Annotated in this window: 53 protein-coding genes, 1 pseudogene and 1 riboswitch (2 of these 55 running past the window's edge); of the genes and pseudogenes, 30 read left to right on the top strand and 24 right to left on the bottom strand. The window is 37.4% G+C overall.

What is annotated here, in order from left to right; genetic code table 11:
* Positions 1-465: the 3' portion of a haloacid dehalogenase-like hydrolase gene (locus GLW08_RS03615; protein ID WP_160847200.1), read on the top strand. 447 nt of this gene lie to the left of the window's left edge; 465 of the gene's 912 nt are visible here — the last part of the coding sequence; the start codon falls outside the window, past its left edge; it ends in the stop codon at positions 463-465.
* Between the two features lie 131 nt (positions 466-596).
* On the opposite strand, the gene GLW08_RS03610 is transcribed toward GLW08_RS03615, so the two are convergent.
* Positions 597-1,568 carry a S8 family peptidase gene (locus GLW08_RS03610; RefSeq protein WP_160847199.1) on the bottom strand — a complete coding sequence of 324 codons (972 nt, stop codon included), beginning with the start codon at positions 1,566-1,568 and terminating at the stop codon, positions 597-599.
* Between the two features lie 139 nt (positions 1,569-1,707).
* On the opposite strand from GLW08_RS03610, the gene GLW08_RS03605 reads away from it, so the two are divergent.
* Together GLW08_RS03605 and GLW08_RS03600 are read left to right on the top strand one after the other, a co-directional pair.
* Positions 1,708-2,100 (top strand): HIT family protein, encoded by a 393-nt coding sequence (locus GLW08_RS03605; protein WP_160847198.1) that lies wholly within the window; start codon positions 1,708-1,710, stop codon positions 2,098-2,100.
* Positions 2,101-2,178: 78 nt separating this feature from the next.
* Positions 2,179-2,553: a VOC family protein gene (locus GLW08_RS03600; RefSeq protein ID WP_160847197.1), complete on the top strand. Its 375-nt coding sequence runs from the start codon at positions 2,179-2,181 to the stop codon at positions 2,551-2,553.
* A 209-nt stretch (positions 2,554-2,762) separates the two neighbouring features.
* Here the strand turns inward: GLW08_RS03600 and GLW08_RS03595 are convergent, their stop codons facing one another.
* Positions 2,763-3,083, bottom strand: coding sequence for a hypothetical protein (locus GLW08_RS03595; RefSeq protein ID WP_160847196.1), 321 nt, complete (start codon positions 3,081-3,083; stop codon positions 2,763-2,765).
* 481 nt (positions 3,084-3,564) lie between these two features.
* On the opposite strand from GLW08_RS03595, the gene GLW08_RS03590 reads away from it, so the two are divergent.
* On the top strand, positions 3,565-4,080 hold the full coding sequence (locus GLW08_RS03590) for a hypothetical protein (RefSeq protein WP_160847195.1): 516 nt from the start codon (positions 3,565-3,567) through the stop codon (positions 4,078-4,080).
* Positions 4,081-4,314: 234 nt separating this feature from the next.
* Here GLW08_RS03590 and GLW08_RS03585 read toward each other — a convergent pair whose 3' ends face one another.
* Entirely contained in the window at positions 4,315-5,436 is a 1,122-nt protein-coding gene (locus GLW08_RS03585) for an NADH-dependent flavin oxidoreductase (protein ID WP_237458285.1), read from the bottom strand.
* A gap of 572 nt (positions 5,437-6,008) precedes the next feature.
* Here GLW08_RS03585 and GLW08_RS03580 point away from each other — a divergent pair.
* Positions 6,009-6,182 (top strand): hypothetical protein, encoded by a 174-nt coding sequence (locus tag GLW08_RS03580; protein ID WP_160847194.1) that lies wholly within the window; start codon positions 6,009-6,011, stop codon positions 6,180-6,182.
* A gap of 327 nt (positions 6,183-6,509) precedes the next feature.
* Here GLW08_RS03580 and GLW08_RS03575 read toward each other — a convergent pair whose 3' ends face one another.
* Complete coding sequence (locus tag GLW08_RS03575) at positions 6,510-7,838, bottom strand: CoA-disulfide reductase (protein ID WP_160847193.1); 1,329 nt, start codon at positions 7,836-7,838, stop codon at positions 6,510-6,512.
* Positions 7,839-8,307: 469 nt separating this feature from the next.
* On the opposite strand from GLW08_RS03575, the gene GLW08_RS03570 reads away from it, so the two are divergent.
* The 3 genes from GLW08_RS03570 (at position 8,308) to GLW08_RS03560 (ending at position 10,414) form a co-directional block, all read left to right on the top strand.
* Complete coding sequence (locus tag GLW08_RS03570) at positions 8,308-8,571, top strand: alpha/beta-type small acid-soluble spore protein (protein WP_160847192.1); 264 nt, start codon at positions 8,308-8,310, stop codon at positions 8,569-8,571.
* Between the two features lie 1,036 nt (positions 8,572-9,607).
* Positions 9,608-9,778: a hypothetical protein gene (locus GLW08_RS03565; protein ID WP_160847191.1), complete on the top strand. Its 171-nt coding sequence runs from the start codon at positions 9,608-9,610 to the stop codon at positions 9,776-9,778.
* A 33-nt stretch (positions 9,779-9,811) separates the two neighbouring features.
* Positions 9,812-10,414 (top strand): hypothetical protein, encoded by a 603-nt coding sequence (locus GLW08_RS03560; protein WP_160847190.1) that lies wholly within the window; start codon positions 9,812-9,814, stop codon positions 10,412-10,414.
* A 188-nt stretch (positions 10,415-10,602) separates the two neighbouring features.
* Here the strand turns inward: GLW08_RS03560 and GLW08_RS03555 are convergent, their stop codons facing one another.
* Genes GLW08_RS03555 through GLW08_RS03545 form a run of 3 tightly spaced genes read right to left on the bottom strand, consistent with a single transcriptional unit; the run spans position 10,603 to position 14,389 of the window.
* Positions 10,603-11,298, bottom strand: coding sequence for a PdaC/SigV domain-containing protein (locus GLW08_RS03555; RefSeq protein ID WP_160847189.1), 696 nt, complete (start codon positions 11,296-11,298; stop codon positions 10,603-10,605).
* A gap of 4 nt (positions 11,299-11,302) precedes the next feature.
* Positions 11,303-12,742, bottom strand: a complete 1,440-nt coding sequence (locus tag GLW08_RS03550; protein ID WP_202406394.1) for an aldehyde dehydrogenase family protein — start codon at positions 12,740-12,742, stop codon at positions 11,303-11,305.
* A gap of 15 nt (positions 12,743-12,757) precedes the next feature.
* Positions 12,758-14,389, bottom strand: coding sequence for an acetolactate synthase large subunit (locus tag GLW08_RS03545; protein WP_160847188.1), 1,632 nt, complete (start codon positions 14,387-14,389; stop codon positions 12,758-12,760).
* 792 nt (positions 14,390-15,181) lie between these two features.
* Between GLW08_RS03545 and GLW08_RS22355 the strand changes: the two are divergent.
* Positions 15,182-15,409: pseudogene (locus tag GLW08_RS22355) on the top strand (DUF4440 domain-containing protein); the annotation flags it as partial.
* A 93-nt stretch (positions 15,410-15,502) separates the two neighbouring features.
* Here GLW08_RS22355 and pflA read toward each other — a convergent pair.
* Positions 15,503-16,225 carry a pyruvate formate-lyase-activating protein gene (gene pflA, locus GLW08_RS03540; protein ID WP_160847187.1) on the bottom strand — a complete coding sequence of 241 codons (723 nt, stop codon included), beginning with the start codon at positions 16,223-16,225 and terminating at the stop codon, positions 15,503-15,505.
* Positions 16,226-16,259: 34 nt separating this feature from the next.
* Entirely contained in the window at positions 16,260-18,506 is a 2,247-nt protein-coding gene (gene pflB / locus GLW08_RS03535) for a formate C-acetyltransferase (protein ID WP_160847186.1), read from the bottom strand.
* 163 nt (positions 18,507-18,669) lie between these two features.
* Between pflB and GLW08_RS03530 the strand changes: the two genes are divergently transcribed.
* The 6 genes from GLW08_RS03530 to GLW08_RS03505 all read left to right on the top strand — a co-directional run bounded on the left by GLW08_RS03530 (position 18,670) and on the right by GLW08_RS03505 (position 27,281).
* Complete coding sequence (locus GLW08_RS03530; protein ID WP_160847185.1) at positions 18,670-20,100, top strand: amidase; 1,431 nt, start codon at positions 18,670-18,672, stop codon at positions 20,098-20,100.
* Positions 20,101-20,422: 322 nt separating this feature from the next.
* Positions 20,423-21,910 (top strand): PTS mannitol transporter subunit IICB, encoded by a 1,488-nt coding sequence (locus GLW08_RS03525; protein ID WP_160847184.1) that lies wholly within the window; start codon positions 20,423-20,425, stop codon positions 21,908-21,910.
* Between the two features lie 373 nt (positions 21,911-22,283).
* Positions 22,284-24,380, top strand: coding sequence for a BglG family transcription antiterminator (locus GLW08_RS03520; RefSeq protein WP_237458344.1), 2,097 nt, complete (start codon positions 22,284-22,286; stop codon positions 24,378-24,380).
* 12 nt (positions 24,381-24,392) lie between these two features.
* Positions 24,393-24,827 carry a PTS sugar transporter subunit IIA gene (locus GLW08_RS03515; RefSeq protein ID WP_160847182.1) on the top strand — a complete coding sequence of 145 codons (435 nt, stop codon included), beginning with the start codon at positions 24,393-24,395 and terminating at the stop codon, positions 24,825-24,827.
* 1 nt (position 24,828) lies between these two features.
* A complete protein-coding gene (locus tag GLW08_RS03510) occupies positions 24,829-25,971 on the top strand; it encodes a mannitol-1-phosphate 5-dehydrogenase (RefSeq protein WP_160847181.1) in 1,143 nt (380 codons plus the stop codon).
* 113 nt (positions 25,972-26,084) lie between these two features.
* Positions 26,085-27,281, top strand: a complete 1,197-nt coding sequence (locus GLW08_RS03505) for a cation:proton antiporter (RefSeq protein WP_160847180.1) — start codon at positions 26,085-26,087, stop codon at positions 27,279-27,281.
* 147 nt (positions 27,282-27,428) lie between these two features.
* On the opposite strand, the gene GLW08_RS03500 is transcribed toward GLW08_RS03505, so the two are convergent.
* On the bottom strand, positions 27,429-28,871 hold the full coding sequence (locus tag GLW08_RS03500; RefSeq protein ID WP_160847179.1) for a DHA2 family efflux MFS transporter permease subunit: 1,443 nt from the start codon (positions 28,869-28,871) through the stop codon (positions 27,429-27,431).
* 12 nt (positions 28,872-28,883) lie between these two features.
* Positions 28,884-29,762 carry a TetR/AcrR family transcriptional regulator gene (locus tag GLW08_RS03495; RefSeq protein ID WP_160847178.1) on the bottom strand — a complete coding sequence of 293 codons (879 nt, stop codon included), beginning with the start codon at positions 29,760-29,762 and terminating at the stop codon, positions 28,884-28,886.
* A gap of 211 nt (positions 29,763-29,973) precedes the next feature.
* On the opposite strand from GLW08_RS03495, the gene GLW08_RS03490 reads away from it, so the two are divergent.
* From GLW08_RS03490 to GLW08_RS03480, 3 genes are all read left to right on the top strand, one after another.
* Complete coding sequence (locus tag GLW08_RS03490) at positions 29,974-30,792, top strand: CAP domain-containing protein (RefSeq protein ID WP_237458284.1); 819 nt, start codon at positions 29,974-29,976, stop codon at positions 30,790-30,792.
* Positions 30,793-31,026: 234 nt separating this feature from the next.
* On the top strand, positions 31,027-31,236 hold the full coding sequence (locus tag GLW08_RS03485; protein WP_160847177.1) for a zinc ribbon domain-containing protein: 210 nt from the start codon (positions 31,027-31,029) through the stop codon (positions 31,234-31,236).
* 181 nt (positions 31,237-31,417) lie between these two features.
* Entirely contained in the window at positions 31,418-32,284 is an 867-nt protein-coding gene (locus tag GLW08_RS03480) for a 5'-3' exonuclease (RefSeq protein WP_160847176.1), read from the top strand.
* Positions 32,285-32,438: 154 nt separating this feature from the next.
* Here GLW08_RS03480 and GLW08_RS03475 read toward each other — a convergent pair whose 3' ends face one another.
* Both GLW08_RS03475 and msrB read right to left on the bottom strand, forming a co-directional pair.
* Positions 32,439-33,689: a CNNM domain-containing protein gene (locus tag GLW08_RS03475; protein ID WP_160847175.1), complete on the bottom strand. Its 1,251-nt coding sequence runs from the start codon at positions 33,687-33,689 to the stop codon at positions 32,439-32,441.
* A gap of 232 nt (positions 33,690-33,921) precedes the next feature.
* Positions 33,922-35,067: a peptide-methionine (R)-S-oxide reductase MsrB gene (msrB, locus tag GLW08_RS03470; RefSeq protein WP_160847174.1), complete on the bottom strand. Its 1,146-nt coding sequence runs from the start codon at positions 35,065-35,067 to the stop codon at positions 33,922-33,924.
* A gap of 172 nt (positions 35,068-35,239) precedes the next feature.
* On the opposite strand from msrB, the gene GLW08_RS03465 reads away from it, so the two are divergent.
* The 3 genes from GLW08_RS03465 to GLW08_RS03460 all read left to right on the top strand — a co-directional run bounded on the left by GLW08_RS03465 (position 35,240) and on the right by GLW08_RS03460 (position 38,125).
* Positions 35,240-35,851 (top strand): trimeric intracellular cation channel family protein, encoded by a 612-nt coding sequence (locus tag GLW08_RS03465; protein ID WP_160847173.1) that lies wholly within the window; start codon positions 35,240-35,242, stop codon positions 35,849-35,851.
* Between the two features lie 73 nt (positions 35,852-35,924).
* Positions 35,925-36,028, top strand: a riboswitch (TPP riboswitch).
* Between the two features lie 525 nt (positions 36,029-36,553).
* Complete coding sequence (locus GLW08_RS21560; protein ID WP_202406393.1) at positions 36,554-37,129, top strand: hypothetical protein; 576 nt, start codon at positions 36,554-36,556, stop codon at positions 37,127-37,129.
* A 150-nt stretch (positions 37,130-37,279) separates the two neighbouring features.
* A complete protein-coding gene (locus tag GLW08_RS03460; RefSeq protein WP_160847172.1) occupies positions 37,280-38,125 on the top strand; it encodes an oxidoreductase in 846 nt (281 codons plus the stop codon).
* Positions 38,126-38,416: 291 nt separating this feature from the next.
* Here GLW08_RS03460 and GLW08_RS03455 read toward each other — a convergent pair whose 3' ends face one another.
* From GLW08_RS03455 to GLW08_RS03445, 3 genes are all read right to left on the bottom strand, one after another.
* Positions 38,417-39,655, bottom strand: a complete 1,239-nt coding sequence (locus GLW08_RS03455; protein ID WP_160847171.1) for a YeeE/YedE family protein — start codon at positions 39,653-39,655, stop codon at positions 38,417-38,419.
* Positions 39,656-40,609: 954 nt separating this feature from the next.
* Entirely contained in the window at positions 40,610-41,011 is a 402-nt protein-coding gene (locus tag GLW08_RS03450; RefSeq protein WP_160847170.1) for a DUF3021 domain-containing protein, read from the bottom strand.
* Entirely contained in the window at positions 41,001-41,459 is a 459-nt protein-coding gene (locus GLW08_RS03445) for a LytTR family DNA-binding domain-containing protein (RefSeq protein ID WP_160847169.1), read from the bottom strand. The genes GLW08_RS03450 and GLW08_RS03445 overlap by 11 nt, the downstream gene beginning before the upstream one ends.
* Positions 41,460-41,613: 154 nt before the next feature.
* Here GLW08_RS03445 and GLW08_RS03440 point away from each other — a divergent pair, with 154 nt between their 5' ends.
* From GLW08_RS03440 to GLW08_RS03425, 4 genes are all read left to right on the top strand, one after another.
* Positions 41,614-41,871 carry a hypothetical protein gene (locus tag GLW08_RS03440; RefSeq protein ID WP_160847168.1) on the top strand — a complete coding sequence of 86 codons (258 nt, stop codon included), beginning with the start codon at positions 41,614-41,616 and terminating at the stop codon, positions 41,869-41,871.
* A gap of 42 nt (positions 41,872-41,913) precedes the next feature.
* Positions 41,914-42,330: an RDD family protein gene (locus GLW08_RS03435; protein WP_423808688.1), complete on the top strand. Its 417-nt coding sequence runs from the start codon at positions 41,914-41,916 to the stop codon at positions 42,328-42,330.
* Between the two features lie 167 nt (positions 42,331-42,497).
* A complete protein-coding gene (locus GLW08_RS03430; protein ID WP_160847167.1) occupies positions 42,498-42,893 on the top strand; it encodes a secondary thiamine-phosphate synthase enzyme YjbQ in 396 nt (131 codons plus the stop codon).
* A 202-nt stretch (positions 42,894-43,095) separates the two neighbouring features.
* Positions 43,096-44,772 (top strand): D-alanyl-D-alanine carboxypeptidase family protein, encoded by a 1,677-nt coding sequence (locus GLW08_RS03425; protein WP_160847166.1) that lies wholly within the window; start codon positions 43,096-43,098, stop codon positions 44,770-44,772.
* A gap of 225 nt (positions 44,773-44,997) precedes the next feature.
* Here the strand turns inward: GLW08_RS03425 and GLW08_RS03420 are convergent, their stop codons facing one another.
* From GLW08_RS03420 to GLW08_RS03410, 3 genes are all read right to left on the bottom strand, one after another.
* Positions 44,998-45,315: a hypothetical protein gene (locus GLW08_RS03420; protein WP_160847165.1), complete on the bottom strand. Its 318-nt coding sequence runs from the start codon at positions 45,313-45,315 to the stop codon at positions 44,998-45,000.
* Positions 45,316-46,820: 1,505 nt separating this feature from the next.
* A complete protein-coding gene (locus tag GLW08_RS03415) occupies positions 46,821-47,150 on the bottom strand; it encodes a four-helix bundle copper-binding protein (RefSeq protein WP_160847164.1) in 330 nt (109 codons plus the stop codon).
* A gap of 124 nt (positions 47,151-47,274) precedes the next feature.
* Entirely contained in the window at positions 47,275-47,652 is a 378-nt protein-coding gene (locus GLW08_RS03410; RefSeq protein WP_160847163.1) for a hypothetical protein, read from the bottom strand.
* 181 nt (positions 47,653-47,833) lie between these two features.
* Between GLW08_RS03410 and pgmB the strand changes: the two genes are divergently transcribed.
* Both pgmB and GLW08_RS03400 read left to right on the top strand, forming a co-directional pair.
* On the top strand, positions 47,834-48,502 hold the full coding sequence (pgmB, locus tag GLW08_RS03405) for a beta-phosphoglucomutase (RefSeq protein ID WP_160847162.1): 669 nt from the start codon (positions 47,834-47,836) through the stop codon (positions 48,500-48,502).
* Positions 48,503-49,269: 767 nt separating this feature from the next.
* Entirely contained in the window at positions 49,270-50,508 is a 1,239-nt protein-coding gene (locus GLW08_RS03400) for an S-layer homology domain-containing protein (RefSeq protein WP_160847161.1), read from the top strand.
* A gap of 67 nt (positions 50,509-50,575) precedes the next feature.
* Here GLW08_RS03400 and GLW08_RS03395 read toward each other — a convergent pair whose 3' ends face one another.
* Positions 50,576-51,112 (bottom strand): ferritin-like domain-containing protein, encoded by a 537-nt coding sequence (locus tag GLW08_RS03395; protein WP_160847160.1) that lies wholly within the window; start codon positions 51,110-51,112, stop codon positions 50,576-50,578.
* Positions 51,113-51,266: 154 nt separating this feature from the next.
* Between GLW08_RS03395 and GLW08_RS03390 the strand changes: the two genes are divergently transcribed.
* A complete protein-coding gene (locus GLW08_RS03390) occupies positions 51,267-51,692 on the top strand; it encodes a pyridoxamine 5'-phosphate oxidase family protein (protein ID WP_160847159.1) in 426 nt (141 codons plus the stop codon).
* Between the two features lie 66 nt (positions 51,693-51,758).
* Here GLW08_RS03390 and GLW08_RS03385 read toward each other — a convergent pair whose 3' ends face one another.
* Positions 51,759-52,292 carry a hypothetical protein gene (locus GLW08_RS03385; RefSeq protein ID WP_160847158.1) on the bottom strand — a complete coding sequence of 178 codons (534 nt, stop codon included), beginning with the start codon at positions 52,290-52,292 and terminating at the stop codon, positions 51,759-51,761.
* A 239-nt stretch (positions 52,293-52,531) separates the two neighbouring features.
* Here GLW08_RS03385 and GLW08_RS03380 point away from each other — a divergent pair, with 239 nt between their 5' ends.
* Positions 52,532-53,869 (top strand): amino acid permease, encoded by a 1,338-nt coding sequence (locus GLW08_RS03380; RefSeq protein ID WP_160847157.1) that lies wholly within the window; start codon positions 52,532-52,534, stop codon positions 53,867-53,869.
* A gap of 321 nt (positions 53,870-54,190) precedes the next feature.
* Positions 54,191-54,340, top strand: coding sequence for a hypothetical protein (locus GLW08_RS03375; protein WP_160847156.1), 150 nt, complete (start codon positions 54,191-54,193; stop codon positions 54,338-54,340).
* A gap of 276 nt (positions 54,341-54,616) precedes the next feature.
* On the opposite strand, the gene hutG is transcribed toward GLW08_RS03375, so the two are convergent.
* The 3 genes in view from hutG to hutU are tightly spaced (at most 20 nt apart) and all read right to left on the bottom strand, a layout consistent with a single transcriptional unit that may run on beyond the window.
* On the bottom strand, positions 54,617-55,558 hold the full coding sequence (gene hutG, locus GLW08_RS03370; protein WP_160847155.1) for a formimidoylglutamase: 942 nt from the start codon (positions 55,556-55,558) through the stop codon (positions 54,617-54,619).
* Positions 55,530-56,810, bottom strand: a complete 1,281-nt coding sequence (gene hutI / locus GLW08_RS03365) for an imidazolonepropionase (protein ID WP_160847154.1) — start codon at positions 56,808-56,810, stop codon at positions 55,530-55,532. The genes hutG and hutI overlap by 29 nt, the downstream gene beginning before the upstream one ends.
* Before the next feature lie 20 nt (positions 56,811-56,830).
* On the bottom strand, positions 56,831-57,671 hold the 3' portion of the coding sequence (hutU, locus tag GLW08_RS03360) for a urocanate hydratase (RefSeq protein WP_160847153.1). Its footprint extends 818 nt past the window's final position; only the last 841 of its 1,659 coding nucleotides appear in the window; its start codon lies off the right edge, out of view — the gene reads right to left on this strand; its stop codon occupies positions 56,831-56,833.

Here is a 57,671-nt window from a genome sequence, read left to right as displayed (position 1 = left end):
GAAATAATTTCAGCGGTTCGTGAATCAAAAAGAATTGTTGGGGACGACTTGTTTATTATAGCTGGAAAGATGCATGGAGCTGGAGTTACAAGCGAAAGTGGAAGTGGCATAACCAATGAATCGACCATTAAGGATTTGGTAACAGTAGGAGCAGATGTTATCTTAATACCTTCACCTGGAACGGTTCCTGGAGTTAGTGTTGAGAATGTACAGAATTGGACGAGCTACATACATGAAGCTGGAGCTTTAGCGATGCTGACCATCGGCACAAGCCAAGAAGGGGCAACAGAAGATACAATCAGACAAATTGCTCTTCAAAATAAGATGGCCGGAGCAGATATTCATCACATCGGAGATGCCGGCTATAATGGAGTTGCCGTACCAGAAAACATTATGGAGTATTCGATTGCAATAAGAGGGAAACGTCACACGTATGTAAGGATGGCACGCTCCATTAATAGGTAAGTTTATTAATTAGATGCATTAACATGTTAGACATGCATCCTAAGTATGTATAATCATAAGCACAGGACGAAACCGTAGGTGATTTCGTCCTTCTTTTTATGACATACGCCAAACCTTGACTATAACCAATGTTATTCTTCTGATCCTTCTTCTAACATAAAGGCTTCAAATTCATCGTATGGAACGTCACTAACCCCTAAGGTAAGTAATCCATTTCCTTCTGTTCGTTTACTGTAACCTAATGGAGAAGTGTGTTTAACGAGTTGTGCATACAGTTCAGGTTCAGATAAGGTACGGCCGAATTCTTGTTCATTTTTTTCTAATAATAAAGCGGAAGCACCTGCAACGTGAGGTGTCCCCATTGAAGTTCCTGATAGGGTAGCGTATTGACCGTTCATATATGTGGAACGAATGCCGACTCCAGGAGCAACTATATCAATTTCATCGTTTGTATTTGTAAAGTCTGCCATGTCTCCATTAAAGTCAACAGCCCCAACTTGCACGACTTCTTTGTAATACCCTGGGTACAATTTTTCAGTGGTTTGTTCATTTCCATCACCAGCATTTCCAGCTGCACAGACTACAAGGATATCATTTTCTACCGCATTCTTAATGGCACGATGGAGCATTGCAGAATTCTGACTGCCTCCAAATGACATGGAAATAACACGTACACGCTCACCTCTTGGGCCACGCCACTTATTTGCGTATTTCACCGCCTTGACAATGTTCTCATAAGAAGCATTCCCATTTTCATCAAACGTTTTGAGGATAAGTAATTTTGTTGAGGGAGCTACTCCTGCCACGCCTTTGTTGTTTAACGAAGCTGCAATAGTACCTGCAACATGTGTCCCATGTCCGTTACCGTCAGACACGTCACGAGGGTTGCCACCTGTGAAATTTCGTCCATCGATGATTGCTTTCCTTAAGTCTGGATGGTTTACGTCACATCCAGAATCAATTACCGCTACAACAATTCCATTTCCGTAAACATCATGCTTCCACATAGATGGTGCTTCAATCATTTTTACACCTTGTGGAATTTCGTTTGACTGCTCATGGATTTCATTAACTCTAAACGGTATTAACTGAAATGGTTTCATTTTGTTCTCCCCTTTACGTACTAATTCGTTATCAGTACATGCAGGAAAAATGAAAATGTGCTTTTTAAACAGGAAATCTTTTTTAACGTATAGTAATAGAATGTTAGAAGGAAAAATAGAGTGGGAAGGAAGAGTAGAAATGGAGCATAGTTGTGTATTTTGTGCGTTATATAAGGATAGCGAGCAACAGATTGTTATGGAAACAGAGTATTGTTATTTCATTCAAAAACCTTCAGAGCAAGAGGTGCTTGAGGGGAGTGGACTCATTATACCAAAACAGCATCATGAGACAGTATTTGATTTAACAGAAGAGGAATGGACTGAAACAAGGAAACTTCTATTACGTGCAAAAAAATACTTAGACGAGAAGTATCAACCTAATGGGTATAGTGTAGGGTGGAATGTTAACCAAGTTGGAGGACAATCAATTCCCCATGCCCATCTGCATATTATACCGAGATATGAAGATGAGCCTTATGCGGGCAAAGGGATTCGGTATTGGATGAAGCAGCCGGAAAATAAACGTAGATAATTTTCCATTTTATAGAAGGCATTTAAATGAAAATCTTGAATGGAGAAAAGAGGTCAACTAAGCGGAAGGAGATTTATTATGAAAAGTCCCATTGAGAACAAGATACATACCGTATTTGTACATGTTTCCGATTTAAAAAGATCTGTGCAATGGTATAGCACCTTATTAGGTCAAAATGTGAATTTAGATGAAGTTAAACCACCAGTTTATAATGTGCCAATCAATACGTACACAGGTCTTGTTTTGGATGGGGGCCCAAATGGCGGTAAGGAGTATGTTGGTCTTTTACCACACCCACTTTGTAACCTTCATGCACCTGATATTGATGAAGCCTACCAGTTTGTTTCGGAAAAAGGTTTTGAGATTAATTCAGAAATTTCCCGGTTTGATGATATTGAGTTTTTCACAGTAAAAGACCCAGATGGGAACGTTATAATGCTATGTACGGGGTGAAGTGGGGAGAATAAGATTAACTGTTTGGCTCTAACATGCTGATTTCATGTGTGTAGCAGTAAATGAAGTATGGGGTATGTGTGAGAAAATACTAATTATTTTACTAAAGCCCCCGCAATATAAGTCACATGAAACATCAACGACGTAAAAAAGTCAATCAGAAGAAAGCCAAGCACTCACAATTTGAGTGCTTGGCTTTTATTCATACATTAATGGCCTCCGCCTTCTAATTCTTCAGATTCATCAACAATCGAAAGAATAGTAGGGGAGATGCTTTTTGCATATTCGTATTCAATGTTGTATTTCTGCCCAACCTGGATTAAATCGTAAGTGGTTTTATTTTCCACAATTAATTCTTTATCCCCGGCCGTAATTTTATAATGAGACTGGCCACCTTCTTCAACATGGTGTTTATTTGAAATTTTAACGTGGTGTAATTGGTCGTGATGTACAAGCTTAGAATTAAAATAGAAATACAGAGCTACAACAAGAACGACACTGATTAGGACGCTACTCATTATTTTTTTCAACAGATCACCTTCCATCAATACACATTCTTTAACATGGCAACTTGAATTTTGACATAACCATTCTAAACGCCTCTAAAGAAGTTTAGATTTAGAAGCACCTACTTAATGTTTACTATTGTATTATAAAAAGAAATCTCCGGCAAATAGTCAGGCTTTTCGTTTATTATGATTTCTAATATAGGAAAGGAAAATATGTGAAACCAAGTTCGTATGCTTTCGTATAATATGTTAGATTCCCCAAATAAGGAATGAAATTGAAAATTTATGAGTATTCATGATCATCTTTGATATAGTTGGAAATAGTGCTTTATAAACTAAACGGTACCGACCCTAATATATCTTTCATCTTTATAGAACACTATGCATATGTTGGATGCTATCAAAACAACCTATTCATGATAGAGTGTGTAAAAATTTGGGGAAATGTGTTGTTTACTTCCATATAAAAGGAATTTATATTTTTTAGACAAAGGAAGATTACATGAAGAAATTATTGATTATGGTGACTCTTCTCATTCTAGCAAGTTGTCAGCAATCTGAACAGGAAAAGACGTTTCAAAGTCTAATTAACTCAGAATCTTCCATATCGGCTATTGATTTAAAGGTGCATGATTACACTTATGGTGAAGATGAGAAGCCCATTACAAAAGAAAAGCAAATAAGGAAGTTTGTGAATTATTTTGACTCAAAAGAGATAAAGAAAATAAATTATGATACATATCGTAATTTATTAGATGAAAAGCTTAAACCTCATAGACAAGATAAGAACTCGTTTTCTGCGTTTATTGTGGAAGAATCAAATAGTACCAGTACAATGAATTTTAATGGGGTGCTTGTAGAACTAGCGAAAAATGGTTTCTGTATTATTACGGTCTTAGATGAGAATGAATCAGAGGATTACTATAAACTTCAGAATAAAAAGCCAGCCTTGTTTGATGAGGTGCAAAGCTTTTATAAAACACATGTAACAGTTCAAAATAAAGACGAGCTTTCCTAATAAGTATTATTCCTTATAAAAAAGCCCCTGTTAGACAGGGACTTGTGTGTTCATTGTAACGAAAAGCATAAGTTGGTGGTTCTTACATGTCTAGCACCAGCGCCTAGCGACTATTGTGCTTCCCTCGCCTCCATTCTTCGTGTTTCCTTTATCTACTACAGATTCAGAAGAAGTTCTGTGATGATGGAGGTTCTGTTAGCCCATACGTCGCTAAACGGGCACTTGCGCCTTCCTTTAATCTTCATCTAATGGAAACCAATTTGGGACACTTAATATTTTCGTCCACATTGGTTCAGGAATAAGTAGATCATCTTTTTGCTTTTTCTTCATTGTTAAACGCAGCTCGTCCTCACGTTGTGATTGTACTTTTTCCACCCAATCAGGTTCCATAAGCAATTCACGACCTATTGAGACAAGAGGGACTTCAGCTAGTGCTTTTTCTACCTCATCAGGTGTGATTAACGTGCCCACTCCCATTACGGGGACTAAGCTTCCCACACGTTCTTGTATCATTTCAAGACGAGGTTTCGTATCTTGTTCATCACGAATGGAGCCTTGCTTGAACTTAGATAGTGAGATGTGAAGGTAATCTAGATGTTGTTTAGCTAACACATCTACAAGCTGAAGTGTGTCGTCCATTGTAATACCTGGTTCCTCTTTTTCTTCAGGTGATAGACGATACCCCACAATAAACGAATCGCTAGCGTGGTTCCGAACCGCCTGCTGAACGGATTCAACTACAGCAAGAGGGAAATTCATGCGCTCTTCTACTTCTCCGCCCCATTGATCCGTACGACGATTAGAATGAGGGGAGAAAAATTGTTGAATTAAATAGGTGTTCGCCCCATGGATTTCTACGCCGTCGAAGCCTGCTTCAATTGCACGACGAGTAGCTTCTCCGAAATCTTTTATGGTTTCTTGAACTTCATCTTCCGTCATCTCCCGAGGAGTTACTGCATTTGGACGTAAAGATGGTACAGCACTTGCGCTTACAACATCTTCCCCAGGAATTAAATGTGGGGGACACATTCTTCCGCCGTGGAAGATTTGTAAAATAGCTTTAGCACCTTTTTCATGAATGGCGTCGCTAAGACGTCGCAGTCCTGGAATCAGTTCATCGCGGTCTGCTCCAATCTCTCCGTCAAATCCTTTTCCAGTTTTGTTAACGTTCGCGCACGCTGTTATGACAGCACCAACACCGCCAGAACGGCGTTGATAGTATTGGATTTCTTTATCTGAAACAGAGCCATCCTCATTTGATAAAAAGTTTGTCATCGGAGCCATAAGTACTCTGTTCTTCAAAGTAGCACCTGATAGTAGTGTATAGGTATCAAAAATAAATGAACGTTGACTCAAAAGTGGTCCCTCCTAAATAGATAATATTCTGCTCCTTTGAAGAGGAGAACAGACATAGTTTATCACCCGCTATAGGTATCTGTCTTTTAAAGGGACTTACTTATGACACATTAGGTGGATACTCCGTATAAAAAAGAAGCCACCCTAATATTAGGGTGGCTTCTATGTAGATACTTCACCTTCATCCTTGAAGGATAGTATCCCTGATTCATCATCCTTGACGATATTGTTCCATTGTATCGGAGTGTAGAAAAGATTGAAATAAGACTTTACGATGAAACATTTAACTATAAATGCCGGAAATGGGAGGAAGGGGGTGGATTATTATATTCAACATTTGGGAATCTAAAAAAGAAATTATATTATAAGAGTTAAAAATATTTATTGTTAGTATTAATACAGTTAAAATATTATACAAATAAAATAATGGATTGGTGGTATATGGTGTACAAACTATATTATAGTTGATATGATATAAGTACAGTCTTACTTTGAATTGAAAGGTTTTATAAGTAACTTCGGAATAGAGTAGCCTTTTTAAAAATCAAAAGTAAGATGAAAGAAGGGAATCCATGCTATTTAGAGTAGTAGGAGTGTACTTGGACGACATAAAGGTAACCTTCGCAGATAAACAACAAGAATTTACTTTTTCTAAATTGAAGGATGCCCAGGATTTTTTAGAAGAGCTACGTAAACAAGAAGCTTTACCTGAGAATTACGAATTGAAAATTGAAAAAATTTCGTAATGGTAAACCAGTTAAGGTAACCTTGGATCCCCTAATTTGAAAACTGCTGCAAAATAAAAATCAACCAATAGCCTGCCAACGTAGGGCAGTTCGCTAACGTTACGTGATGTAACGATAACAGTCGAATATACTTGAATAATAAACAACAAGCACTGGAACCCGCTCCAGTGCTTTTAAAGTACCATCTCCTTTTTTGGAGGTGGTACTTTTTTGAAAAGGAAAGTATAAAATCTTGGCGCGTAGCTGTCTAGCCTTCGATTAGTGTGTGCCGACCTCTACTTACGATAGGTGCTGGCCTCATAATTAAGTTGAAATTTAATACTTGTTTTAAGTTTTTCTAGCTGCTTGTTGTAGGGGGTCCCATACACCGTTATATGGTGGAGCGTAGGATAGGTCTAAATCCTGTAGCTCATCAACTTTCATTTGATGATATAATGCTGTCGCTAAGACATCAATTCGTTTATCAACACCAGCACCACCAATAATCTGCCCACCTAACAAAAGACGACTCTCCTTGTTGAAAACAAGCTTTAGTGTCATTTTATCTTCTTTAGAGTAATATCCTGCAGCGTGAGTTGATTGTATTGTTATGGTTTCATAAGGGATGCTAAGAGATTGAGCCTCTTTTTCTGAAAGGCCTGTACGACCAAGTGTAAGAGAAAAGAACTTTATAATCGAAGAGCCTACAACACCTTTGAACGTTCGAGGTTGATCGATCATATTTACGCCAGCAATCTGACCTTGTTTATTGGCATGTGTTCCTAGTGGAATATAATCATCTTTTTCCTTAATGCGATGGTATTGAGTTGCACAGTCTCCGGCTGCATATATATCTTTAATATTTGTTTGCATATAATGATTAACAATTAGCGCATCATTGTAGGTTTTGTAAGCTCCTGTTCCATTCATAAATGATGTATTTGGAGCCACGCCAACGGCAACTAAAACAAGATCTGTTTTATGTTCACCTTTATTTGTTACAACTGCCTCTACTTGATTGGTTCCTTTAAAGCCTTCAACAGACTCTTCAAAGGTAAGGGTCAGGTTTTGATTTTTGCCTTCGTCATGGATGAGCTCCGCCATTTCCTCATCAAAAATCTTTGCTAACTGGTTCCCGCGTTCGATGATTTGGACGTTTTTGCCAATCTCAGCCATGCTTTCTGCCATTTCTAGCCCGATATAACCTCCACCTATAATAGTGATATTCTCGATGTCTTTACCTAAGAACGCCTTGATATCCTGAGCGTCTGGTATCGTTTTTAGTGTGAAAATACCTTCTAGATCTTTCCCATCCCATGGAGGAAAGACTGGACTTGCTCCTGTTGCAACAAGTAATCGATCGTAGGATTCTTGAAAGGATTCATTTGTTTTTAAGTTGGTTCCATGGACTACCTTTTCTTCATAATCGACACGTGTGACCTCATGAAGGATTTTTGTATCAATCCCATATTTGTTTTTAAATGTCTCAGGTGTACGTGCAATTAAATCATCTGTAGACTCAACTTGATTCGTAAAGGTATAGGGGAGACCGCATTGCCCATAGGAGTATATAGTCCCTTTTTCTAGCGTAGTAATTTCATTTCCTGAACTATTGCGAACAATCTGCATGGCAGCACTCATTCCTGCTGCATCTCCTCCAATAATGACGAATTTCATAATTTTCACCTCATTAGTTGCTATAGTAGTGTATGTAGTTGTCCCTCTTATACAATTAGAATTTCCCTTTCGTAAGAATGCTAAACAACATGTAAAGGAGTTTACCTTGAAAAACTGTTAGAGCTTGTTTTAACATCTTACAACGTATCCATGTTAGGGGTCTGATTTTAGTTGGACTTATAAAGTGTAAACAGATAAACAAACTATAAGTGGGGAAAAAAGTTTATTTAACCTGTAAAGAAAGCATAAGTTAATGGATCTTACATGTCTAGCTCCAACGTCCGGTGACTAGTGATGCTTCCTGTTACTCCTCAAGATAAGTCAACATCGAACCAACCTTCGTAGTGTAAGCAGCAGTTTGTACGTCGTTAGCAGGGCGCTTGCACTTTTCTTTACCGAGTATGTATAAAACTACCGAGAATATCCTCCTCCATTAGTGGCATACCAAAAAGGAAAGGAGGGGGAATTCATGGCAAGACGGAATCGCAATAAGATACTAGTACCAGAAGCCAGAGAAGGATTAGATCAACTGAAGACCAAAGTGATTCAGTCGGCTAATCCAGGCTATGTGAAGTATGAAATAGCTAGAGAACAAGGCATCCCATTACAAGAGGGATATAACGGAAACCTTACCTCAAAAGATGCCGGTACAATTGGGGGTAGCGTTGGTGGAAACATGGTGAAAGAACTTGTGAAAATGGGAGAGCAACAACTTTTAAATAAAAACAAATAATTCAATTGTTTAACCCCTGCTTCTATGAAGCAGGGCTTGTTTAGTGAGACTGGCTCTAGGTTGTTCATTCATAAATGTGAGGAAGTCGCTCATATAAAAAACTTTCTCTATTTTCAGCACCTAGACACGATCTCAATTGAAAAGCACTCATAATGTTTCATTAAATAAATAGTTTCTAACTAAGGGTTGAGTTATAAGGAATATAGTCTTTTGAGGGAAACATTTTCTACCTACAGACGTAATACAGAATATATGAGGGTGGAAGGGTTGAGATGGAAAAGGAACATTAAAAGGTGTGATTCTCACCCCTGAAACGAAGCAACCTTTTCCGGTAGTGCTTATTATTCCAGGTTCTGGGCCAACAGAGAGAAACCACAGAAGATGTCCCTAAAGAATTACAATCTGTTTAAGGACATCTATCCAACCTTTCTTGGCATCTTGGATGACCTATAAACCAACAGAAGAAATCAAAAATTTAGACATTCCTACGCTTGTTATTGGTGGGAGTACAGATTTCAAGTTCCACCTCAAGCAGCGAAAGCACTGCATAAAGCTAAGGCAGAATCTAAACTTCTTCTTGTAGAAGAGATGAATCATGTTTTGAAGAAGGCACCAATGGATCGAGAGAAAAACATAATAACATACTCAGACCCTGACCTTCCATTGGCTGATGGATTGGTAGAGAAGATTAACTCTTTTTTCCCAAATCATGACTTTTATACAATAGAGTAAACGGGAAGGTTCACTATATAATGGTGAACCTTTTCCATGACTAAAAAGTAAAGAAAGTTTCTGGCGGATACATGTCTAGCTCCAGCGCCGAGCAACTAACAAACTTCCTGCTCCTTCTTACGATAAGTCAACATCGAACTGTACCGCTCGTCGTGTTTCCTTTATCTCATAAGAAGGAAGTTCTGAATGGAGGAGATTCGATTAAGACCGCTGCGTCACGCATGCGTTTTTCTTATAAATTCCTTATCATTCGGCATTTTCCCTGCTATTCTATAGATATTGGTTTATTTCAAGGAGTGGGAGTATGTTCGATCAAATTAATTTAAATGAGAATGCATTAGTTGTCGTCTTTACCGTTGTAATAGGTTATTGGTTTGTCATTACTACTTTAGATGTAGTAAAAGGAGATAAGAAAAATAAGAAACTTCCTGCTTTGCTTTTTGCTATATGGACATTATTCATGATGTTCACGTAGATAGGAATGTGAGAGAGAAGGGGGAGAGGATCTATGGTACGAGATTATTTACAGAGAAGATGGAAAATATGGGTGCTCTGGTACGTGTTAACCATTGGGGGTGTGGCACTACTTTTATATGGTGTAAGTCAACCATTAGATTATTTTTTGTCCCATGTATTTCCTGATCCTGCTACAGATGACTTAACTTTAAACTATGTATTGGAACACCTAGGAGTGTTATTCTGGGTTTTTTTCATGTGGATTATAGCAATCATGGTATTAGGTGCTGTAGAACGCTTTCCTTCTCTCATAGTCATAGCTGGGCTTTATTTTAATATTCTTATATTTTTATTATTACGGAGCAATTTTGAATTTTATATTTGGGTGATACAAGGTCCTCAACCTGATTATGGTGGTTTAGGAGCGGGAATTGCTGCATTAAGCACTTTTGGTGTTGCTTCTTTATGGTTAATCGTAGAGTATATTCAATTTATGATCCGTGAGAATAAATTACCAAGGAATGATCGAGAGGGTCCAAGTTTATCTAAAATGGGGTTATGGTTGTTTCGAGGGATAGGTGTGTTTTATTTTATTATCGTAAGTTTAGTGCACTTTTATCCTTTAGTGTTTTATGTATCGGAATATGGGCTTTAATGGGTTATAAATTTATAAGAAAAAATATGAAGGAATGGAAGGGTGAAAATCAAACTTATAGAAAGCAGGGATATATGGTTCAAGCAACCTTAATTAAGGTTCTTATTTAGTAATCTCGATTATTTGATGCTTATCATAAAAAAACATAAAACAGGTGTCCACATTTTGAATTACTGGACACCTGTTGTTTAATATTTATTACTCAATAACAGCTTCTCATAATGTTCTGTTAGATACGGACGGAGTTCAGAAAAGGGGATAGTAACAGTTGAGATTTCTTCTTTAGTGGAGAGAATCGCATCTGGTCTCGTGAACAAGATAAGCTTGTCTTTTTCCAAATAATACATTGCATCTTCACTAAGATGGTTGCTTTTAATGTGTTTTTTGTCGGTTAGTTGCTCCGATGCTTTATTTAACAAGAACTTTTCATAAGGAGTGGAAGTGTCGAACAAATCATGTAAAGAAAGCTCTTTTTGACTTTCGATATCAAATGTTTTTGCCTCATTATAATGCTGTTTTTCTGGACCGCTTGATAATTCCACATGGTGATATAAAATGCTCACTAGTGGATATTGATTATAAGGGATTTCATAAGTGGATGTATATTCTAAAGATTGTTCCCGAATTTTGGCAAGATAGGAGTACACACTAGCATGTTCCATGTATCCTTTATATAAATCTTGAGCGTACTGCTTATATCTCTCATTTATTTCTTTTATAAAAGCAGGATGTTTCGTTCCATCAAATATAGGGTAGTCGACAGTAATACTGTACTTTTTTTCTGATTTATGAAAGGAGTCATTGTCAGAGGTGACCGCATCTTCTGTTGGAACAGTTATTGTGAAAAACGACAGTATAGAGGCTAATATTATATTGAAAATCATCGAATCACTCCTTTCCTTGAAGCTTCACTCCTATAAACTTCATTTCTGTCATGTCCTCAATAGCATATTTAACGCCTTCTTTACCAAGACCACTTTGTTTTACACCGCCGTATGGATGATTGTCTTGTCGGTATGTGGAAATTTCATTAATCCAGACACCACCCATTTCTAGTTGATCAGCTACTCGAAAAGCCCTGTCGATATTATTTGTAAACAAACCAGCCTGTAACCCGTAAATGGAATCATTGCTGCGTTTCACTACTTCTTCTTCTGTTTTGAAAGGCATGACAGAAACAATCGGAGCGAAGACCTCTTGAGCGATAATCTTCATGTTTTTCTTTACATCCGTCATAATAGTTGGCTCTAAAACAGTACCCGTTCGTTCACCACCGACTTGAAGAGTAGCGCCATTTTCTATAGCATCGTCAATCCATTCCTTCGCTCGCTTAGATTCATCCTCATTGATCATCGGTCCTATGTCAGTTGCTTCGTTGGCTGGGTCTCCGATGGTTAACATCTTGGTGCGTTCCTTATATTTCTCCAGGAATTCCTCATATATGGTGTGATGAACATAAATTCTCTGTGCCGAGATACAGACTTGACCTGAAAATGCAAAAGCACCTGTTGTTAATTTCTCTACAGTATCTTCCACATTAGCATCCTCAAATAAAATGTTAGGGGAATTTGATCCAAGCTCAAGTGTTACTTTCTTTAAGCCGGCCGAGGCTCGTATGTTTTTTCCTACTGGAACAGATCCTGTGAATGTAATTTTGTTTACTTTATCATGTTGGACGAGTGGTTCGCCGACTTCTTTCCCTGTACCAATGACAAGGTTTAAAATACCGTTAGGCAAACCGGCTTGTTCAAATAGTTTAACTAATTTATAAGCAGAAAAAGGTGTTTTCTCTGCTGGCTTAAATACAACGGTGTTACCAGCCGCAATAGCAGGAGCTAGTTTGTGCAGTGATAAGTTCAATGGAAAGTTAAACGGAGTAATAGCTCCTACGACTCCTAATGGTTTTCTCGTGACCATTCCTATTCTATTCTGTCCCCTTGGAGCTGCATCCATAGGAATCAATTCACCATAAATGTTTTTGGCAAGCTCAGAAGCAAAACGTAATACCTGTATCGCACGGTCTACTTCTCCTTTGCTGTACTTCAATGGTTTTCCAGCTTCTTGAACTAAAATAGAGGCGAATTCATCTTTTTGTTCAACCAATAAATCTGCAGCGTTTCGTAAAATTTCTGCGCGTTCATGTGCGGACATAGGCTTCATAATATCATGGTAAGTACAGAAAGCTGTCTCTACAGCATCGTTTAAATCTTCTTCTGTGGCTAATGCAAGCATGCCGATTTCTTCATGGTTATATGGGTTTAGAACAGCTAATGACTCCCGATCTTTTTCGTTGCGTTCTTGACCATTTATTATTGATCCAATTCTCATTATTGTGCTCCTTCCTTAACAGCTTATATCTCCCAATTTCTTAGTTAGCTTCATATTTTCGTCATAGTCCACAGGGCAATCAATAAGGACTGGTTTGTTTCGTTCAATTGCTTTTTCGAGGGTTGGTTTTAATTCTTCACCTTTTTCGATGCGAAAAGCCTCGAATCCATAGGCAATTGCTAGTTTTACAAAATCAGGATTGCCAAAATCGATATGCGAAGAACGATTAAAGGCTTTCTTTTGGTGCCATTCAATTAATCCATATCCTTCATCTCTCCATAGTAAAATAACGATAGGTAATTGTAGACGTATAGCCGTTTCCATTTCGGCGCTGGTCATTTGAAAGGAGCCATCTCCACAAACGGCAACGACGTGTTTATCTGGGTGAACGAGTTTTACTCCAATTGCTCCAGGAACTGCTACACCCATGGAAGCAAGTCCGTTTGAAATTAAGCATGTATTTGGTTCATAGCAATGATACATTCGAGCCATCCACATTTTGTGAGCTCCCACATCCGAAATGACAATGTCATCTTTGTTAAGTATGTCACGTAAGTCGTTGATAATTTTTTGTGGTTTTAGTGGGAAACTTGTGTCGTCCTTAAATGATTCTAATTCAGCAAGAGCTTTTTCTCTTACTGGTAACACCCAACTATTATCACGTTCTTTTTTAGGGAGAGACTCTTGTAAAAGATTTATATTGGAGCTTATATCACCAAGTAAACTTCCGTGAACAGGGTAGTGAGAGTCTGTTTCTGCTTCTTGGCTGTCGATATGCAAAATAGGTGTTTTACCATCAGGGTTCCAGTTCTTTGGTGGATATTCCGCCATATCAAAGCCTATTGAAATAATTAAGTCAGCCTGCTTAAATCCACATGTAATATAATCATCTCCGCCAAGCCCTGCGGTAAGGAGACTCAACTCATTTTCATAGGAAAGTGCACCTTTTCCCATAAAGGATTGTACAACAGGGATTTGGTGTGTATTTGTAAATGAACGTAAACAATCAGATGCTTGATCACGAGTGATTCCCATACCTGCCAAAATGATTGGGTAGTTTGCTTTTTCTATTAAGCTTACGGCATTCTTTACTGCGGACTGTGATGCAATTGATAAATAATGTTCGCGAATCGATAGTAGGGATGCATCAATCTCCATGGCAGCGATATCTTCAGGTAAATCAATATGGGTAGCACCAGGCTTTTCATCAGAAGCCACCTGAAAAGCTTTTCGTACTACTTCAGGCACAATGTCAGCTTTTTTGATTTGCGTATTCCACTTCGTTACTGGTTCATAGACGGATACTAAATCATAGTATTGGTGTGATACTTTATGCTGTCGATCTAACCCAGCCTGACCTGTAATGGCAACAATAGGGCACTGATCCATGTTTGCGTTGGCTACACCTGTTAATAAATTGGTAGCACCAGGGCCAAGCGTAGCCAAACATACACCGGGCTTACCTGTTAAGCGACCATAATGGCCGGCCATGAATGCAGCACTCGTTTCATGACGGGTAACCACAAATTGAATACTGGAATCAAGTAAGGCATCCATTAAATCAATATTTTCTTCACCAGGAACTCCAAATATATATTCAACTCCTTCTTGTTCAAGACATTTCACAAGCAAATCAGCTACACGCATAGAACAAACCCCTTCTTTCGTCATTTGGTAGGTTTAGTATTTGTGAAAGTTGAAGCATTATAAGTAAAATGTTGAAATTAACAAGAATTGGTCGATTTTATAATGTTATGTTAAGCAATTTTTTTTGTATGAGTAAGGATTGAGTTTTGATTAAGAAAAGGTCTTCAACAATCGAGGCATAATCTGGAACACTTGAAATCGAGATAAATTTGGTGATCGCACAGAAAGAGCGATGTACCCGTAGATTTATGCTTTGCAGAACAACCAAGATATCTTTTAATAAAATGTGTTTTGTCACAAAAAGATATGTATTTGCCTAACGAAGAACGTATATCATTTGTGTACACCCACAACAAATGGCGATGTTTCCGTTAAACCAAACGAATGCAAAGATGGGCCTGGAAATGGCGAGACTCCCGCGGAAAAACGGATGTGTCGAGACCCCACAGGGCCGCATTTTGGCCCGAGGAGACGAATCGATCCAGATGAAGTTCGACTCAAACCGTCACATCGTGTGACAACGTCGAACGACCCTACATCCTGTAGGGCCGCAGGAAAGCGAGCTATTTCCAGGCCCATCTTTTCTCTAAATAATACAACGGAAACATTTCTCTTACCCAGATTATCTCGAATCCAAGTCTTCAAGATAATGGGGCTATTATGGAATAATTATCACTAGATTTAACAAAGTCATGGTTCTTAATAATGAAAAAGTACCTTTCCATAATTACAGATAAATTATATGCTAAGAAAAAAAGTGGGGATGATGATGAATAGGTTAGGCAATCTCAAGAACGTTTACATCAATTGCTTGCAGATGATTTTGAAGAGATTGGGAGCTCGGGTAGCTATTTTTATAAAGAGAATGTTTTAGACCGAGTACCATCTGAGAAGATTCCAAAGATGATCTTATCTAATTTTGATGGACGAGAGCTATCTCAAAACATCGTATTAACAACTTTTAGTGTGTATCATCCAGACAAGGATAAACATACATTAAGAAGTTCGATTTGGAGATAGGAAGCATCCGGGTGGAGAATGACATTTCATCAAGGGACTATTACAAAAAAATAACTTAAAAAACAGGCGATAATAAGTCGCCTGTTTTTTTATCTAAACACCTAATATATATTCAGCTCGTGTTACTTCCTCTTGAGACGGGGGAGAAACATCGTACAACGGGTAATCTAGATTGAGTTGATGCCATTTGTAAACGCCCATTTGGTGATATGGTAGAATTTCAACTTTTTCAATATTTCCTAATTGATCAATAAAGTTCTTCAATTCGTTTAACTCCTGTTCATCGTTAGTGAGACCGGGAATAAGGACGCGGCGAATCCATACTGGGATGTTTTTTTCTGCTAGGAACTTAGCAAAGGTTAAAATATGATCGTTTTTCATTCCTGTTAAGTTCTTGTGTTTTGTTGTGTCTGTATGCTTGATGTCTAATAGAACTAGGTCTGTATAGTTAAGCAGTTCATTCAGTTTTTTTAAAAACGTCGGACTTTGGTTGAAGCAACCACCAGATGAATCAATGGTTGTATGGAGTCCAATTTTCTTACACTTCTTGAATAGCTCAAGTAAAAAGTCAATTTGTAATAATGGCTCGCCTCCACTTACCGTAATGCCTCCATGGTCTTGGATATAAGGGAGGTAGTCTTGAATATCCTCTATGATCGTATCTACATCTTTTTCGTATCCCCCGTTGATATTCCAAGTATCAGGGTTATGGCAAAATTGGCATCGTAAGAGACAGCCTTGTAAAAATAAAACATAACGCAGTCCAGGACCATCTACTGTACCACATGTTTCAATTGAGTGAATTCTTCCTTTCATGAGTTCTACCTCCCTTTATTTACATTATTTGGGTTTATAATTTTTCGTGAAAAGTTCTATGGATGACATCAAGTTGTTGTTCTTTTGTTAATCTGACAAAGTTGACTGCATATCCGGAAACTCGAATTGTTAATTGTGGATATAATTCAGGATGTTCCATAGCGTGTAATAATGTTTCTTTTTCAAATACATTAATATTTAGATGGTGACCTTCTTTAACCGCATAGCCGTCTAGGATATAGACTAGATTGTCAATTCGATTCGTTAGCGTTTTACCAAGAGCTTTTGGAATGAAGCTAAACGTATTGGATATACCATCAAGAGCATATTCATATGGAAGTTTTGCCACACTGTTTAGCGATGCTAAAGCACCAGATGTGTCTCGGCCATGTAACGGATTGGCACCTGGAGCAAATGGTTCACCTGCTCTACGCCCATCAGGTGTATTCCCGGTCTTCTTGCCATATACCACATTAGATGTAATGGTTAGAATAGATAAAGTAGGAATCGCATTTCTATATGTTGGATGTTTTTTAAACTTATTCATAAATCGTTTCACAATGTCTACGGCAAGGTCATCGACTAATGAGTCGTTGTTTCCGTACTTTGGAAAATCACCTTCAATACGATAGTCCACTGCTAATCCTTCCTCATTACGGAGTACGTGAACTTTCGTATGTTTAATTGCGCTTAAGCTGTCAGCGACAACACTTAAGCCCGCTATGCCACCAGCCATTGTTCGCATTACTTCTGCGTCATGAAGAGCCATTTCAAACCGTTCATATGAATATTTATCATGCATGTAATGAATTGCGTTTAACGTGTTCATATACAATTTAGCCAGCCATTCTAGTACTAGGTCATATCGTTCCATTATCTCATCGAAAGCCAATATGTCTGATGTAATCGGACGGAGAGGAGGTGTCATTTGCATGTTTAGCTTTTCATCTATACCGCCATTGATTGCATATAATAGTGCTTTGGCTAAGTTAACGCGTGCACCGAAGAACTGCATCTGTTTGCCAATTTTCATTGCACTCACACAACAGGCAATACCGTAATCATCCCCGTACTGCTCGCGCATAAGATCATCATTCTCATACTGTATAGAACTACTTTCAATGGAGACTTTTGCGCAATACTTCTTAAAATTTTCCGGAAGTTTTGTTGACCACAATACAGTTAGATTAGGCTCAGGTGCTGGTCCTAAATTAGTTAATGTATGCAAAAATCGGAACGAACTTTTTGTTACAAGAGGGTCACCATGTAGACTAATTCCACCTATAGATTCCGTCACCCATGTTGGATCGCCACTAAACAATTCATTATATTCTGGTGTTCGTGCGAATTTCACAAGGCGGAGCTTCATTATAAAATGATCTATTAACTCTTGGGCTTCTTGCTCGGTCAGGGTACCCTCGCTTAAGTCACGTTCCATATAAATATCTAAGAAAGTAGACACACGACCTAAACTCATTGCTGCGCCATTTTGTTCTTTTATTGCAGCAAGATAGGCAAAATAAAGCCATTGAATAGCTTCTTGTGCGTTTTGGGCAGGTTTCGAAATATCAACCCCGTACGAGGCAGCCATCTCTTTTAATTCTTGTAGTGCACGGATTTGTTCAGCATGTTCCTCACGGCTTCTAAGAATTTCTTCTGTCATCACACCGTCATGTTCAAGTTGATTGTAATCTTCTTGTTTTTTCTCTAGTAAGAAATCAACCCCATAAAGGGCTACTCTTCGATAATCACCAATAATGCGTCCTCTACCATAGGCATCAGGAAGACCTGTAATAATTCCAGCCTTTCTTGCTTTTTTCATATCTTCTGTGTACACATCAAAAACACCTTGGTTATGTGTTTTGCGATAATCTGTGAAAATTCTTTCTGTCTCTTTATCTAAGGAGTATCCATATGATTCACACGCCATCTTTGCCATTCGAATGCCACCATAGGGTTGCATAGAACGTTTGAAAGGTATGTCTGTTTGTAGTCCTACAATTGTTTCTAGAGATTGATCAAGGTATCCTGGTCCATGAGAAGTAATAGATGATGGGATTCTAGTATCCATGTCCCATACTCCACCACGCTCAATTTCTTCTTTAGTTAACTTCATAACCTTCTTCCATAGTTCAACTGTCTTTGAGGTAGGAGCCTGTAAAAAAAAGTCATCACCGGTGTAAAGCGTATAGTTCTGCACGATAAAATCACGAACATCAACTTCTGATTGCCATTTTCCTTTACGAAAAAGTCTCCAAGGGGTTAGAGCAGTCGTAATCATTGTAAAACCTCCTTAAGGTTGTGTTTGGTTCTATTATCATTATATAGGAGATTTAATATTGTGAAGGTATTCACATATGAATGATTTATGAACTTTTTCTGGACGATAGTGACAAATATGTATAATGTTTAAAACAAATGTTTCTATAAGGGGATGAATGAAGATGAACATAGAGGAGCGAATCCGGCATCAAGATGCACTTAGTCAGAAATTATTGATGGACAATGGTGAACTATCTTCCCAAGAGATAACCGATTATTACATACAAAAAATCAAGCAATATAATTCTAAACTAAATGCAGTAGTACATACGATGTTTGAAGATGCTTCCATTACTTCAGAAAGAGCGAATACACATACCGGGACTTTAGCTGGTTTACCTTTTCTTATGAAAGATTTAAATCAAGTTAAAGAATATCCAGTATCTTCTGGTTCAAAAATGATGCAAGGTTATATTGCCAACGAGGATGATATATATGTAGAGCGATACAAAAAAGCTGGACTTGTATTTGTTGGGAAGACAAATACACCTGAATTTGGATTCCTTCCTACAACGGATCCTCGATACTTAGGTCCAGCACGTAATCCATGGAGTTTGTCCCTCTCAGCAGGGGGCTCGAGTGGAGGATCAGCGGCAGCAGTTGCATCTGGTATGATTCCTTTTGCTCATGGAAGTGATGGTGGAGGTTCCATACGCATCCCAGCCTCTTGTTGTGGTGTGTTTGGATTGAAGCCTTCCAGAGGTCGTGGTCCTTATGGAATTTATATGAATGATTTTGCGGTAAGTCATGCCTTAACAAGATCGGTCAGAGATAGTGCGGCGCTTTTAGATGTCATAAAAGGAAAAGGAGTTTATGAGGGGTATCCTTCCTTTGGGGAAGATGATTTGTTCTTAAATGAAGTGTACAAACAACCAAGAACGTTAAAGGTTGCAATTTCACCGGACTGGAATCATCAAGTTACCATCTCAGAAGAAAATCGTGCGGCTTTATATAATACGGTTACACTTTTGAAAGAGTTAGGACATGATGTTAGCTATGAGACACCAGAGTTTGACTTTTTTCAATTCGCTAAAGATTTTATTACTGTTTGGATTGGAAGTGGGTCGGTTATTATTAAGCATATGGGGTTACTTGCTGGAACAATACCGGGCGATGAAAATCTAGAGCCATTATCCTATGATGTCTATATGAAAGGAATGAGTTTAACAGCTCTAGAGTATGAAGAGGCACGAGTTCGGTTGCAACTGACAGGTAAAAAAGTTTTAGCTTTTCATGAAAACTATGATATCCTTGTCACTCCAGTATTGAACGGACTTCCTGCTGAAGTTGGAGCATTTGATAATCAGAAGGATGCTGAAGAAGATATGTTCGATACGATGCTTAATTATGTAAGCTTCACCCAACTTGCTAATGTTACCGGTCAACCGTCGATGAGTGTACCCTTATATTGGACAGAAACGAACATCCCTATTGGAGTTCAATTTACCGGCAGAGTAGGGGATGAAAAGAAGTTATTCCAATTAGCGGCTCAGTTAGAAGGTAAACAACCTTGGATTCATCGTTATGATGAGATTGATTTGATGAATACATAAATCCAGTCACAAGCACGCACTATATAAAAGTGTGTGCTTAATTTATGTGGTTTAGATAACTCTTTAAGCTACAATGGTCAAGCTGGAAATAGAATGGTATTTTTATAACTATCTTATGAAGCAATAACATCTTTGCAACAACAAAACGCTAATCATTTTTTGGAAAAAAGGTATGCAACTACTGTCATGGAGGCTTTTTTAATTATGTCATAGTGAGTTTGTCAAACGTGCATTTAGATTGTATTGAGAAAAGGGGTGTAACCGCTTTACTATAAAAGTACAGATAAAAAGAAAAAAGAGACGACAAAGGAGGAACAAAATCATGAGTGAACAACAAACGGGAATTAGAGCAAAAGTTCAAAAGTTTGGTAGCTTTTTGAGTGGCATGATTATGCCAAACATTGGCGCATTTATCGCATGGGGACTAATTACTGCATTTTTTATTGAAACAGGTTGGACGCCAAACGAAGACCTAGCTCAGCTTGTTGGTCCAATGATTACGTATCTATTACCACTATTAATTGCATTTACTGGTGGTCGATTAGTGCATGGACTTCGAGGTGGAGTAGTAGGTGCCACTGCAACCATGGGGGTTATCGTAGGTGCTGATATCCCGATGTTCATGGGAGCAATGTTAATGGGACCACTTGGTGGTGTCACCATCAAGTATATTGACAAGTTCTTTGAAGGAAAAGTTCGATCAGGATTTGAAATGCTAGTGAACAACTTTACAGCAGGTATCGGTGGAGGACTATTAGCCATGTTTGGCTATTACATCATCGGACCTATCGTAAATGGTATAACAAACGTATTAGCTTCTGCTGTTGAAGTACTAGTGAACGCAGGTCTATTACCACTTGTTAATATCTTTATCGAGCCTGCGAAAGTATTGTTCTTAAATAACGCGATTAACCATGGTATCTTAAGTCCAATTGCTGTGGATCAGGCAGAAAATACAGGACAATCCATTTTATTTCTATTAGAAACAAACCCAGGTCCTGGACTTGGCGTACTATTAGCATTCATCGTATTTGGTAAGGGCGTATCCAAGCAATCAGCTCCAGGTGCTGCTATTATTCACTTCTTTGGAGGCATTCATGAAATTTATTTCCCTTACATTCTTTCTAAGCCTTCATTAATTTTAGCTGTTATTGCTGGTGGTGTAACAGGAACATCAACATTCGCACTACTTAATGCGGGATTGACGTCTACACCTTCACCGGGTAGTATTCTTGCACTCCTTGCTCTAACACCAAAAGGGAACTTCATCCCTGTCATACTAGGAGTACTTCTAGCAACTGTTGCTTCCTTTATCGTCGCTTCCATTATTCTAAGATTAAGTAGTCAAGAGGAAGAAGATATTAATCAGGCTACAGAAAAGATGGAAGAAATGAAAGGCAAGAAAAGTAAAGTTTCTGACAAAATAAAAAGTGAAGAGTCATCCGAAGAGGTTGAAAACTCTAAGCAAGCAGTAGAGCAAGGACAAGATACTTCCGTTTCAGGTGAAGTACCTGATGTGGACCAACAAGAAGTGCAGAAAATCATTTTTGCTTGTGATGCTGGTATGGGATCCAGTGCAATGGGGGCATCGCTATTGAAGAATAAATTCAAGAAAGCAGATATCAATATTGATGTAACCAATATGGCCATCAATGATCTTCCAAGCGATGTTGATATTGTTATCACTCATAAAGATCTAACAGAGCGTGCCGTGCAGAAAGTTCCAAATGCTCACCATATTTCAGTTGATAATTTTCTAAATAGTCCTAAATATGATGAACTAGTTAGTGAGTTGAAAAATGAATCCTAAATAAAGTGGGGAAGAGTCTGGTTTACTGAATCAGACTCTTTCTTTGACCAAGGGGCTCTGAGTTTTTCTTTATAAGTAAAGAAAGCGTAAGTTCTGGCTCTTACATGACTAGCTTCAGCGCCCAGCGACTAGCAACTTTCTGTTCCTCTTTACGATAAGTCAATATCGAACCAACCCATATCGTATGGGCCCTAGTATATATGTTGCTAAGAGGTCACCTGAGCTATTGTTCTTACAATTAAATTTTGTCACATAAAGCAAGACGAAGTTGATTTTTCTTAGCATTGTATCTCTATTAGTATTCGTTTTATGATAAAAGTATAGTCCTGAATCATATTGCAGCTTCAGGAAGGGAGGTGGAGCAGGTGTGTATATGACAGGTCGTGAACGGAAGATAATCGAATTTTTTTTAGAAAATGAAGAAGTTCTTTCTATTAAGGATATTGCTGATACGTTAGAGGTCAGTACGCGTACCGTTCATCGAGACATTAAGGGCGTTGAAGAAGTGCTTCAACAATTTGATTTAAAACTCGAAAAGCTTTCAGGGCAAGGATTAAGGATTGAAGGTACAAAGGAAGCGAAACAACAAGTTAAACAAACAGTGTATCAACAAAAGATTATTGATTATACACCTGAAGAACGACAGGTTATTATATTGTCCAGATTGCTTGAAGCGGGAGATCCAGTTAAATTGGTGGTGTTAGCCAATGAACTTGGTGTCACTGTGGCAACCATCAGTAACGATCTTGATAAGATTGAAGGGGATTTAGTTTCCTCAGAGCTCCAACTTATACGTAAGAGGGGATACGGAGTTCAGTTAGAAGGTGAAGAAGCAAAAATCCGGGAAGTCATTAGCTACCTTATTATGGAGCATATGGATGAACTTGATTTCTTAACGTTTCTTCAGCAAAATATGGGGGACTATACAGAGGATTCATTAAATAAGGTATCCGAGCAGTTGTTAGGCCTTGTAAATAAAGAAAAGCTAAAGGCAATTAAGATACATGTTGATGAGGTCCGAAAAAGGTTAACTTATCACTTAGCTGACAATGCTTATGTAGGACTTGTTGTACATTTAGCTCTCGCGTTAGAACGGATTCAAAAAGGCGAAACGATTGGGATGAATCAAGAATATTTGAATACCCTTAAATCTTCAAAAGAATATGTCATAGCAGAGCACCTAATTAACAAACTGGCGCATACGTTTGACCTTTCGATTCCAGAAGCCGAGACAGGATATATTACCATGCATTTAATGGGTGCAAAAGCCAGATACAATCAAGGCCAGCTATTAGAGCATTCAAGTTTGAGCATTGCTTTTAAAGCAAAGCAATTGATTGCCACAGTATCGAAACGAATGGGTGTAAATCTGAATAAATCAGAGCGATTACTTAATGACCTTGTCGTTCATTTAAAGCCTAGTGTGTATCGCCTTCAACAAAAAATGGAGATACACAATACCTTAACGGAACAAATAGAGAGGGACTACCCTGAATTGTTTTATACAATAGAGGCTTCACTTCATCACGTTTTCCCACAATTTCAATTTCCAAAAGAGGAAACAGCTTTTGTCGTGATGCACTTTGCTTCAGCTTTACTCAATGTTGAGAACACAAGAGGTCTAAGAGTTCTTGTTGTATGTGCGAGTGGTATCGGAACAGCTAAGATTTTGGCTGCTAAATTAACAAAACAATTTAAAGAAATAGAAGAAGTCGAGCATCATTCCCTTTTTGATTTGAATCAAATTGATACAAAAGAATATGATCTTATCATATCGACTGTGGGACTGGTTGAGTATGAAGACTATGTGCAAGTAAGCCCAATTTTACCAAAACAAGACATTCACAAAATTGAACATGCAATAAGACGGGTACAACTTACCGGTCAAATAACGAGAAATAATTCACAATCAGTAGAAAAAGAGGAAGAAGACGAAACACTACAAGCTATACGCATGTCCATTGAGTCGGTTCAACGTTATGCCAATACGATTAGTCAACTTTTGAATGGGATAATGGTGCAAAACATCACTGCTCCAAATGTGGAGCTAACTATAGAGAAGGCCGCTGACCAATTGCAAAAGGCAGGGATCATAAAAGAGAAATCGCCAGTAGTTCAACACCTAATGGATAGGGAGGAAATAGGGGGGCTTGGGATACCAGACACTCATCTTGCTCTCTTTCATGCTAGAAGTGATGCCATTGATCAAGCCTCCTTCTCCATTCACATAATAGATGAACCGTTGACGCTAAAAGGGATGGACAACGAAGACATGAGCGTCCATACGGTTTTATTGATGCTTGCACCAAAGAATATGCATCAAGAGGGATTAGAGGTTTTGAGTTTTATTAGCTCATTAATAGTAGAAGACGAAGAAAGCACCAATGTACTTGAATCAAAAGATGAAGAGAAAATGATTCGGTACTTATCAAATCAGCTTCACCAATTCTTTAAAACCAAACGGTCATAAGGAGGAATTACAATGTCTACAATTTTAAAACCAGAAAACGTTGAATTAAACCAAACACTTTCTAGCAAGGAAGAAGCCATCCGCTATGTAGGTGAGATCTTGAACAAAGAAGGTTATGTAAGTGAAGATTATATCGACTCTATGATTCAACGTGAAGAAGTGACTTCTACTTATATGGGAAATTACGTCGCTATTCCACATGGAACTGAGGATGCGAAGAAATCTGTGCTAGAAACAGGTCTTTCTGTCGTAACGGTTCCAGAAGGTGTTGATTTCGGTGATGGAAATATCGTGAAATTACTGATTGGCATTGCTGGTAAAGGGGATGAGCACCTAGAAATTCTCTCCCAAATTGCGTTGGTATGCTCAGAAGAAGAAAACATTCAGAAAATCTTAGACGCTCAATCTAAAGATGAAGTGATTGCCCTTTTCAGTGAGGTGAATTAATATGAGAGCTGTTCATTTTGGTGCAGGTAACATTGGAAGAGGTTTTATAGGGGAACTACTGTATGAATCAGATTACGAGACCATTTTCGTTGATGTTAATGAAGCATTAATTGATCAATTAAATGAACGTCGATCCTATACGGTTGAACTAGCTGGAAGCGATGAAAAAATAGATGTAAACAACGTGAGCGGCTTAAATAGTATGAGTCAAACAGAGGCTGTTGTTGATGCAATTGTAGATGCTGATATTATTACAACCGCTGTTGGACCACACATTTTACCTGCTATTTCAAAGGTCATCGCCCAAGGCTTACAAAAGCGTCTTGAGAAAGGGAAAGCTCCGATTAATATCATTGCATGTGAAAATATGATTGGTGGCAGTGAAAAGCTAAAAGGCTATATTTTAGGCCATATCACTGATCAGCAAGAAGCTTTTGAACAGAATGTAGGATTTCCTAACGCAGCAGTAGACCGTATCGTTCCAGATCAAAACAACGACGATTCATTAACTGTTAAAGTTGAGCCTTATTATGAGTGGATTGTGGAAACTAGTGACATCAAAGGGGAAAAGCCTCCTGTACATGGAATTAAATATGTAGCCGATTTAACACCATTCATTGAACGCAAACTATTCACAGTAAACACTGGACATGCAGGAGCAGCTTATTTAGGCCGATACCACGGTCACCAAACCATTAAACAAGCAATGGATAACCCGTCCATAGTGGAAAAAGTACGTGCCGCTCTTCATGAATCTGGAGCTGTGTTGATTGAGAAATATAACTTTTCAAGAAGCGAGCATCATGAATATATTGAAAAAATTATTGAACGGTTCTTAAATCCTGACCTATCCGATGAAGTTACAAGAGTTGGAAGAGCACCAAAGCGTAAGTTAGGTTCTAATGATCGTCTCATTCGACCGACTCTTGAGTATATTAAATGGGTAGGAAAAGATCCAGAAAACCTATCTGAAATTATTGCAGCTGCTCTTTTATATCAAGACGATAATGATGAAGAAGCTTCAGCACTTCACCAATCTGTCCAGGAAAAAGGAGCTCTTGAAACGTTAAAAGACATAGCGGAATTAGAAGATGACAGCCGTTTAATACAGGCAGTGGAAACAAGATTAAATGAAATGAAATAATAGGTGAAGCGTCCCTTGGAAGGGGGCGCTTTTTTGTATGTAAAATAAGGTTAGTAAGTTAAAATGAGGGGAAAGGTTTCGTATTATCTTTACATAGTGGAAGGTGAAACGACTTGACGGCATTACAAATTATTCTCTTACTATTGGTAGGTTATATTTTATTTACGATTGATAAAAAGCAAGAAAATTTTCCGGTACCTGTAGTGTTGTTATTGGCTGGAATTTCTTTGTCGTTCATTCCATTCTTTCATTCCATTGAGATTGACAAGACCATCATTTATGATTTCTTTTTGCCAGCACTTTTATTTGTATCAGCTTATCGTTATTCTCCAAATGCCTTAAGGGAACATGGTGGCATCATAGCTGCATTAAGTACAGTAGGGTTGGTCATGACAGCGATTCTATTTGGATTTATGGTATATGTGGTAGGAGGGGAGTTCGTCACAATTTCGCTTATAGGATCTCTTGTTATTGCTTCAATCTTAACACCTACTGATCCTGTATCTGTTGTATCGATACTAAAACAATCTGCAGATAACCCAAAGGTTGCCGATGTGGTAGAAGGAGAATCCATGATTAATGATGGGACGAGTATCGTACTATTCACCGTCTTAGCTGGAATGTTTATAAATCATGAATCCTTCTCCTTTTTCAGCTTTCTAAGTGAGTTTTTGCTTGTTTCTATTGGTGGTGCAATACTTGGATTGTTTTGTGGATGGACCGTTAGTCACGCTGTTCATATAACCCATCATAGAGAATTCCAGGTAATGTTAAGTATTATTCTAGCTTATGGTATTTTTCATATTGCAGAACATATTGGCGTATCTGGTGTATTGGCGACAGTTGCATCAGGTATAATGTTGTCATGGGAATTCGAACATACGAATCAGGAAGATCATTATAGAGAAGCGTTGGATGGCTTCTGGGGAGTGGTGGAACCTACCATCTTAGCGCTCGTGTTCTTACTAATTGGAATAGAAGCTACCAGTTACTTATCCATGGAGAACTGGAAGCTTGTCCTTCTACTTTTTATATCATCTCTCTTGATTCGTTTTGTAATTATCGCAGGGATCATTCAATTCTTCCCTTCTTGGAGAAAAGAAATCGATTGGCGTGAAATAACACTCATTAGTTGGTCAGGAATTAAAGGAACCATGTCAGTGGCTTTATTGTTAAGCTTGAAAGCAGATGTAACTTCAAATGGAGAAGTTGATCTTTTGATTTCGATTTCATTTGCCGTTGTGGTGTTATCATTAGTTATTCAGAGTTTAGGTATATATCCCTTGTCTAGAATGTTGCGGAAAGACTAAGATTCCATGAAGAATTCGATCCCATAGCATGCGAATGATATTCATACAGAACAGTAAATTTTTTTATTGTAATTTCACATATATGGGAATCATTTAAAAGATCCTAACGCTATATTGCGTTAGGATTTTCCTTTTCAGTATAGTTGCTTAAGCTTCAACTGCTTCAGCAGTGTTATTCTGCTTTTTTCGATTGGGGTTGGTATTATTAATAAACATTGCAAGGATTACACCAATAAATCCTAACCCTGTAGCAACCATGAAAGCAATATTCACACCATGAATCATACCCTCTATCCGGGTAGGGGATGTATTTGGTGTCGCGCTATTTGTCATGACCGTTACAAGAATCGCTGTACCAATAGAACCAGCTACCTGGCGCATCGTATTGCCCATTGCTGTTCCGTGTGGAATTAACTTTAAATTAAGTTGGTTTAATCCAGCTGTCGTTACTGGCATCATGACCATAGATACTCCGAACATCCGTATCGCATATACAACTGTTACGTATGTCAGCGTGGTATTTGGCTCTAAACTTGTGAAAAAGAAGGTCGTTACAGTAATAATGGACATGCCAGTTAAAGCTAACCATTTTGCTCCTACTTTATCAAAAATCCTACCTGTAATAGGTGACATGATTCCCATTGCTATAGCTCCAGGAAGAAGTACTAGCCCTGATTCAAGTGCTGTGTACCCTAACATTTCCTGCAAGTAAATAGGTAAGATGGTTTCAGCACTAATCATAGAAATGAATACAACCATAGCGACAATGGTGGTAAAAGTAAATACTGGGTATTTGAAAACCCTGAACTCCAAAATAGGTTGATCTAACTTTAGTTGTCGCAGGATGAATATCGTTAGTGAGATTGCACCAACAATAAGGCTTAAGAGTACATTAACACTTAACCACCCATCCGTTCCTGCAATGCTAAAGCCATATAATAATCCTCCAAATCCGAATGATGAAAGAATGATGGATGTGATATCTAACTTTGGATAACGTCGTTCGGTTACATTTTTTAATACAAAATAGGCAACAACTAAATCAATTATAGCGATGGGTAACACAACGAAGAAAAGGGATCTCCATGGGAGAAAACCAATTAACCATCCAGATAATGTTGGACCAATAGCTGGCGCAAAAGCAATAACCAAACCAACTAATCCCATTACTTGACCACGTTTTTCAACGGGAAAGATAGTTAGAAATACAGTCTGCATTAAAGGCATCATAATTCCGGCACCACTTGCTTGAATGACTCGACCTACCATAAGTGATGCGAAGTCTGGTGCTACAGAAGCAATAATCGTTCCAATTGTAAAAAGGCCTATAGCACTTAAGAATAGTCTTCTAGTTGTAAATGTTTCAATGAGAAAAGCAGTGATTGGTATCATTATCCCGTTTACAAGCATGAATACTGTCGTAAGCCATTGTGCTGTGTTAGCTGTAATGTCCAAATCGTTCATGATATGAGGTAGAGCTGTAGCTAGTAGGGTTTGATTTAAGATGGCAACAAATGCGCCAATAATTAAGACAGCAACAATAGGTTTTTTATTGAAGCTTTGTCCTGGTTGAATATCTTTATCAGACATGATGGACTCCTCCTAGTTCTGCGTAAAGTATTCTGTAAGCAACTGTTCCAAATGATCGCTATAACTTCTTAGATCAGATATTTCTTTTACATAAGTTAATAACGCACGAAGCAGAAACAACCTTGGGTGCTTATCTTGAAGTTCTTGCTCCAGTAAGTTGATGGAGTCAACGTAATATTGCTTTTCATTTTTATTAATGGTTAAAGTATGAATCACTTCCTTCATATCACTAATAATTCTTTGGATGTGTTCCACTTTGTTGTAGGTACTCTCTTCTCCCATAAAAGATAGAGGCAAAATAGACACAATCTGATCTCTATTCATTTGGTCTATAATTACATCCATACGATCGCTCAAAAAACGAGCTAAATTTTCTATCGATAAATGAATTTTATTATGAACAAGCAATTGTAAATATTCCTTCATCATTCCCTCAAACATAATGACTATATCCCAAATGTAGGGTTGAATAGTGTGTCCATATGTTGCTGTGAAAAGGTTTTTATGCCAATGCATCATCCTGTTTTTATTTTCTTCCATTAAGGTCTGGAGTCTTTGATTATCACGGATTGGAAGCTCTCGAAATTGCAATAAAATAAAATCACGTTTATCCAGGAAGTCCTCGATTTGAATAATCAATTTTTGAATGAATGTTTCTTTTTTTGTTGAGAAGTGTTTTTCGTCTAGAGATTGAGCTTTTTGGAACATAGCATGTTGAAAAAACTCGATTGAGTCCATATAAAGGTCTTCTTTTGAAGAAAAGCTATTATATAGTGATCCTTTTGAAATACCACATGCTTTAGCAATGGCTTGCATGGATGTTTCATGATAACCATTCTCGGAGAACAGACGCATGGAGGTTTGGATAATTTTTTCTTTTTGAGTATTCATTATTAGCCCTCCTATTTATTTAAAACCATCAAGTCAAAAATAGAACTAATGAGTCACAACGTATATTTTATGTGTGATTAGAGAGTTAGTCAATGAAAACACATTTACCATGTTTTACAGAATGGTTTACATGAAGAATTGGCATAATCCTCACTCTCACGTAAATACTATTAGTGGCTAAAAAGCCGTAAATAAAAGGAGGATAATGCATTTGAATAAATATATCTTATATGTGTTTACAGCTTTATTATCCATTAGCATACTTACAGCTTGTGGTAATCAAGATGAAGCACGTAATATAAATCAACAAGCAGAAGATAATTATAAGCCTTTAACGTTTGAACCTAATGGGAAATCTTATCAAGAGGAAAATGAAAATACCCGATTAATGAAGCGATTTGATGTAGAAGGTAATGTTCGTCAATATCTCCCGGGTGAAAACGGAGAAGCTGGTCGCTATAACTTTAACGCAGAACGATTTGAATTTGGTCAACCAACTCCTGACAATGAATATAACGCTCAACGTAAACCAAGAGATAATCAGCAACAACAGCAGCAACAACAAAAACAAGACCAACAGCAAGAAAGTATGGACCAAGCACCTCAAACAGAAGAGAATGCTAAACAAAAAGATACAGCACAATCAAGTGACTTTAAGGCTAAAGTTGTAGACTTGACGAACAAAGAACGAGAAAAGAAAGGTTTATCTAAATTAAAAGCTTATCCTGAGCTAAGAAATGTAGCGCAGAAAAAGTCAGAAGATATGGTGAAAAACGGGTATTTCTCTCATAATTCACCCACTTATGGTAGCCCATTTGAAATGATGCAAAACTTTGGAATTGATTACAAAACTGCTGCCGAAAACATTGCTGCAGGTCAGCAAACACCTGAAAAAGTTGTAGAAGGCTGGATGAATAGCGCAGGTCACCGAAAGAATATTTTAAATAAAAATGTAACGCATATTGGTATTGGAATTGAACGTGGCGGCGATATGGGAATTTATTGGACGCAAATGTTCATTCAAAAATAAGTATGGTTAAGGATGATACCTCATTTGAAGTATCATCCTTATTTTTATGTTTGTTCTGGAACTCACTTATGTTGATCATTGTGTAAGCACTATTCAGGAAGAGAGAGTTCAATATTTATGACAAACACTTAAATTACTAGCATAACCATGTTTAAAGATGAAACTTATAAAGGAATAATACGTATTAGAGTAAAGAGAAAGAAATAAGAACTATGTGAAGGGAGAGACTTAATAATGAGTGAGCAACAAGGGTGCGTGAAATGTGGAAGTACAGATGCGGATACCAAGGATGTTTCTATGACGGGATCTGGTCTTGCGAAGATGTTTGATGTTCAGAATAATAAGTTTACCGTAGTATCATGCAAAAACTGTGGGTATTCCGAATTTTATAATCAAAATGCATCTAAAGCAGGAAACATATTTGACTTTTTCTTTGGTGGGTAAACGAAGTGCCTGTATTCTAATTAAGAATGCAGGCTTTTATTTTATAAAGGTGAAGAATTGATAAAAACCCACCCTTGCGCAGATTTGTAAATTTGGTCGATTTTTACTGATAGCTAAGGGCTTGTCAATACTCGTGATTCCTTTATACTGTATATATGCTATGGTAAAGGAGTCGTTAAGAATGGAAAAGAATAAAGTGATGCTTGTAGATGGGATGGCGCTATTGTTTCGTGCTTTTTTCTCTACAGCTATGAGCGGATATTATCGTATAAATAGTAAAGGCACACCTACAAATGCTGTCCATGGCTTTGTAAAACATTTATTTACTGCCATGAATCACTATAACCCAAGTCATGTAATTTGTTGTTGGGACATGGGGAGTACGACATTTCGAACAGAAATGTTCCCTGATTATAAAGCGAACCGTGATGCTCCTCCAGTTGAACTACTTCCTCAATTTGACCTCGTGAAAGAAGTGACAGAATCGCTGGATATCCCTAATGTTGGTATTAAAGGGTATGAGGCCGATGATTGCATAGGTACATTAACAACTCAATTAAGTGAAGAGTCAGAAGTACTTATTCTCACTGGTGATCAGGATATTCTACAATTGCTTAAAGAAAACGTGAAAGTTGTTCTTTTGAAAAAAGGCTATGGTAATTATGGTGAATATACAGAACAGGCTTTTTATAATGAAAAAGGCATTACACCAGAGCAAATGATTGACTTGAAAGCTCTTATGGGGGACAGTAGTGACAATTATCCTGGTGTAAAAGGAATCGGAGAAAAAACAGCGCTGAAATTACTTCAGGCTCATGGATCTGTGGATGGTATTTTGGAGAATCTTTCTTCCTTAACCAAAGGTCAGAGGGAAAAGATTGAGCGGGATTTAGAAAACCTACATCTTTCTCGTAAACTTGCACGGATTTATTGTGAAGCAGATATTACATGTTCACTTGAAGAAGCTTCATTATCAATTGATCGAGCACTAATGACAGATAAATTCAGCGAAGTCGAGTTGGGTCAATTGGATTCAATGATTGGATAAAAAACATGGCGTTTAGCCATGTTTTTTTGTGTAGCGTACTGTAATCATGTTACTTATTTTTCAACTGAAATAGCTGATCTATACGTGCAGTTTTTATCGTTTAACATCGAACTAACCAGCGCCGTGTGCAGTTAACGTGCATTCGCGTCTTTTTTTATAGCTCGAGATCAGTAGAGTCAGTAGCATGCTTTGTCACTAAAACCTTCTTGATTTTCCGACTTTCTACTTTAATGATTTCAAATGTCAGGTTATTTCTTTCTAACAGCTCACCTTCTTTGGGGTATGTATTGAATTCCTCTAGTAAATACCGTGCTAAAACATCCTGATCTTCAGGAATATCGGTTCCAAATATAGAATTCAACTTATGTAATGTTATTTTTCCATCGCAAATGATTTCTGTTTCTGTTAGCTTATCTATTATGGGATTCACTTCTACATCAGTCTCATCTTCTATCTCTAGACCAATCATCGCTTCAATAACATCTTCAAGAGTCAAGATACCTTCTGTGCCTCCATATTCATCCAAGACAATAGCGATATGTTTTTTTTCTTTAGTCATCATACGAAATACCCATTCAACTTTATGAAACTCATAAACCAATAGGGGATCATGATAATTAAAGTTTTCCATCGGCTTCTCAGGCTCCATAGACCATGAAATTAAAAACTTGGAATGGAATATGGCAACGATATTGTCCATATCCTTGTCATAAACAGGATACCTCGTGTATGGATTTGATAATACCACATCTCGTACTTGTTCAAATGTTGAATTGTTAGGAAGGGCAATAACTTCCACGCGAGGTGTTTTCAGTACATCTTTTACATTTAAATTATAAAAGTCTAACACACCCTTTATTCTGTGATATTCGTATTTTTGAAAAGTACCCTCTGAATCAGCAATATCTACCATTGTTCGTAACTCTTCTTTTGATACAGAATTGTCAGGTGGTTGTCCTTTGGATAATGCGTTTGTTACATAACTCGTAATCCAATTTAAAATGATGGTTATAGGCTTAAACAGAATCACAAAAAACCGAATAACTGGTGAAACCAACAATGCTATACGATCAGGAAAAGTTGCTGCCACCGATTTAGGAATAACTTCCGAAAAGATAATAATTGAAACAGTTAAAATAGCAGAAGCAACACCTACATTAAAATCATATTGAATTGCCATTGTCGTCACAAGGGTTGGAAGCAAGATATTAGCGATATTGTTACCGATTAGAATGGTGGTAATAAATTCGCTCGGTTTTGAAATTAGATTCAATAGACTCTCTGCTTTTTTATCATTCTTATTAGCTTTCGATTGTAGTCTTGTTTTATTTGTAGCTGTTAAAGCTGTTTCGCTTCCTGAAAAAAACAAGGAAACAAAAAGCAAGAATATAATAGCAAAAATCACTTAGTAACTCCTCCTTAAAATTCCCTAACTATAGATTATTTTTATTATAGAAGGTTTGTTTTTTAAAAGAAAGTATATCACTAATTCTGCTCTATTTATCTTTGTTTTTTTATGATCAAAGAGGTATTAGTTTAGAAGGCTAGCTCTTATAATGAGACGCTAGCTCATAAATCTTATTAACGCTCACATATGTAAAATCAAACCCAATTTAGATGTAAAAAAGCCATCAACCTTATGTTGATGACTCTTCAAAAAGATATAAATATTCTTCATAACCTTTGTCCTTCATTTCTTCTTTCGGAATGAAACGTAGGGCAGCTGAGTTCATGCAATAGCGTTTGCCTGTAGGTTCTGGTCCATCATCAAAGACGTGACCAAGATGTGAGTCGGCTTTTTTGCTGCGGACTTCTGTACGTGTTCCAAATAATGAGTTATCTTCCTTCAACACAATATAATCTTTATCTATAGGTTGAGTGAAACTTGGCCAACCTGTTCCTGACTTGTATTTATGAGTAGAACTAAATAGTGCCTCCCCAGAAACAATATCTACATAAATCCCAGCCTGCTTATGGTCCCAATATTTATTATCATACGCTGGTTCTGTACCGTCTTCTTGTGTGACTTTATATTGCATATCTGTTAACTTTTGTTTCAACTCTTCTTGCCTTGAAGCCTGATTCTTATTTTCTTCCTCACTTTTCTTTGGGAGGTTCAGTTTTAGATCGTCTCCCCAATATTTTTCTAAGAAGTCATCCCGACCAGAGTTATCTCGATAAATGTTATAGCGTGTAGTGTTTTTCTTATAGTAATCCTGATGATATTGTTCTGCTTTGTAGAGAGTAGATGCCTCTTTTATTGGAGTAACAATCGTTTCTTCAAAGCGATTCGATTCTTTAAGTTCCTCTTTTGATTGTTCTGCAAGTTCTTTCTGTTTCTCGTTATGATAAAAGATTCCTGTTGTATATTGTTGTCCCCGATCGACAAATTGTCCTTTGTCATCTGTAGGATCGATTTGGCGCCAAAAGATGTCTAACAGCTCTTCATAGGAAATCACTTGTGGGTCATACTTCACCATCACTGCTTCCACATGTTCGGTACTTCCTGATGATACTTCTTTATAGGATGGATTTTTCTTAGAGCCATCTGTGTAGCCGGAAATGACTTCTTTTACTCCCTTAACTTTTTCAAAAGGGGGTTCCATACACCAAAAACAACCACCAGCAAACGTTGCTATAGCTTCATTGTCTGTGATTTTTTCAGCATTCACGGCTTCTGTATCATGAGATCGTTTCGTTACATAAGGGTAGGCTTCCGGGATAATCAAAAAGGCGGCAATAATACCTACAATTCCAAGAATCCAATAGGTTCTTTTTTTCATGGAGGTCACGCTCCTTTACCTGAATATCTCAAAGTTGAGATTATTTATATTCATTATATCATGGATATCAGATAACCTTACAATTATAGTGGGCTATAGCAAAAATTTCTGGAGTACCATAAGATGTTATATGCTAAGATAGGAATAGTGATTGATGAAAGGGTAGAATACGATGGCATGGGATTTTTTGAATTTTGTTGCAGTGGCTGCGTTCGCTTTTAGTGGGGCGATAGTAGCTATGAGTGAACGGTATGATATTTTTGGAGTTATTATATTAGGGATTGCCACGCCTTTTGCAGGTGGCATAGCAAGGAATCTGTTTCTTCAGCAGGATGTAGTCCATATTTGGGAACAGGGTATTTTCCTTTATGTTGCTGTTGGAACCATTATGATTGTTTACTTTTTCCCTAAGAGGTGGGTCATGTTTTGGAATCGTTGGAATGTGTATTTGGACGCCTTTGGCTTGTCGGCTTTTGCCATCCAAGGAGCATTGTTTGCAATGAATAAAGATTTACCTTTTGGGGCTGTATTATTTTCAGCCATTATAACTGGGGTCGGTGGTGGAGTTACACGTGATGTATTAGCTCAGCGAAGACCAATGGTTTTACATACAGAGATTTATGCCGTTTGGGCACTTGTTGCCGGAGCAATCATAGCGTATGGAATTATAGATTATTCTAATCCAATTCAATTATATATACTGTTTGTGGCGATTATCACATTAAGACTATTATCTTTCCACATGAATTGGCATTTACGTTTCCGAGATCTTTATCGAATATAACTATGAGGAAAAATGTGGTTCACAAGCATGTTTTCTTTTGTTAGGATTATACCAATCCATTACAAACACACAATAAAATAGCTAGGGGAGTCATGTATATATGACTGAGAGGATTTGTTCCGACCCTTTGAACCTGATTTGGTTAAGACCAACGGAGGGAAGCAGAAAGCATGCGTTTAGGCTAATGTAGTTATTAATGTAACATACGTATATCCAAGCTCACCCTCCAAGGGTGGGCTTTTTTTATTTTCTAGGAAATTATAAAAATGTTGGCTTGTGCATAACTAAGTAAGTTATAGAGGCCACGTCCAGTCCAGCGCCCAGCGACTAGCAAACTTCCTGCACCTCCTTATGATAAGTCAACATCGAACGCTTGCGCTCTTCGTGTTTCCTTTATCTCAAAACGATTCATAGGGAGTTCGATTAAAAACAATTGCGTCACGCAGCAACATCAAACCAACTCACGTCCTGTGGGCAGTTTGTACGTCGCTAACCGGATGCTTGTGTTTCAACGATAGAAAAAAGAAATAACAACAAAATGAGAGACCTTTTGAAAAGTATTTGTACGGTGTGCTATAGTGTTGTGCTATATCACCACTATATACCTAGTAAAAGAAATTTACATTGAAACGTTTTACTAAAAATGTACGTCTAATGAATGACAAAAATGGTATAGGTACTTTGGAGAAAGGATGACAAACAATGAACAAAACTGTACTTATCTTGTCTCTGACAGGAATTCTATTAACTAGCGGATGTTCTGGAGATAAAGACATAACGATAGATGACTCTAGTCAATCAACTTTGGAAGAGGTAGATGAAAACTCCTCTAATAAAACCTCAGCAGAAGACGATAAAGAACAACCTTCAAATCAAAACTCAGATGGAACAGAGGAGAAAATTAGCACTGAAGAAGAAACTTCAACTAACGATAATTCTAGTAAGGAGCAACAATCTACTGGCAAGACTTCCTCTAACAAACAAGATAACGATCAGGAAAGTAAGAAAGAAAAGGATGCTCAAAATAGTGGAAGCGAAGAAGATAAACAATCAAGTAATACCAGCATTTCGAAACAACAGGCTGTTAACTTAGTCATTGAACACCTCTCTATGAAAAACAAGCAGGATGTCACCATTGAAGTCGATCACGAGGTTACAGATAAATATGTTGTTCATGTTTATGAAAAAATAGAACAGGAAAATAATATTCATACAGCAACAATAGGTTGGTATTATGTGAACAAGTATTCTGGCAAGGTTACAAATATGATGAGCTAAACAATAGCATCTCTTTTAATAAGTGGTGCTATTTATCATTACATAATGAAGTTAGATAAACATATGTATAAACAGTCTGGAAATGTATTCTTTTAACGAATTACGTTATGAATATAAATTTTATCTGTTTCGCTAGAAAAGAGGGAGAGTATGGTTCAAAAAATTGCAATCGTAACAGGAGCGTCTAGTGGATTTGGTTTATTGATTACTGTAGAACTGGCTAAAAGAGGTTTTAAAGTATATGCTACAATGCGAAACTTAGAAAAAACACATCATGTAACAGAAGCGGTACCAAGTCCTGAGATTTTAAGCCGGATTCACTTCGAACCACTGGATGTAACGAAGGAAGATTCAATCAATCAATTTCATCAATTTGTTGATTCTCTTGAGCGTATCGATGTACTGGTGAATAACGCGGGCTATGCTCTGGGGGGCTTTAGTGAAGAGATTACAATGGATGAATATAGGAAACAGTTTGAGACGAATGTATTTGGTACCATGGCTGTTATCCAGACAGTGCTTCCAACAATGCGACAACAGAAGAGTGGCAGAATCATCAATATGAGTAGTATAAGTGGGCTAGTCGGTTTTCCAGGTATTTCTCCTTATGTTGCTTCTAAGCATGCACTAGAAGGGTATAGTGAAAGTTTACGATTAGAATTAAAACCATATGGAATTAATGTTGCTATTATAGAACCAGGTTCGTTCAATACTAATATATGGTCAACAGGGAAGCAAATTAGTGAGAAATCTTTACAAGAAACATCCCCTTATTATCATTATATGGAAAAAATTGAAGCAGAGATGGAGGCAGGAGAACAGGATTTAGGAGAACCACAAGACGTTGCAGACCTAGTTGCATCAGTCGCAGAGAAGCGTAAAGTAAAACATCTGCGTTATCCTGTAGGTAAAGGAGTACGCAACATGATCCGTTTAAAAAAAGTAGTACCGTGGCCAACTTGGGAAAGTAAGTTTTTAAAGCGGTTGAAGCTTTAGGTGGATAAATACATTGCATTATAAAAACTCCTGGTAACAATTGTTACCAGGAGTTTTGCTTACAACAAAAGAAAGATGACACTTTGTTTTTTGGCGATATAGCCCAGCGACTAGCAAACTTCCTTCTCCTCCTTACGATAAGTCAACATCGGTTCGCTACCAATCACCATGTTTCCCTTCAAGGGGAAGGAAGTTCGGTTAAACCTGCTACCTCACGTAGCAACATCGAACTAACCCATGTCGTGTGGATAGCAGGTTGTACGTCGCTAAAAGGGCGCCCTGAGCTTTTCCTTAACAGATTGAATCCTTAGGATTTGGGTTTTTCATGCCAAATAGTGGTCGAATAAATAATGCAAGGTACGTTCCGATTAGTGCCATGATCATCCATACCCAGCCGTGTAGGCTAAAGGAGGCGATGCCACCAAAATAAGCGCCAATGTTGCAACCGAACGCTAGACGAGCTCCATACCCCATTAATATTCCTCCGATTAAGGAAGAAGCGGCAACACCTGGTTTAAACATTTTTGGTTTAAAAGAACCCTGAGCAGTAGCAGCTATAAAGGAACCTAGAATGATTCCGAAGTTCATTACACTAGTGGAATCAGCTAGCACGGTTGTTTGTAAAGCTTCTGTACTTCCTGACCAGTACCCCCAGCTGCTCACATCAATACCCAAAGCCATTAAGACTTTAGAGCCCCAAAGAGCGAAGGCAGATGTGATGCCCCATGGGTTACCTCGTACAGATAGAGTAATTGCATTTAATACAGCTAGAACTACAGCTGCTACAAGCAATGGCCATGAACCACGTACTAGTTTCTTCAATCCAGTAGTCGTAGGAAGTGGCTCCATTTTGGGAGGATTTTTCTTCTTAGCAACCTTTACTGTAATACCATAGATTCCAGCAAAGATAAGAAGCTGAAGTGCAACACCACCAAAATAACCAAGCCCAGTATCGGTAGCAAGAGATACAGCTCCAAAACTAGGTGTATCCATCCACCAAGTAAAATGGTAGGCACCAATGACAGATCCAACTATGAACCCAAATAACGTTATAAATAGAGACGCTTTTCCACCACCTACGTTATAAAGAGTACCAGAAGCACACCCATTACCCATTTGCATACCAATTCCAAAAAGGAACGATCCAAATACAACACTCATGCCTACAGGAAATACGTACCCACTTGGAGAACCTCCTGTAAAACTAAATCCAGTACCTAATATGATGGCAAATAAAATGGATGCAACTGCAAGCATCAGCATGTGAGCTTGCATGCCTTGAACATTTCCAACGGATGTTAATCGTCTAAATGCTGAAGTGAAACCAAAACGAGCATGAAGCAAAGTGATTCCAAAGGCGAGACCAATAATAAATAACACACCTTGTGTCCACCCTGTTACCACTACGGTTATGGTAAATAACACGATTGCTGCAATTATACCTATCGTTACTAGTGGTTTCTGGACGGGATTCAATTGAGCAATCTGAGTTGTAAATGTACGATTAGAAGTTGTTGTTGCTGTTTCCATGATTAATACACCTCAATTCCTATCAATTTAATAAGGATTATTTCGAAAACTATAATAGTATGGAATGGAAAACTTGTAAATAAATATGATTGAACAACTGAATATTCTTTTATTGATTTTTATGAGAGAACAAAATAGGTAAGAAAAGGTCTTCAATAATCGAGGCATAATTTGGAAGACTTGGATTCGAGATAATTAGGGGTGGCCCGATGCGTAAAAAGAGTAGGGTTGGGTGGGAAACAACTCGCTTTCCTGCGGGCGAGCTGGTAAGCGAGTTGTTTCCCACCCACCTATCCTGCCCAGGTATTGCTATCGGACTACGGCATACTTGTTGCTTTAATTGTTATGGAGAGCTTACCGAACAATTTAATGTGAAAGCGGACATAGGATGCGTTATATCTTTAAACAAGACAATTTTCGGTACTCAAAGGACATAGGATACCTTATTTGAAGCAAAACACCCTTTATGAAGGGGGGATTTAGTTACATAAGGTATCCTGTTAACTTCTATAAAAAGCGTTTTTTCAGGAAATAAGAGATTATATGTCCGTTAAGATAGAGGAGACATCAATCACCATTGCCATGTATCCGTTTCTCCCAACATCGCAGGAGGTGGCCGTGGAACAAGGAGACTCCCGCCGGAGAAAGAGGTAGGTAAGATCCCCTGAGGGTGTTTTTCCCCTGAAGGTAGAATGATTAGGGAAGGTTCGATTAAGATCGTCACATTGTGTGACAACGTCGAACGACCCTACGTCGTGTAGGGCCGGCCGGACGCGAGTTGTTGCAGAGGCCACCTTTATTCTAACGAAAGCAACGGAAACATCCCTCTTTTTTAGCATTTTTAACTATGATAAGAAGATTATCTCGAACTAAAGTCTTCAAAATAATGGGCAATAATGGAAGATCAAAAGTAATATTTAATGAAACTTTTAATAGGAAAGAGGATGTAGAGAATCATTTCACTGCATCATTCATAGAAGAAGCCATTTTCTTCAAATAAGAACGAATAGAAAACCAAAATATTAAATAGATGATAATGAAAATAACAACACCAATACTTATCGATATGGGATCTGCAGGGACCCAACCAAAGCCAAAAGCAAGGGCAAAATACACTACAATGGAAAGAGTGAAGTGTAGACCTATTTGTTTTAATAGGCTCCATTCATTCTTATCAAAAATAAAAGAGGCGAAACTGAAATAGATCCCCACTATTAAGCTACCCAACATATTTAACCAAACTTCATCTACGGAAGCTTCTACTTCTACTATCTTCATAATGGTGAGTGCAATAAAGGTGAATATTCCAGCGAAACCTATTCCAACGATTCCTCTCTTTAATAATTCAACGACCATTTCCATCTCCTCCTAATAATTTTTGCTTAAGTGAAACGACATAGTTCCTTGTAACGTATTCTTTATTACCAGACTTAAAGTGAACACATAAATTACCATTAAAGGCGACTTCAAATTTTTGTATCATCCGAGTGTTTCCAAGAACTGATTTTGAAAATCTTGCAAAATGAAAAGTTTCAAGTAACTCTTCTAATTCGTATAATTTCATTTTTACTTCAATGTCTTGATGGTTAATACGTGCGTACACTTTTCGTTTTTCCGCATAAATGAAATCAATATCCTCGGGTTCGATTAAAATGGTTTGTTCTTGGTTGGTTCCTGCAATTCGTTCAGGGATGGGATGTTTGATCCGTTCCATTAATTGGTCTAATTCGTTGCTCCACGATTGAGCATGAATCGTTACAGATAATTCGTTATATTCATCCCGAATATCAATATTTACATGCATGCGTGATCACCTCGATTCATTACAAGTATTGCAAATTATTCTTTTTGCCGCTACATCATTTGAATAAGATGTAGTTGGTTATGTATAAGAAGAAAGAATAAACACATAGGAAGGTTTTGTTAACGTATAAATATATTGTAAGGAAGGGATATACATGGTTCAATGGATAAAAAATTTGCTAGCTAAACGAAATGTTATTATCTATACGACGTTTGATCAAAGTGATTACATGAGAAAGTATCAACATTTGTTGACGAAAGGGATTGATGTGAAAGTTAAAGTCACGGATAATTCACCTAATATGGACTCTCAAGAGGTTACTGTTGGCGAACATTTTCAAATGAAACAGTTTGATTTGAAAGTTCCTAAACAAGAGGCTGAAGAAGCAAAGTATTTTATAGGTTTGGGTTAGTTTTGAATTCTCTCCTTGAAGGATGTGAGGAATCTGGAGACGATTGAGAAGAATCCTGCTGGTTTCTGGATAAGACTAGGCGCAATACTGTTAGATGGGATTGCACTAGCGGTTATTTTTTTCCCCATTTCGATATTCCTTAGCTTATTGGGAGTAGGAGATACCGTTATGGATAACGTCGAAAGAATTGTAAATCCTATTTATTCGATTGTCGTCCCGATTATCTGGTCTGGGTATGTAATTGGTAAACGACTTTTTGGAATACGTATTGTGAAAATGGATGACTCTAATGTTGATTTTCTTACAATGGTTTTAAGAGTTGTTGTGAGTGGTATCATTTATATCGCTACCATTGGTATTGGTTTTATCGTAAGTGCTTTTATGATTGGACTACGTGATGATAAACGAGCTATACATGATTTAATTGCTGGAACGTACGTTACGTATAATAAACCGTAATAAAAAAAGCTGTCATTTTAATATATTGACAGCTTTTTTAGCGTTTGTTTAGCTCCAAACTCTGCATTTGGGAGTTGGTGAGGGACGCGAAATAAACTTATTTATAGTTTTATCACAGGCTGAGCAGGAAATAGAATACTATCAATTAATAAGGAGTGTAAGTAATTATGATGGAAACGTTTAAATTGAAGACTAGGCACCATGACCAAATGGTTGATATTACAGAAACGTTAGAGCAATGGATTAGTGATAATGATATAAGAGATGGGGTTCTCATTGTTTCTTCTTTACATACAACAGCTGGTATTACAATTAATGAGAACGCAGATCCAGATGTGAAAACGGATATGTTGATGAGACTGGATGAAGTTTATCCTTGGGAGCACTCGAAAGATAAGCATGGAGAAGGAAATACAGCATCTCACTTAAAAACAAGTACAGTAGGCTCATCTGAAACCATCATTGTGGAGGATGGAAAGCTAGTATTAGGTACGTGGCAAGGAGTTTATTTTTGTGAATTCGATGGCCCTCGCAGTAGACGTTATGTGGCTAGAATCATGTAAACGTAAAAACTTCATTATTTTGAAACATAATTCACTAAACCCTCGTCTAAAGGTGTAAATGAAACTCTTATTAGGAGAACATTGTTAGATTGACATGATTGTAATCTAGCAATGATCATCTTAATAAGTTTTTTTGGTTTGACCTATATAATGGCAGGTTAAATGATAAGAGAACGTTTACACCTAGGGAGGAGGAATGGTGATGAAAGAATTAGTGAGGAAAATAGGGATGGTGGTTGCGGCAAGTTGCTTTGTCTTTTCCCCATGGTCCTCATATTTTGTGGAAGCAGATACGCAATACAATGACTTGTCAGAAGATGTAACAGGTTATGAAGAGATTCAATATCTATCAAATAAAACTATTATCAAGGGGTACCTGGATGGTAGTTTTAGACCAGGTGATGATGTGACTCGAATGGAAGCAGCTATTATGCTTACAAGGGCTTTAGATTTATCTACGAAAAATCGACCTGATCCTAATTTGAAAGATATCTCCAAAGATCACCCACACTATAAGTATGTTGCAACCGTTGTAGATGAGGGAATCTATCAAGGGACACCATCCAATCGATTTTTGCCTAGTGAAAGCATTAAACGAATTGACATGGCAGCGGTACTTACAAGAGCTTACAACCTAGAGGGTGGTCCAATCACTCCAGATTTCCGTGACGTAGCAGACGACCGACAATATATGACCAAGGTTGTTTCAAATGGTATTTCTGTCGGATTCCCAAACCAAACATTCAGGCCTGACATCGCTACCACCCGTGCTCAATTCTCAATCTTTTTAGCAAGAACAATGGATGATCAATTTAAAAATCCAACAGTTAGTTCAAATCTATTAGAGAATGTTGAAGATGGAAAGATTCGTAATTGCTTCGCCTCACTAAATCAAGAGACAACGTACGAAGAATTTAAGGAAACACATGGTAGTCCTGAAAAAAGACTAGATTTTGATAACGGATTCTCTGCAGAATACGGGAAATGTATATATAGCTTCAACGGAGAAAGACCTCAAAATATGTTTAAATTCATGTACTTCCCTAAGGATGAGCGTCTAACAAAAGACAAAATGCCAGATAGGTTCGGTGAACCAGATCGTATCAATGAACAAAATGAGTCTACAATCGAGCAAATCTATGAGTTAGAAAATTACACAGTGAAACTTGTATATCCGTATCAAGAAAATGTTCTTCATCATATTGAAGTATTACCGAATGATTATTTGGACCCGACTTGGTTGTTGCAAAGTCAGTATTTTAACAATATAGACCAAGTAAATGGAAAGCCAGTCATCCAAAATCCTGAAAACCAGCTAGCGCTTGTAAATAAGAATAACTATTTGCCATCAAGCTATTTACCAGAACTTGTACGTCCGGAAGTGGACTTTGTATTTGGAAATCAAAAATTGAACAAAGCACTGATGAGACCAGAAGCAGCCAATCATCTTGAAGTGATGTTTGATGCTGCTGGAGAGGATGGTATAAATATACTTGCTACATCTGGTTATCGTTCATTTGAACGTCAGCAAACATTATTCCAGCAAGAAGTTGAAGAATCTGGTAGAGAAGCAGCAGAAGAAGTAGTTGCTATACCTGGCTCCAGTGAACACCAATCCGGCTTAGCGATGGATATTACATCACCTTCTGTTGACTATCATCTTGTGCAACGCTTTGGTAATACAGAGGCTGGAAAGTGGCTAGCAGAGAATGCGCATCAATATGGATTTATTTTGCGTTATCCTCAAGGCAAGAAGGATGTAACAGGCTATCAATATGAACCTTGGCATTTCCGCTATGTAGGAAAAGAGTATGCAGAAATTATCCATGATAACAATCTTACACTTGAACAATATTTTCAAAGTGTAACTGGAATTTAAAACGTAGAGCGTATTTGCTAGATTTTATATTGAAAAATTTTTAAACCATCCTTGTAATTAGAAACGGGCAAGGATGGTTTTTTATTCTAGAAGATTATGAGGGTGATTGCGCTTTTCTTATTATCTAGTGACTTCGTCTGTTTGTGTATATATAAAGTATGCGCCGAGCATTTAGAGGTTTTCTTTACTAATGAAGGAAAGGCTTAAAAAAAGTGTTTTGAATTATTATATAAAAGCTAGGGCAAGAAATCCTGCTAAGATAATAGAAAGATAAAGGTAAGGAAGCCAGCGAGGAAGTGTTGGAATGGTTTCAGTGAGCAAATGTTGGTTTAGATGACGTTTAGCTTTTACATGTCCTAATGCAGAAGCTTTTTGCAAATACACGATTGATTTCTCTGCCTCCCCCTTTTCAAGAAGAAATACTCCATAGTCATATAGGCGATCTCGATTATTTGGTGAATAGCGAACCCATTTTTCTAAATAATTTGGGTCATCTTTGTTGATATAAATTCCCTGTTTAACCTCTTCCAAATGTTTATTCAATTGTATCCCCACCTTCATGTAGAGTAGTAACTGGTTAGTCTACATTACATTATTATGTGGGAATGTATAGAGTTAGTCGTTTTACTTCAGGGTATTTTTAACGGAAGATAGTAGCAAAATCTACATTCTAGGTAGATTTGGACGTGAAGTTAGGGCGCTGTAAAAGCTATATAGTGTAAGGAATAATAATAAAAGAAGATAAACTGAGTACATGATGATGACATTTATAATTGAAGGGAGTATTTGTATAAGAAGAATTACATTCCCTATGGTGGCAATGGTTAGGGATATTGCGTAAAACTCAGGTGTATCATGGTAGTTTAGTAGATAGATGGTCACGAGGATTAGAACAATAGTAAAAAAAGCAGATATTGTAAACATAATGGTTTCAGAGAGGGATGGATCAGAAGACATCGATATAATGGCTAAAACAAGACTTGTCCAACAGATGAATATGAATGATAAACTGGTGATAAACAATTTTTTCATAAACTTTTTCTCCTTCATATATGTTTCAAATACCGTAGTGTAGTTAATTTTATTTTAACATTTAATGTAAGTTATTGTATGAAGAAATTTAACAATTGTATGAATAGATAAACGTTGATGGAGGGAAGCAGGGGACTAATTGGTTGTATGGTGTCAAATAGAAATAATCAATTAAGGGGATTTATAGGATGTATATTTTATTAAGAATACTTTTTAAGCATAATAAGTTAAAAAGTAAATGATATAGGTGAAGGGTGTATGTTTCTCTCTCTCTACTGGTAAATATCGCTAAAGTTACCATGGTATGATAGGACATACTTAATCAACGCATCATTCAGTAAATTACGGTGAATGTATTATGTAATAAACATTGATGTAAGAGGTGTGGGGAGGATTAACATGAATTATCCTCAACTATATGCTAATGAGTAAATGTTTCTTTTTCCTCCTTATCATCAATGATAATAAGTTCAAGTTAAGGGATTAACGATTATATGATATCTCGTTTTTTGCATATGACTCTTAATTTGGTGAATGTTTAGCTTAGTATCTAAAATATATTCTTGTTTGAGTGAAAAGGAATTTTAATAGAGGCAAGATTGTTTCGACATGGAATTAAACCGTTTTAACTAGATGGGGACGTTGGCTCATTGCTTTTAAGATAAACAACTTATCTTGACTTGTCAGCATTCTCCAGCTACTAGCTTTAATTTTCATTCCATTCTCCTCCTTGAATTTGAGATGCTTTTGAAATGAACAACATGTATCTTTGATTGTAATAGTCTATACCGTCATTTCAAACAAATTAAACAACAAAAATATCAACAATGTTCGATGGATTTCGAGTAAAATAGGGAAGGTTTTAAAAAATTTAGATGGGATTATGTTGAATGGGGGGGAGAGGTGTAAGTTTTTGTAGAGTGAAATATTTAGAAAAATATCTATAGTTATGTAAGAAAGAGTCAATTCCCTGTTTAGCTTATTACAGGAAATGAACTCTTTCATCAAATTATGGATTACGCAATCATCTTTCTGCATTCCTCAGCACATTTACGACATGCTTTAGCGCATTTTTGGCAATGATCGTGGTGGTGTGCTTCGCACGTATCAGCACACTCTTCACATGCTGTGATACAAACTTTAGCAATTTCTTGCATATACGGAGAGTTTCGAGTAATGGATTGTTCTAAAAATGCACAGATGTCAGCACATTCCCTATCCAGACGAATACACTCTACCATTGTATTTACGTCTTCCTCTTGTAGGCAAGCATCATAGCAATGATTACAGGCTTCCATACATTCATGTAACGCTTCTAATACAGACGGAAAATTTTCATGAGTCATAGTAATAGTACCTCCTAAGAATTAGCTCTAGTAAGGTTTACCATTTATTTTTGTTTTTTAAACTTAAATATAGATAAAAAAAGCACCTTCTCTAATGGGATTTAAGAAGGTGCTACAAGTACTATTAGCTAGTGGTTAGTGGTAAAAGTTTTTCTAAATTCTCTAGTTTTGCTACGTATTCATCAAATGTTTCTTTGTCTTTATCATCAAGTGCTTTGTCTACTTTAAATTGGCAATAATTCAAATCTAATTGGACATCCATTAGGGAACGAATAAACTCCTCTTGATAAAGGTTCTCTAACTCTTTTATGGCTAAGTTAATGCTGTCTTCACCATTTAGAAATACTTTGATACACCAGCCAATCCCTTTAACATATCTTCTTTCTTCTGTAAGGGATAACTGATCACCCTTTGTGATGGACAAAGTATAGGATGGTGTTGTATCCAAGCTACGATCGACTTCATGCTCAAACGATGTGGTCGCGACAAAAGAAGGGTACAATTGGTTGGCTCCTTTCTAGAATGGTTTTATTATGAGAAATTTTATTAAAGTTATCATAAATGTTCAGATATTTCAAAGTCAAATAGGTTGCTCTATTGTATTTATTTATTCTTACTAGTTTTTTTACTTTCACAGAAAATCATGTACACTATAGGCAAAAGATATTTTGAGGAGGGTCACCATGAAGATAGATGCAGTTGTGTTTGATTTAGATGGTGTGATTGTGAATACGGTACCCTATTATTATAAATCTACGAAAAAAGTGGCAGATGAAATGGGAGTACCATTTTCTGAAGAAGATAACTTGGCTTATCAAGGAAGACCTCGACAAGATCTAATTAATGCATTAGCAAGTCGTTCCAATCGGAGCTATACTTATCAAGAAAAGATTGACCTTGGTGAGCGAAAAAATCGCTACTATCAAGAATATATTTCTAGCTTATCAGAGAAAAACATCATGCCTGGTATTCTTCCATTTTTGGAAGAGGTGAAACAATCAGATATTCCAATTACATTGGCATCTTCTAGCTCGAATGCTCGAATGGTATTGAAAAAGCTTGGCTTAACTGACTATTTTTCAGTTATTATGAATCCTAAAGAATTGATAAAGGGGAAACCCGACCCTGAGATTTTTCTATCCGCAGCAGATCAATTAGGTGCGAGTTATAATAACTGCGTTGCTATTGAAGATGGGGAAGCGGGTTTGGAAGCTATCTTTTCTACTTCTATGTTTTCCGTCGGTGTAGGAACAGCTTCCTTCTTGAAACAAGCAGATTGGCACATTGAATCAACAAGGGAGCTTTCACTGGACACATTACAGAAAAAATTAGATAGCAAAAAAGGAAAATAGTCCATTTGAATAGGACGGTTTTTCTTGTTGTTCAAAGTTCATCATACACGCCTTATATACACACATTTTATTCCATTATAGCCCCATTATCTTGAAGACTTGAGTTCGAGATAATCTGGGTAAGAGAAATGTTTCCGTTGTATTATTTAGAGAAAAGATGGGCCTGGAAATAGCTCGCTTTCCTGCGGCCCTACAGGATGTAGGGTCGTTCGACGTTGTCACACGATGTGACGGTTTGAGTCGAACTTCATCTGGATCGATTCGTCTCCTCGGGCCAAAATGCGGCCCTGTGGGGTCTCGACACATCCGTTTTTCCGCGGGAGTCTCGCCATTTCCAGGCCCATCTTTGCATTCGTTTGGTTTAACGGAAACATCGCCATTTGTTGTGGGTGTACACAAATGATATACGTTCTTCGTTAGGCAAATACATATCTTTTTGTGACAAAACACATTTTATTAAAAGATATCTTGGTTGTTCTGCAAAGCATGAAACATATAGTCCCACCACCTTTATTCTAACTAAATCTACGGAAACATCCCTCCTTCGGGATTACCAAATTTATCTTGATTTCAAGTATTCCAGATTATGCCTCGTTTATTGAATAACTTTTCTTGCCTATTTATGTTCATTATTTAAGATAGCCTTATTTTCAAAAAGAATATCTCATACATAGCTGGAGGATGTAGGGTCATATACATAAAAAGAAATATTCTTTTTTTATGCGAAATGAAATAGAAAAGTATTGGCCAATACAGGGGGTACATTCATGAAGAAGGCTCCATTCTTATTTTGTTGTGGACTAGTTTTATTTTACTTAGTGATGAATAGTTACCATCATGTACAAGGTGAGGAGAAAGACGATATAGGCTACCTTGTGTTAGGCGATGCCTGGGCTAGTGGATTGATTGGAAATGGCGATGTGGGAGAGGGGTATGTAGATTTCATAAGCGAAGCTTTTAGGGATGAGGGTTATAACATATATGTTGACAAGCCTTATCCGAAACCTTTTCTAACAAGTAGCAAACTGTTGACACAATTAAAGGGAAAGGCTGTACAGCAAGGCATATCTGTGTCCGATTTTATTACTATTTCAATTGGCTTAAATGATATTCAGTATTTGCTTACTGTACAAGATAGTGGGAGCATTACGGTAAATGATTACGTTGTAAGAAAATCTCTACAAAAAGTTGAACGTAATATAAGTCAGTCTCTTGACCTTATACAAGAAACTCAACCAGAAGTAGAAGTATATGTAATGGGGTATGCCACACCAGATGTTCCTTCATTCATGAAAGACATTACGAAAGATCTTATCATGCAGTTAAACAAAACATTAAAAGAATCGACAGAAGAAAATATAAACGCAACATTTGTAAAAGCTCCTATCTATTTACCAATCGAGAGGAGTTCCGTTACGCTATTACCGAATGAAATAATCTATAAACAAATGGCAAACACCTTTTTACAAACCTATTCAGAAAGAAATGGGCTATCTTTTCAATCTCCTGATTCTGAATGGAGATGGGGAGATGAAGCTTCTTATGAAAGGGTTATAACATATGCAAAGAGCATGCATTCCTCAAAGACTATCACTAGAGAAGAAGCTATACATTTTTTCGAGTACTTAGCACCTCGAGTTATGGAGCCTAAATTTTCTTTTGAATGGAATGACATACAAACCTCAAATAAACTATATCCATTGTTGGTTCGTTTAACCGATATGGGAGTAATACGAAAAAAAGATTCATTTTATCCTGAAAAGCCTATTACACGTGCTGAAATGGTAGCTCTTCTTGCGAGAGCATTAGAGGTGCCACCTAGCTTATCACCTTTATTTTCTGATATTCGTTCAGATCATTGGGCTAACCATTATATCACTGGATTAACTAAAATAGGTTTAATAAAAGGATATCCTGATGGTACGTTCAAACCTGATCAAAGGATTACAGGTAGTGAACTTTATATGATATGGGACAGATTAGATGACTCCATTAACAATTCCTAACCCATACCTGATTACATCAAGGGATGATATGTACAATTAGCTGTAATACAACCCCTGATGTGTATAATTAATTTGATTGAGCAAGTCCGAAGTTAAAAGCTACTAAATGCTTTTTAGAAGCATCGCGTAAGTTAGAAAATACTTTCGCTAGATCGTTTGGTAATTTTTCAATTGTTAAGAATGCTTCGTACATGGCAATGTTGTCAAGTTCGCCTTTCACACCATCTTGAAATGCTTCTTTTATTGTATTTGGTGCAGATACGTATTGTTGTGCATTATTTTCTGGTATTTCGATCTTATATTGATTCATTAAGCGTGTTAATGCTTCGATGTGTTGCTGTTCAGATTGAATGATTTGAGAGAAAGGAAGAATTGTCCCGAATTTTTTGGTAACAGCTTCATATCTTGCTAGAGCTAAGTATTCATCTTGAATGGCATACGTTAATGCTTCTTCAATAGATATATCTTGATCTTGTAATGCTCCTTTTGCTCCGAAGTCACTTGGTAAGGAGGTTTGAGCATTCATACGGGAAGAGAACATAAATACAAGTAACATTACTGCGATTAATATCCATCTTACTTTTCTTGATAATATCCATTTCATATTAGTCATCTCCTTTAATTAGATTCTGCGGTTAGTTTTCCTACACTCTCCAAAATCATACAGAAAGTAAAAATTGAAGCATATCGATTCGTTTATAATTTCCATTAAAAAGGAATACTAACTTTGAAATCATCATGGAAAGGAGATAAGAGTTATGAACCAAGAGCAAATTAAATCAAAAATTCAAGAAGTATTGGATACTCATAAAGTAGGTTCTTTGGCAACTGTTCAAGATGGAAAACCACATTCCCGTTATATGACATTTCACCAAGAGGACATGAATTTGTACACTGCCACAGATAAAGATACACACAAAGTAGAAGAGGTGGAAAGAAATCCATTTGTTCACATCTTAGTTGGCTATGATGGCAAGGGTTTTGAAGATCCTTATGTAGAAGTTGAAGGTAGAGCTAAAATAAATGATTCTAAAGAAATGAAAGAAAAGCTATGGAATGATTATATGAAGCATTGGTTTTCTGAACCAGAGGATGAGGATTATATTATCCTTGAAATTCACCCTACTCAAATTCGTCTGATGAATGTTGAGGGTGAAGAAAGTCCACAAATATATAAACCTTAAGTAAAAAACCTGAAAGCCATTTTATTTGGCTTTCAGGTTTTATTAGTTAGAGTTATAACTAGTTTATTATTGACGATTGAAGTTAAGGGTTCTATCTGCTTGCTCAACTCTTAAACCATCAATAAATGGTTCAAGGTTATCGATAACCTCAAGCTTGTTTAAATCTTCAGCATCGAAAGTAATGTACCCTTTCACAATCAGATTCTCGTTATTATGAGATACGGAAGTGATTTCTTTTTCTTCCATATAATCGTCCATTGCTTCGGGTGTCTTAATGCTGATTTGTTCTTGTTTCACATTAAGATTTTTCACATCTTCAACCATGTATTCAAATTTGAATTCATGAAGATTTTTTTCTACTATCGTTAATTCTTCATTTTTATTGGAAAATGCATACGTATTTTCATCATCTGTATCTTGAGTTTTAGCGCTCTCTTCTTGAGAGTCTTGATCATTGCTCTCATTTGATTGTTGATCTTGTTCTGATTGGGTTGTCTTATTCTGTTTATTATCTGATGTATTACTGTTTTCATTGCTATCATTTGAGCAACCAGCTACGAGTAACATCAGTAACATACTCGTAAGTAGAAGTTGTTTCATATAAAATACCCCCATTATAGTCTTAAAAAATTATAGCATACAATGAGAAATAAGAGAAAGAAGATTCGTCCAACATACAGCCAACACTAGTTTTTGGTGGAATGGGTAAACTAAATAAACAGAAGTAGAGGTGAGATTTATGGCATTCAATCAACTTAAATGGATAAATGTGATTAGTTAGCTCATACATAAATTTCACCTGTTGTCTGACACTAAGTTGGATAACAGGAGGTGGGGATATGAGCCAAAAAGGAAACAACCAAATATCGAACCTACAATGGTGGCAACTGTCCCTTATTGGGGTTGGATGCATTATTGGGACAGGGTATTTTCTTGGGTCTTCTATTGCGATACAAATAGGTGGACCTGCTGTGGTGGGAACTTTTTTATTGGCCGGGGTAGGGACATATATTGTCTTTATGGCTTTAGCGAGCATGACGAGTGCTCATCCTGAAAAGGGATCGTTTCGGGACTATAGTAAACACGCTTTTGGTCACTGGGCTGGCTTTCTTAATGGTTGGATCTATTGGACCTCAGAACTCCTTATTATGGGGAGTCAGCTCACTGCGCTCGGATTATTTACGACATTTTGGTTCCCCAATGCCCCACTATGGATGTGTTCCCTTATCTATGCGGTATTGGGGTTGCTAGTGATGTTTACGGGGGTGAAAAGCTTTGAACGAGTTGAAAATGGTTTTGCTGTTATAAAAGCATCTGCCATTTTAATGTTTATCCTTCTGGCTGGTCTGGGTTTATTTGGTGTGTTGAAAGGAGCAGTTGCTCCAAGTGTTGGAGAAGACACTATTTTATCAGCAGGTCTTACAGGTGTTTGGGGGTCTTTTTTATATGCATATTATGCCTTTGGAGGAATTGAAGTCATAGGATTAATGGCCATGAGACTTAAGAACATAGATGATGCCCCAAAAGCTGGCCGTCTTATGCTTATATTACTTACCTTTGTATATGTTTTGTCAATAATAGGCGCATTGCTACTTGTTTCTTGGAAACGATTTTCTCCAGATGAAAGTCCATTTGTAACAGCATTAAAGGCCTTTGATCTTCCTTATATCTCTCATCTTTTTAATGGAATTTTAATTATAGCAGGGTTTTCGACCATGGTAGCTGCATTGTACGGAGTGACTACAATGATTGTAACATTATCAGAAGAGGGGGATGCTCCACGATTGTTTTCTAAAAAAGGAAAGAGAGATTGGCCTCTGACTGCCCTTACGTTGACCAGTGGTGGGCTTCTATTCTCTATCCTTATTGCTTTATGGTTACCAGAAAAGGTGTATGAATATATTACAACTGCAGCAGGACTTATGTTACTTCTTAATTGGGCTTTTATCTTAATAGCGTATCGAAAGTTATTGAAACCTACTGGTTGGCTCTCTATTCGAACTTGGTTCGGAATTATCCTAATAGCAGTTGCAATTTCTGGAGCATGGTTTCAAGCCAACACAAGACCAGGTGTTTTTGTCAGTATTGGATTCATTATACTCATTGGTGGTAGTTGGTTCTTGTTTAGGAACAAAATAGTAAGTAGTAAGAGGGGCGGGAGTGATAGAGGGAGTTAGTATGTAAGGTTGTTGGATTAAAAACTATAGTGACGGGTCTCATGAAGAATGATAGTCGAGGTGAAAAAAATGGATAGACTATTTAAACAATTCATGTAGGAAAGCCTTTTCATACAACATATAGTTTACAAACTTTTTTATACAAATTATTGAAAATTAATGCGTACCACCATCCAAGCGTGGTATATTTCAAAATAAGCCCTTAAACATTTGTGAGTAGCAAACAAAAGGAGTTAACTACATTAGAATTCAAATTTCTTAGCTTTACTCTTAAATACAAGGGATATCTAATTATCAATAATTTATAAGGAGGGTTACAAAATGAACATGTTTATCAAAGCACGTGAACTTTTCGAGAAAGATTATCAAACTAGCCAAGAGGTTAAACACTACAATGCTTCTATGCAAGGTGGAAAAGCAAAAGCAAACAAATCTCAAAATAAACTAAGAAGAAATCCATTCAAAAAATAAAAGGAGCACGAGTTTATTAATATGACATGAAATTGGAAAGTACCTGATTTGAAAATGGTAGGGCATTAAAAGAAAAAGCACTTTGTTTCATTACAAATCACACAGGTACTTTCCATAACTTTGTTTTACTCCTCTAAACTACACAAATTTCTTGCTTAATTTACTTCTATAAATATACCTCTCTTGATTACGTTACTACATACATAAACAAATCTCCAAATGGGATAACATTGAATATACTCTATACGTATGAAAAAGTTTCTTACCATATTAAGATTAAGCTTTATACATAAATTTCATCATTACATGCGCAGCAAGTCTACTGGTCATATCTCTTACGTCTTGTGATGGATCAATCTCTACGATATCCATAGCTCTTGTTTTTGGGAATTCTGCGGCTTTTTTGATGCTGGATAGTAGTTCTCTGCTAGTGAATCCACCTGGTCCTATGGCAGGGCAACCTGGTGCGTGTGCTTGATCGACAGAATCCATATCAACAGAGAGGTAAATGAAATCGACTTCGCTAGAAAGACGTTCTACTTCTTTTTCAATGATTGGCAAAATTCCCTTTTCTTCTATATCCTCCATCATATAGACGTGAATACCTTTTTCATTAGCGTATTGATCGTAAGCTTCTGCATTGGAATAATTACGAATTCCAACTTGAACAAGGTGCTCTCCTTTGATAATCCCTTCTTCCAACAAACTACGAAATGGTGTTCCATTTGTCCGACCACCATCCTCTAAGTTACGCACATCATGGTGTGCATCCCATTGAATTACTCCTATGGTTCCGTATTTCTTTTGAAATGCATGAATGGAAGGATAGCTTATTCCATGATCTCCTCCTAGCATAATATAACGGTTACATGCATCTATTTGAAGCATTTCTTGAATGCTAAGGTGAAGTCGATCTATGGTATCACTAACACTAGTAGGGTGAATGGGGACATCACCAAAGTCAACAATTCGTTCATCTCGAAAATCATGTTGCATAGTAGCGGAATAGGTAGAAAAGGAGTTCAGTGCCTTTCGAATTGATTCAGGTGCATTCGCTGCCATTGAAAGGGATATAGAGGACTTGGAGGAAGGGAGGCCGATTAGACCAACCTCTCCATTCCTACCTTTTTCAAAAGGGACAATCGTTTCGCCCACTTTAGTAACAAATCTATCCTTAAATACAGCAGATTTAGTTGGATTGAGATAGGTGAAGTGCATTTCCTTCTTTCCTTTCCCATAAGATTTGACCGGATTTCATCACGATGCGAGTATGATTAACTCCGTAGTGGTACGGAATATAATGATAATTTGTTGCTTCCCATACGACAATATCAGCTGGGTCCCCAATTTCCAATGAACCTGCAACATCGTCTTTTCCAATTGCATGGGCAGCATTGACTGTAACTGCATTCCAAATTTCTTCCGGTGTCATTTTTAATTTGAGGGCTGCGAACGACATAATAAGCTGTAAATTTTCCGTTACGCAACTACCAGGATTAAAGTCTGTTGCCAGCGCGACGGAGGCTCCAGAATCTATCAAATTCCTTGCTCGTGCATAGGTTTCCTTCCCAAGATAAAAGGTTGTACCTGGTAACAGAACTGCTACTGTGTCTGATTCGCTTAATTGTTTAATTCCTTCATCTGATGCTGCTACAAGGTGATCAGCACTCGCTGCACCTAATTCAGCTGCTAGTTCCGTGCCACCTAGAGGATCTATCTCATCGGCATGAATTTTAACCCCGAATCCTTTTTCAAGAGAAGCTTCCATAAAGCGTCTTGATTGCTCAAGAGTAAAGACTCCAGTTTCACAAAAAATATCGGTGTATTCAGCAAGATCTTGTTCTTTAATTGTATCTAATAGAAGTGTCATGCTATCTAAAAAGGCATCTTCATTTCCTTTGAATGATTGAGGTACAGCATGAGGCCCTAAAAATGTAGATACAAGGTTAATAGGATATGTTTCTTTTAAAAGCTGTGTAACACGAAGTTGTTTTAATTCTGTATCTGTATTCAGTCCATAGCCACTCTTAGCCTCGATGGTTGTTGTTCCATGAGATATCATTCTTTCGACATGGAAACTAGCCTTTTGGTAAAGTTCATCTTCAGAAGCTTGACGTGTTGCTTCAACGGTAGATAGGATACCTCCACCTTGTTTTAAAATCTCTAGATAAGGGACACCTTGTTGTTTTAACGTCATCTCTTTTTCTCTAGATCCACCATGAACGAGATGGGTGTGGGGATCGACTAGTCCAGGTGAGACAAGAAGACCTCTTGCATCAATCCTGCCTTCGGCATGTATCTGCTGTGCTTCTTGACTTGAGCCAATCCAAGATACTTTACCGTCAGAAATGGCGATTGCTGCATCTTCTTTTACAGTTAGATGTTTCATTGTTTCACCTTTTAACGCCTGTGAAGAACGCTTTGGTAGAATTAATTGTCCGATATTTGTGATGAGTTTATCATGATTCACTTGATCAACTCCTAATTAGTTTAGTCGAGCATGGGAATATCAATGTTTTTCTGTTTAGCTATTTCCTTGGCTTTATCATAACCAGCGTCAGCATGACGGGCAATTCCCATCCCTGGATCTGTTGTGAGGACGCGTTGCAGACGTTCTTTGGCAAGGTCAGTACCATCTGCAACAGCAACCATGCCTGCATGAAGGGAATAACCCATCCCAACACCACCACCGTGGTGGAAAGAAATCCATGAACCTCCTGCAGCTGTATTGATAAGAGCATTTAATACAGCCCAGTCTCCAACAGCATCACTGCCATCTTTCATGGATTCCGTTTCTCGATTCGGAGATGCAACCGATCCACAATCCAAATGGTCTCTCCCGATTACAATGGGTGCTTTTAGTTCCCCATTCTTTACAAGTTCGTTAATCGCTAGGCCCATTTTTACTCTTTCCCCATATCCGAGCCAACAAATCCTAGAAGGTAATCCTTGAAAGCTTACTTTTTTTTGAGCCATGTCTATCCATCTTATCAAGGGCTCATTTTTGGGGAACAATTCTTTGATTAAACGATCAGTTTGATAAATATCCTCTGGGTCTCCAGATAGTGCAGCCCATCTAAAAGGACCTTTCCCTTCACAAAATAATGGACGAATGTAGGCAGGAACAAATCCAGGAAAATCAAAAGCTTGCTCAATACCTTCATCCTTGGCAACTTGACGTATATTGTTTCCATAATCAAATACAATTGCTCCATTTTTTTGAAACTGTAGCATTGCTGTTACATGACGTGCCATTGATGAAGAAGAGAGGGTAACATACGTAGAGGGATCTTGGTTGCGTAACTGATTGGATTCATTTAACGAATAACCT

It is taken from the genome of Pontibacillus yanchengensis, assembly GCF_009856295.1.
Classification (GTDB): Bacteria; Bacillota; Bacilli; order Bacillales; family BH030062; genus Pontibacillus; species Pontibacillus yanchengensis_A.
The sequence above is the reverse complement of the archived record's forward strand: the minus strand, read 5'-3'. Positions and strand labels throughout refer to the sequence as shown.

Bases quoted from the DNA above. Each gene is read 5' to 3' on its own strand.
- GLW08_RS03460 (WP_160847172.1), top strand. From the start codon at position 37,280: ATGGTTCAAAAAATTGCAATCGTAACAGGAGCGTCTAGTGGATTTGGT.
- GLW08_RS03495 (WP_160847178.1), bottom strand. From the start codon at position 29,762: ATGAATACTCAAAAAGAAAAAATTATCCAAACCTCCATGCGTCTGTTC.
- GLW08_RS03555 (WP_160847189.1), bottom strand. From the start codon at position 11,298: ATGATTTTCAATATAATATTAGCCTCTATACTGTCGTTTTTCACAATA.
- GLW08_RS03570 (WP_160847192.1), top strand. From the start codon at position 8,308: ATGGCAAGACGGAATCGCAATAAGATACTAGTACCAGAAGCCAGAGAA.
- GLW08_RS03390 (WP_160847159.1), top strand. From the start codon at position 51,267: ATGAACCAAGAGCAAATTAAATCAAAAATTCAAGAAGTATTGGATACT.
- GLW08_RS03485 (WP_160847177.1), top strand. From the start codon at position 31,027: ATGAGTGAGCAACAAGGGTGCGTGAAATGTGGAAGTACAGATGCGGAT.
- GLW08_RS03580 (WP_160847194.1), top strand. From the start codon at position 6,009: ATGCTATTTAGAGTAGTAGGAGTGTACTTGGACGACATAAAGGTAACC.
- GLW08_RS03425 (WP_160847166.1), top strand. From the start codon at position 43,096: ATGAAAGAATTAGTGAGGAAAATAGGGATGGTGGTTGCGGCAAGTTGC.
- GLW08_RS03550 (WP_202406394.1), bottom strand. From the start codon at position 12,742: ATGAGAATTGGATCAATAATAAATGGTCAAGAACGCAACGAAAAAGAT.
- GLW08_RS21560 (WP_202406393.1), top strand. From the start codon at position 36,554: ATGAACAAAACTGTACTTATCTTGTCTCTGACAGGAATTCTATTAACT.
- GLW08_RS03530 (WP_160847185.1), top strand. From the start codon at position 18,670: ATGAACATAGAGGAGCGAATCCGGCATCAAGATGCACTTAGTCAGAAA.
- GLW08_RS03375 (WP_160847156.1), top strand. From the start codon at position 54,191: ATGAACATGTTTATCAAAGCACGTGAACTTTTCGAGAAAGATTATCAA.
- GLW08_RS03600 (WP_160847197.1), top strand. From the start codon at position 2,179: ATGAAAAGTCCCATTGAGAACAAGATACATACCGTATTTGTACATGTT.
- GLW08_RS03610 (WP_160847199.1), bottom strand. From the start codon at position 1,568: ATGAAACCATTTCAGTTAATACCGTTTAGAGTTAATGAAATCCATGAG.
- GLW08_RS03450 (WP_160847170.1), bottom strand. From the start codon at position 41,011: ATGGTCGTTGAATTATTAAAGAGAGGAATCGTTGGAATAGGTTTCGCT.
- pflA (WP_160847187.1), bottom strand. From the start codon at position 16,225: ATGAAAGGAAGAATTCACTCAATTGAAACATGTGGTACAGTAGATGGT.
- GLW08_RS03560 (WP_160847190.1), top strand. From the start codon at position 9,812: ATGGTACGAGATTATTTACAGAGAAGATGGAAAATATGGGTGCTCTGG.
- GLW08_RS03395 (WP_160847160.1), bottom strand. From the start codon at position 51,112: ATGAAATGGATATTATCAAGAAAAGTAAGATGGATATTAATCGCAGTA.
- GLW08_RS03575 (WP_160847193.1), bottom strand. From the start codon at position 7,838: ATGAAATTCGTCATTATTGGAGGAGATGCAGCAGGAATGAGTGCTGCC.
- GLW08_RS03465 (WP_160847173.1), top strand. From the start codon at position 35,240: ATGGCATGGGATTTTTTGAATTTTGTTGCAGTGGCTGCGTTCGCTTTT.
- GLW08_RS03605 (WP_160847198.1), top strand. From the start codon at position 1,708: ATGGAGCATAGTTGTGTATTTTGTGCGTTATATAAGGATAGCGAGCAA.
- GLW08_RS03525 (WP_160847184.1), top strand. From the start codon at position 20,423: ATGAGTGAACAACAAACGGGAATTAGAGCAAAAGTTCAAAAGTTTGGT.
- pflB (WP_160847186.1), bottom strand. From the start codon at position 18,506: ATGATTACGACTGCTCTAACCCCTTGGAGACTTTTTCGTAAAGGAAAA.
- GLW08_RS03565 (WP_160847191.1), top strand. From the start codon at position 9,608: ATGTTCGATCAAATTAATTTAAATGAGAATGCATTAGTTGTCGTCTTT.
- GLW08_RS03515 (WP_160847182.1), top strand. From the start codon at position 24,393: ATGTCTACAATTTTAAAACCAGAAAACGTTGAATTAAACCAAACACTT.
- GLW08_RS03545 (WP_160847188.1), bottom strand. From the start codon at position 14,389: ATGCGTGTAGCTGATTTGCTTGTGAAATGTCTTGAACAAGAAGGAGTT.
- GLW08_RS03440 (WP_160847168.1), top strand. From the start codon at position 41,614: ATGGTTCAATGGATAAAAAATTTGCTAGCTAAACGAAATGTTATTATC.
- GLW08_RS03590 (WP_160847195.1), top strand. From the start codon at position 3,565: ATGAAGAAATTATTGATTATGGTGACTCTTCTCATTCTAGCAAGTTGT.
- GLW08_RS03445 (WP_160847169.1), bottom strand. From the start codon at position 41,459: ATGCATGTAAATATTGATATTCGGGATGAATATAACGAATTATCTGTA.
- GLW08_RS03520 (WP_237458344.1), top strand. From the start codon at position 22,284: ATGACAGGTCGTGAACGGAAGATAATCGAATTTTTTTTAGAAAATGAA.
- GLW08_RS03430 (WP_160847167.1), top strand. From the start codon at position 42,498: ATGATGGAAACGTTTAAATTGAAGACTAGGCACCATGACCAAATGGTT.
- msrB (WP_160847174.1), bottom strand. From the start codon at position 35,067: ATGAAAAAAAGAACCTATTGGATTCTTGGAATTGTAGGTATTATTGCC.
- GLW08_RS03400 (WP_160847161.1), top strand. From the start codon at position 49,270: ATGAAGAAGGCTCCATTCTTATTTTGTTGTGGACTAGTTTTATTTTAC.
- GLW08_RS03500 (WP_160847179.1), bottom strand. From the start codon at position 28,871: ATGTCTGATAAAGATATTCAACCAGGACAAAGCTTCAATAAAAAACCT.
- GLW08_RS03510 (WP_160847181.1), top strand. From the start codon at position 24,829: ATGAGAGCTGTTCATTTTGGTGCAGGTAACATTGGAAGAGGTTTTATA.
- hutG (WP_160847155.1), bottom strand. From the start codon at position 55,558: ATGCACTTCACCTATCTCAATCCAACTAAATCTGCTGTATTTAAGGAT.
- GLW08_RS03480 (WP_160847176.1), top strand. From the start codon at position 31,418: ATGGAAAAGAATAAAGTGATGCTTGTAGATGGGATGGCGCTATTGTTT.
- GLW08_RS03415 (WP_160847164.1), bottom strand. From the start codon at position 47,150: ATGACTCATGAAAATTTTCCGTCTGTATTAGAAGCGTTACATGAATGT.
- GLW08_RS03385 (WP_160847158.1), bottom strand. From the start codon at position 52,292: ATGAAACAACTTCTACTTACGAGTATGTTACTGATGTTACTCGTAGCT.
- GLW08_RS03455 (WP_160847171.1), bottom strand. From the start codon at position 39,655: ATGGAAACAGCAACAACAACTTCTAATCGTACATTTACAACTCAGATT.
- pgmB (WP_160847162.1), top strand. From the start codon at position 47,834: ATGAAGATAGATGCAGTTGTGTTTGATTTAGATGGTGTGATTGTGAAT.
- GLW08_RS03380 (WP_160847157.1), top strand. From the start codon at position 52,532: ATGAGCCAAAAAGGAAACAACCAAATATCGAACCTACAATGGTGGCAA.